Genomic DNA, 56258 nt, shown 5'->3' with positions numbered 1-56258 from the left:
CCGGACGGGGTCATCGAGTACGGGCCCGCCCTGCGCCGCGACATCGCCGCCGCGATCCGCCGGCACCGCCCCGAGCTGGTGATCACCCTGAACCCGGCCGACACGTGGGGCGGCTCCTACTGGAACACCCCCGACCACCGGGCCGTCGGCAGGGCCGTGCTGGACGCCGCCGGGGACGCCGGCAACCGGTGGATCTTCCCGGACACCGACGCCGAGCCGTGGAACGGCGTGCGCTGGGTCGCCGTCGCCGGCTCCGACGCGCCCACCCACGCGGTGGACGTCACCGACGGCCTGGAGCGCGGCGTGCGCTCGCTCATGGAGCACCGCGCCTACATCGAGGCCCTGACCGGCGAGGACCCGGAGGCGTACACCCGCGACCTCATCGAGGGCTACGCGCGAGAGGCCGCCAAGAGGTTCGGCGGCCGCCCCGCCGTGCCCTTCCGCCTGTACCCCCGCTGACCCACCCCCCGCCGAACGGCAAAGCCCCGGCGGGCCCGGAATCCAGCGAGGGCCGGGGACCCGATGAGGGATGGGAATCCGGTGAAAGCGGGACCCGACGAGGGACGGAAACCCAGCGAAGGCGAAGACCCCGCAAGGGACGGAAACCCAGCGGGGGCGGAGGGTTCGGCGGGAGCGTGGGCGGCGGAGCCGTCCACGCTCCCGCCGCCGCCGTCACACCCCGTCGTCACACCTGGACGCGCTGCTCCACCGCGTTGACGATCTCGGCGATCGCCTGCTCCACCGGCACGCCGTTGTTCTGCTCGCCGTTGCGGTAGCGGAAGGAGACCGCGCCGCCCGCGATGTCCTCGTCGCCGGCGAGCAGCATGAAGGGGACCTTCGCCTTCTGCGCGTTGCGGATCTTCTTCTGCATCCGGTCGTCGGCCGTGTCGACCTCCACCCGGATGCCGTGCTCGCGCAGCTTCTTGGCGACGTCCTGCAGGTAGGGGACGTGGGCCTCGGCGATCGGGATGCCCACCACCTGCACCGGCGCCAGCCAGGGCGGGAAGGCGCCCGCGTAGTGCTCGGTGAGCACGCCGAGGAAGCGCTCGACGGAGCCGAACAGGGCCCGGTGGATCATGACGGGGGTCTGCCGGGAGCCGTCGGCCGCCTGGTATTCCAGGCCGAAGCGCTTGGGCTGGTTGAGGTCGAGCTGGATGGTGGAAAGCTGCCAGGTGCGGCCGATGGCGTCCTTGGCCTGGACGGAGATCTTCGGCCCGTAGAAGGCCGCGCCGCCCGGGTCGTCCTTCAGCGTCAGCCCCGACTCGGTGGCGACCTGGCGCAGCGCCTCGGTGGCCTCCTCCCACTCGGTGGGGTCGCCGATGAACTTCTCCGAGTCGTCGCGGGTGGACAGCTCCAGGTAGAAGTCGTTGAGGCCGAAGTCGCGCAGCACGCTGAGCACGAACCGCAGCAGCGACTTGATCTCCTCGGCCGCCTGCTCGCGGGTGGTGTAGATGTGCGCGTCGTCCTGCGTCATGCCGCGCACCCGGGTCAGGCCGTGGACCACGCCGGACTTCTCGTAGCGGTAGACGGAGCCGAACTCGCACAACCGCAGCGGCAGCTCGCGGTAGGAGCGCCCGCGGGCCCGGAAGATGAGGTTGTGCATCGGGCAGTTCATCGGCTTGACGCGGTATTCGACGCCCTCCAGCTCGAAGGGCGGGAACATGTCGTCGCCGTACCACGGCAGGTGGCCGGAGGTCTCGAACAGCGACGACTTGGTGATGTGCGGCGTGTTGACGAACTCGTAGCCCGCCTCGGCCTGCCGCCGGCGCATGTAGTCTTCCATCTCCTTGCGGATGATGCCGCCCTTGGGGTGGAAGATCGGCAGGCCGCTGCCCAGCTCGGGCGGGAAGCTGAACAGGTCGAGCTCGGCGCCCAGCTTGCGGTGGTCGCGCTTCTCGGCCTCCTCCAGCAGCTTGAGGTATTCGTCCTGCTTGTCGCGGGACTCCCATGCGGTGCCGTAGATGCGCTGGAGCTGCGGGTTCTTCTCGCTGCCGCGCCAGTAGGCGCCGCCGGAGCGCATGAGCTTGAAGGCCGGGATGGACCGGGTGGAGGGCACGTGCGGGCCGCGGCACAGGTCTTTCCAGCGCAGCTCGCCGCTCTTGGCGTCGAGGTTGTCGTAGATGGTGAGCTGCCCGGCGCCGACCTCGACCGACTCCTCCTCGGCGGCGCCGCCCTTGAGGCCGATCAGCTCCAGTTTGTACGGCTCGCCCGCCAGCTCCGCGCGCGCCTCGTCGTCGCTGACCGGGCGGCGGGAGAAGAGCTGCCCCTCCTTGACGATCTCGCGCATGCGCTTCTCGATGCGCTTGAGGTCGTCGGGGTTGAACGCCTGGGCGACGTCGAAGTCGTAGTAGAACCCGTTGTCGACGGGCGGGCCGATGCCCAGCTTGGCCTCGGGGAACAGCTCCTGCACCGCCTGCGCCATGACGTGGGCGGTGGAGTGGCGGACGATGGCCCTGCCCTCGTCGCTGGAGATGTCGATCGGCTCGACCACGTCGCCGTCGGCCAGCTCGTGGGCGAGGTCGCGGGCCTCGCCGTTGACCCTGGCCGCGATGACCGTGCGCCCGTCGGCCTCGAGCGCGGCGCCGGCCGTCGTGCCGGCCGCCACCACACGCTCGGCTCCGGCGAGGGTGATGTGTAGCTCGGCTGACACGGGAACTCCTAGGGGTCGCGCGCCCGGCGCCCGGCACCGGGGCTGCTTCGGTGACGAACACCGATGCTATCGCGGGTGAAACCCCAGCTTTGTCAGGTCCTTGCGGGTGCCGTGGAAGACGTTGCGGTCGACGGGACTCTGGGCGTACTGGTGGATGGTCCAGTCGTTCCAGGGGCGGGGCACGGCGGGCCGGCCGCGGGGCCGCTCGGGGCTGGCGATCCACAGCGGGTACTCGCCGAGGCCGGCGCAGTGCCCGCTGTGCGCGAAGGAGTGGAAGGTGTAGACGAAGGGGCGCACGCCGGCGTGCCGCTGGACGTGGTGGCACCAGCGGCGCGCGTACCTGGCGACCTGCTCGGGGCGCAGCCCGTCGGCGGTCTCCAGGTCGAGCGCGACCAGGTCGCCGCGGCGCAGCCCGCCGGCCGACCTGATCGTGGCCAGGAAGTGGCGGGCCTGCTCGACGGGGTCGCCTTTGGGGCGGGCGAAGTGGTAGGCGCCGCAGACCAGCCAGCTCTCGCGCATGCCGTTCCAGTTGCGCGCGAACCACTTGTCCGTCCAGTCGCCGCCCTCGCTCGCCTTGGCGAAGGCGAAGGCCACGCCGGCCTCGGCGTGGCCGGCCCAGTCGACGGAACCCTGCCAGTTGGACACGTCTATGCCATGCAGCACGACCTTCACCTTGCCGGAGTTTATCGGGATGTCTCCTGGTCAGCCCTTCGCCGCGCCGACCAGCAGGCTCCTGGTGCGCTCCCGCTCGGCGAACACCGAGCCCACGAAGTCGGTGACCCCGGCCCGCTCCAGCTCCTCCAGCCGGGCCCGCACGAACTTCTCGTCGCCCACGATGCCCACCTCTCCGGGGCCGGCCACGCCCTCCCTGTCGAGCATGGCGCGGTAGGAGGGGAGCTGCCCGTAGACCTGGAAGATCTCGTTCGCCTTGGCGACCGCGCCCTCCCGGTCGTCGGTGACGCAGATCGGCAGCGCGCACACGATGCGCGGCGCCTCGCGCCCGGCCTCGGCGGCGGCGGCCCTGATGGTCGGCGCGACGTGCTCGGCGACGGTCTTCGGGCCGGTCATCCACAGGACGGTGCCGTCGGCGACGGTGCCGGCCAGCTTGAGCATGCGCGGGCCGAGCGCGGCCACCAGCACGGGGAAGCCGGCGCCCGGCGTGCTCAGCTTGAGGTCGGCCTTGAGCGTCTCCCCCTGGTACTGGACGTGCTCGCCGCGGCCGGCCGGGACCAGGACGTCCAGGTACTCCTTCATGTGCCGGCCGGGCCGCTCGAAGCTGTAGCCGAACATGTTCTCGATGACGACCTGGTGGGACAGCCCGACGCCGAGCGCGAAGCGGCCGCCGAGCGCGGCGTTGGCGGTCATGGCCTGCTGGGCGAGCGCGGCCGGGTGGCGGGGGTAGGTCGGCACGACGGCGGTGCCGAGCTCGATGGGCGGCGCCTGGACGCCGGCCGCGACGAGGGCGGTGATCGCGTCGAGGCCGAAGATGTGCGACAGCCAGGCCGAGCTGAAGCCGTCCTCGGCGGCCTGGGTGATCTGGTCGCGCAGGCCGGCGATGGGGTCGGGGCCCTTGGGCTCGTTGAGGAAATATCCGTAACGCATCGAAACAGAACTCCATTCTGGTGGCTGACGCGAATGTACTTCCCCGGCCCCGGTGCGGTCACCCGCCGCGCCGGGCCCCGTTTGTAAAGTGGCCTACATGAGCCACGAACGCGCAGGACAGCCCGCTCAGCCCGCCGACCTGGTCGACGTCCCCCGGCTGGTGACGTCCTACTACGCCCTGCATCCCGATCCCGGGGAGGTGGCGCAGCGGGTCGCGTTCGGCACCTCGGGGCACCGGGGGTCGGCGCTGCGGGCGGCCTTCAACGAGGACCACATCCTCGCCACCAGCCAGGCCATCTGCGAGTACCGGCGCGAGCAGGGCACCGACGGGCCGCTGTTCCTGGGCGTCGACACGCACGCGCTGTCGGAGCCGGCGCGGGTGTCGGCGCTGGAGGTGTTCGCGGCCAACGACGTCGAGGTGCTCATCGACACGCGCGACGGCTACACGCCGACGCCGGCCGTCTCGCACGCCATCCTGCGCCACAACCGGGAGCGCCGCACGGGGCCGGCCGACGGCGTCGTGGTGACCCCGTCGCACAACCCGCCGGCCGACGGCGGCTTCAAGTACAACCCGCCGCACGGCGGCCCCGCCGACACCGACGCGACGAAGTGGATCCAGGACCGCGCCAACCAGCTCCTGGCCGCCGGGCTCGACGGCGTCCGCCGCGTCCCCTACGCCAGGGCGGTGGGGCGGGCCGGGCGCTACGACTTCCTCGGCACGTACGTCGACGACCTGCCCTCCGTGGTGGACCTGGAGGCCGTCCGGGCGGCCGGGGTGCGCATCGGGGCCGACCCGCTGGGCGGGGCGAGCGTGGCCTACTGGGGCGAGATCGCCGAGCGGCACGGGCTCGACCTGACCGTGGTCAACCCGCTGGTGGACCCGACGTGGCGGTTCATGACCCTCGACTGGGACGGCAAGATCCGCATGGACTGCTCGTCGCCGTACGCGATGGCCTCGCTCATCGCCAACCGCGGCACGTACGACATCGCCACCGGCAACGACGCCGACGCCGACCGCCACGGCATCGTCACCCCCGACGGCGGCCTCATGAACCCCAACCACTACCTCGCCGTCGCCATCTCCTACCTCTACGCCCACCGCGACGGCTGGCCGGCCGACGCCGGGGTCGGCAAGACCATGGTCAGCAGCGGCGTCATCGACCGGGTCGCCGAGTCGCTGGGGCGGCACCTGTACGAGGTGCCGGTGGGCTTCAAGTGGTTCGTGCCAGGGCTGCTGGGCGGCTCGCTCGGGTTCGGCGGCGAGGAGAGCGCGGGGGCGTCGTTCCTGCGCAGGGACGGGTCGGTGTGGTCCACCGACAAGGACGGCATCATCCTGGCGCTGCTGGCCTCCGAGATCCTGGCGGTCACCGGCAGGTCGCCGAGCGAGCACTACCGGGGCCTGGTGGAGCGGTTCGGCGAGCCGGCGTACGCGCGGGTGGACGCCCCGGCCACCCGCGAGGAGAAGGCGGTGCTCGGCAGGCTCTCCGCCGAGCAGGTGACGGCCTCGTCGCTGGCCGGGGAGAAGATCACGGCGGTGCAGACCTCGGCGCCGGGCAACGGGGCGGCGCTGGGCGGGGTGAAGGTCTCCACCGAGCACGCCTGGTTCGCCGCCCGGCCCTCGGGCACCGAGGACGTCTACAAGATCTACGCCGAGTCCTTCCGCGGGCCCGACCACCTGGCCAAGGTCCAGGAGGAGGCCCGCTCGCTGGTCTCGGCGGCGCTGAGCTGACCGCCCCCGGGCGGGCCGGAGGCGTGAGCGTCACGGCCCGCCCGAGGACGGCCCGCCGGGGCGCCGGGTCCACGCGGGCCCGCCCGGGGCGGCTCGCCGGGGCGCCGGGTCCACGCGGGCCCGCCTGGGGACGGCTCGCCGGGGCGCCGGGTCCACGCGGGCCCGCCTGGGGACGGCTCGCCGGGGCGCCGGGTCCACGCGGGACGTCACGGCCCGCCCGGAGGCAGCTCGCCGGGGGCGGCCGGGGTCATGCCGGGGCGGCCGAGGTCGGCCCGGCGGGCGGCGGCCGCGCCGTCGCCGTAGCCGGTGCCGCTGGTGCGCGGGACGCTCATCCGGACGCGCGGGTAGCGGGCGGCCACGGCGCGCTCCACCTCGGCGCGCCGGTCGGCCAGGACGAGCGCCGTCCCCGTGCCCGCCGCCGCCGCGCCGTCCTCGGCCCGCGACTCGGCCGCGCACAGCAGCCGGTACACCTCGTCGGTGAAGCCGAGCAGCCAGGAGCGCCGGTAGGCGCGCGGGGAGACGGCGTCGGCGGGCGGCCGGACGCGGGCCAGCCCCGAGGCCATCTGCAGCAGCAGCGACGTGGCCAGCACGTCGGCCCGCTCCAGGTCGGCGGCGAAGCCGAACAGGTGCACGCGCTGACCGCCGTCCCCCCGCCCGATGAGCAGCGGCCGGCAGCGCACGGCCTGGGCGACCAGGCTGACGAGGCGGGCCTTCTCCCTGGCCCAGGGGCCGGGCAGGGTGACGACGCGGTCGCCGGGGACCTGGCGGGCGCCGGCCGGCGGCAGCGCCTCGATGCCGTGCCTGGCCATGAGCGCCGAGGCCGCCGCCATGAACGTGGCCCGCTCGTGCTCGTTGTCGGTGCGCTCGGCCTTGGCCAGGAGTTTCCTGACGCGATCGAGTGTGCGCTGCTCGCGCAAGTGCCGCCCCCCGGGGTGCCGCCGCTAGTGCTTGGCGAGCACCCGCCCGTCGGCCCCGAGGGCGGGGAAGGCGCCCGTGTCCACGATGCCGTGCTGCTGGTACAGCGCCTCGATGAGGGCGTGCGCCTGCGGCTCCAGCTTCCACAGGGCACGATACTCGCGGGCGGCGGCCAGCGAGACGCCGATCTCCTGGGCGATGTCCACGGTGCGCGGCACGATGCCCTTGGCGATCTGCCGGTCCCAGAACTCGCGGGCGGCCCGCATGCGCGCGGCGCGCTCGGCGGTGGACAGCACCTGCGGGGTGGTGTCGAGCACCTCGGCGTCCTCGTCCTCGTCGTCCACCAGCTCGGCCAGCGCGGGCGGCAGCGCCGGGCGGGCGGGCACCGGGTGCTGCTCGGCGTCGTGCTCCCAGGGGACGCGCGGATCGGCGTCGATGAGGGCGGTGGTGTTGTAGAGCGCGGCGATCTGGGCGAGCAGCGCCTCCTGGCGGGCCGGGTCGACGGCCAGGCCGGTGTGCTCGACGGCCTGGTCCATGGCCTTGTCGAGCCTGGCCAGCGCGGCGCGCATCTTGCGCTCGGGCGCGCCGGCCTCGCGCAGCGCCTTGGCCTTCTTGGCGGCCAGCGCGACGCGGGTGAGCCGGCGGTGGGCGTCGACCTCGCTGGCCGTGCGGTCGCTGACCTCGGCCAGGCCGAGCCGGACGAGCAGCCGCTCGGGGGTGAGCCGCCAGTTGATGCGGCCGGTGCCGCGGATGCGGTGGCGCTCGATGGCCATGCCGCGCTCCCACAGCCAGGCGGCCACCAGCGGGGCGGCGAGCCGGAAGACCGCCTCGGGCAGGCTGCGCGCGTCCATGGACGACAGCACGGCGGTCAGGCAGGTCAGCGCCCACACGGCGATGCCGTCGATGCCGGCGGAGAAGTTCTCGCGCATGTTGCGGCGGGCGCGGACGGCCGAGGTGATGATGGCGACCTCGATGAAGGCGAACAGCAGCAGCCGCAGCGGCCCGTCCAGCCCCAGCACGTCACCCGAGAAGCGCCACATGCCCTGCGCGGACACGCCCGTGGCGATCGACGCGGCCACGATGGTCAGGACGTCCTCGATGGGACGGGGGGCGACGTACCTGGCGAACAACCAGGAGACGGCCTTCCAGGCCACCCTGAGCACCAGGAACGCGAGCGCCAGCCCGGCGAGGCCGAGCAGCGCGATGACCGCGGCGACGACCGGCTTGTCGGTGACGAAAGCGGCTATTTCCTCGAATATCGGCATCTGTCACTACCCGTGATGGCGCTAACTCCGGCTCTATGCGACGAGATCATCGCAGAATGGCGCCAATCTGTACGCCGAACGCCACCTGCTGTCCCAGTTTGCCGTCCTTTACCACCTTCCCCAGGTCCCACCGAGCTGCCCTGGCGGTGACACCCGCGATCCCCTCCTGTCCCGCGTTCCGGGGGCGGACGCACAATGAGGGCGAGAGGAGGGAAACGTGAGCAAGCGATCGCGCAAGCGCCGCGTCTTCCCCGGAGGCGGCCTGGGCCGGCGGCTCGGGTTCGGCCCCGGCGAGCCCCACGGGCCCGCGGACGGCGACGTCCCGCCCGACGACTCCTCCGGGGGCGCCGGCGGCGTACGCGAGCCGCGCCGGCCCAAGCCCGCCCCGCCGTCGCCGGCCGCCGAGGCATCCCTGCCCGAGCCCGGCCTCGCCGTGCGGGAGAGCGCCCTCTGAAGGGACGCCGGCACCGGTCTACGGGCTGAGAGGTAAATTCCTCCTTTCGGAGGGGTCGATCAGTCGTTCCTGATGGGACCATCTATCGAGGGATTTGTCCCTCAATAGTGCGCTGTATCCCAGCAGGACGGACCTCGATGTCAGACAACCAGTTCCCGCTCGTCCAGTTCATGCGCGACGGCTTCGATCCCGTGGACGAGCTCGGACGCATCCGGGCCGAGCACCCGGTGTTCCCGATGGAGATCCCCGGCGACCAGACCGTGTACCTCGTCACCCGCTGGGAGGACGTCCGCTCGGTGCTCGGCGACCACGAGCGCTTCAGCAACGACTTCGCCGGCGTCATCGGCCTGGGCTCCAACCAGGAGGACCCGGGCGGCCTGGGCTTCCGCGACCCGCCCGAGCACACGCGGCTGCGCAGGTTCCTGACCCCCGAGTTCACGATGCGGCGGCTGCGCAGGCTGGAGCCGCGCATCGAGGCGATGGTCGAGGAGGCGCTCGACCGGATCGAGGCCAAGGGCGCCGAGAGCATGCCGGTGGACCTGTTCGAGGAGTTCGCGCTGCCGATCCCGTCGCTGGTGGTCTGCGAGCTGCTGGGCGTCCCGTACGACGAGCGGGCGGACTTCGTCAAGATCAGCAAGGACCGCTTCGACCTCACCGCGGGCCCCGAGGCGTCGCTGCAGGCGATCAACGACGCGATGGCGTACCTGACCGAGCTGGTGGCCAGGGAGCGGCGGGATCCGGGCGAGGGCCTGCTGGGCCAGCTGCTGCGCGACCACGGCGACGAGCTGGACGACCGCACGCTCGCCAGCATGGCCGACGGCCTGCTGACCGGCGGCCACGACACCAGCACCAGCATGCTCGCGCTGGGCACCCTGTGGCTGCTGCGCAACCCGGAGCAGGCCGTCAAGGTGCGCGAGGTGGACGGCTACGTCAACGACGTCGTCGAGGAGATGCTGCGCTACATGACCGTGGTGCAGGTGGCCTTCCCGCGCTTCGCCCGCGAGGACCTGGAGCTGCACGGCGTACCGATCAAGAAGGGCCAGATGGTCCTGTGCTCGCTCGTGGGCGCCAACCGCGACCCGGTGGCGCTCGGCGAGGACGTGAACGAGATCCGCCCCGGCCGCCAGGGCTCCCACATGGCCTTCGGCCACGGCATCCACCGCTGCATCGGCGCGCCGCTGGCCCAGATGGAGATGCGCATCGCCTTCCCCGCCCTGCTGCGCCGCTTCCCGACGCTGCGGGTCGCGGGCGAGGTGCCGTTCCGGGAGCTCGCTATCGTCTACGGCGTCAAAGAGCTACCCGTCGCCTGGTAGACGGGTTACGTTCACCATGTGAGCGAGCCTGTTCCCGCCGACGAGCCCGTCATCGACCTGGGCCGGATCGGCGCCGTCGTCCTCGGCGCCGACGGCGCGGTCACCGACACCGCGCGAGGGCACGCGGCCGCCTGGAAGCACGTCTTCGACGCCTTCCTGCGCGGCCGCTCGGAGCCGTTCGACATCCGCGAGGACTACCTGCGCCACGTGGACGGGCGGCCCCGGCTCGACGGCATCCGCACCTTCCTCGCCGCGCGCGGCATCACCCTGCCCGAGGGGCACCCCGACGACGAGCCGGGCGCGCCCACCGTGCACGGGCTCGGGTCGGCCAAGGACCGGACGTTCCTCGCCCAGGTGGACGAGTACGGCGTGGCGGCGTTCCCGTCCGCCGTGGCGCTGCTGCACGAGCTGCGGCGGCGCGGCGCGCGGACGGCGGCCGTGTCGGCCAGCCTGCACGGGCGCAGGCTGGTGCGCGCCGCGGGCGTGTCCCACCTGTTCGACGTGCTCGTGGACGGCGCGGACGCCGCCCGGCTCGGCCTGCCAGGGCACCCCGACCCCGCCCTGTTCCTGGAGGCCGCGCGCCGCCTGGAGCTGCCGCCCGGCCGTGTCGCCGTGGTGGACGCGGCCCTGCCGGGCGTGGAGGCGGCGGGGAAGGGGGCGTTCGGGCTGGTCCTCGGGGTCGTCCGGGAGGGCGGGCGGGCGGCGGAGCTGCGCGCGCACGGGGCCGGGGCGGTGGTGGCGGACCTGGGGGACGTCGAGGTGCGCGGGCGGGTCCTACCCTTGACCACGTGACCGTTCTCATCGATCCCCCCAACTGGCCGGGGCCGCGCGGGCTCATGTGGTCGCACCTGGTCAGCGACCACTCGCTGGAGGAGCTGCACGACTTCGCGGCGCGGCTGGGGGTGCCGGGGCGGGCGTTCGACCGCGATCACTACGACGTTCCCGAGACGGTGCACGCGCGGGCGGTGTCGCTGGGGGCCGAGGCGGTCAGCTCGCGGGAGCTGCTGCGCCGGCTGGTCGCGGCGGGGCTGCGCCGCCGCAGACGGCACGTCCCCCGCTGAGCGTCCGCGGCGGGCGGGGTCAGCCCGCGGTGAGGCCCGCGGTGAGGCCCGCGGTGAGGCCCGCGGTGAGGCCCGCGGTGAGGATGGCGAGCTCGGCGGTCAGGTGGGCGCGGGCACGGTCCTCCCACAGGGCGTGGGCGCGGGCGGTGCGGTAGAGGCGGGGCGTGGCGAGCAGGCGGCGCAGGACGCCGGCGCGGCCCCTCCTGAACAGCTCGTCCGGGACGTGGGCGTACTCATGGCGGATCGCGGCGGCGTAGGCGGCGTAGGCGCCGCGGCCGGGGCGGCCCAGGACGGCCAGGTCGGCGTCGCACAGGACGGCGCCGTTCGCGTCGCCGTCGGCGAGGATGTCGTGGGCGGCGGTCAGGCGGACGAGCCTGGCGGTCTCGGCGACGCGGGCCGGCGGCACGCCGCAGCGCGGCAGGCGGGACTGGGCGAGCTGGGCGCTGCGCTCCTCGTCCCAGCCGGGGCGGCCGTCGTAGACGGCGTCGTGGAACCAGGCGGCCAGCCGGACCGCGGCCGGGTCGGCGGCCTCGGTGGCGAGGTCGTCCACGGCGGCGAGGACGGCGGCCAGGTGGGCGCGGTCGTGGTAGCGGCGGTGCGGCTCGGACCAGCGGGCGACCAGCTCGGCGCCGGTGGCCAGAGCGGCCGGCGAGTCACCGGCGAGCACCGCCCACGCTCCGGCGAGCCGGGCGGGCGTTCCGGGGTCGTCGATCACCCTCCCACCGTAGAGGGCCGGGGTCCGTCGGGGGTGTGGAGGGGTGAGGCGGGCCAGGGTCCCTCGGGGGTTGGGTGGGTGGGAGGGGGAGGGTGGGTTTGGTAGCGTTTTGGGCATCGACGGGAACGCGGAGGAGCGGCGGCGCCTGCCGAGGTGGCGGGAGCTGCGGGAGGTGTTGCCCCGGCGGCCCCGGCTGGCGCGGGCCGGTCGGGTGGCGGCCGCGGCGGACGTCGGTGAGCTGCGGGAGCTGGCCAGGAGGCGGGCGCCGCGGATGGTGTTCGACTACGTGGACGGCGCCGCCGAGGGCGAGCGGTCGATGGCCAGGGCGGTGGAGGCGTTCCACCGGGTGGAGTTCCGGCCGCGGGTGTTGCGGGACGTGTCCGAGGCGCCGACGGCGGTGGAGGTCCTGGGCCGGCGGATCGCGATGCCGGTGGTGCTCGGGCCGACCGGTTTCACCCGGATGATGCACCGGGCGGGCGAGCGCGCCGTGGCCAGGGCGGCGGAGCGGGCGGGCGTCCCGTACACGTTGTCCACGATGGGCACCACCCCGGCGCCGGCGGTGACGGCGGCGGCGCCCGGCGGGTGGAACTGGTTCCAGCTCTACGTGGTCCGCGACCGGGCCCGCAGCCTGGAGATGTTGTCGCTGGCCCGCGAGGCCGGCATGGACGTGCTGGTGGTCACCGTGGACGTCCCGGTGGCCGGGGCGCGGCTGCGCGACGTGCGGCACGGCCTGACGGTCCCGCCGTCCCTGCGCTGGCGCAGCGCGCTGCAGGCGCTGGGCCGCCCCGCGTGGTGGTTCGACTTCCTGACCAGCGAGCCGCTGCGGTTCGCGACGGTGGACGGCGCGCCGGGCGACCTGGCGGGCATCACGAACCTGATGTTCGACCCGTCCGTGACGATCGGCGACCTGGAGTGGATCCGGTCGGCGTGGCAGGGCCCGCTGCTGGTCAAGGGCGTGCAGCGGGTGGACGACGCCAAGGACCTGGCGGCGGTGGGCGTGGACGGGCTGGTGGTGTCCAACCACGGCGGCCGGCAGCTCGACCGCTCCCCCACCCCGCTGGAGCTGCTGCCCGAGGTGGTGGACGCCGTCGGCGACCGCACGGAGGTGTTCCTGGACGGCGGCGTGCGCAGCGGCGCCGACGTGGCGGCGGCGGTGGCGCTGGGCGCGCGGGCGTGCTTCATCGGCCGGGCCTACCTGTACGGGCTGATGGCGGGCGGCGAGCAGGGCGTGACCCGGGTGCTCGACCTGCTGCGCGCCGAGCTGGTACGGACCCTGCAACTGCTCGGCGCGGGCGGGATCGGCGGCCTGGAGCGCGACCTGGTGCGCCTGCGCCCGCGGCCGTGAGCCACGGGCGCAGACGCCCCTCGGGACGCCCCTCCAGCAAGTGCCGGCGGGCGTCAGCCGGTCACGGATAGCTGACGATCTTCACGGGTACCGTCGCCGTGCCCTGCGCGGGCCCGCCGGTGGAGTTGATGACGTGCGCGATCGTCCCGTTCCCGCCGAGCGAGACGGTCAGCAGGTCGTGGAAGCGCACCCCCGCGCGGGTGGGCGCCTCGAAGCCGCGCTCGGCCACGATCGTCGGATCGACGTTGAAGTAGCAGTACGCGCCGAGCCCCCACGCCTCGTGCGCGGTGACCGCGTCGCCCACCTTGTACGCCGCGTACCCGCGCGTGGAGCCGTTCATCCAGGCCGCCTGGTTCGGCGGGTCGTAGGGCATCTCGTTCTGGAAGAAGACCGTCCGGCCGCGCTGCCCGTTCCACACGACCTGGTACTTCTGGTAGTGCTCGACGAACAGCCCGTACGCGGTGACGTCGTCGCCGTTGACGATCAGCCCGGTGTCGGCGGTGTTGACGGTCCAGCCGATGCCGCTGCCGTGGTCGCCGCGCCAGGCCCAGATGTGGTCGATGATCGTGTGGTCGCTGTTGACGACCAGGCTCGTGGTGGCCTTGCCGGCGTGCGCGCCGCCGACGCGGAAGAAGACGTCCTGGACGGAGATGGGGTCGGCGGCGTGCCCGGCCGCCGCGCCGGACGGCCCGACCTCCAGCAGGATCGGCGAGTTGACGGCGCCGGCGTCGAACAGCAGCCCGGCCACCCGCACGCCGTCCACGTCGGCGACCCGCATGGGCACGACGCCGTTGTCGGGGACGATCGTGGCGTAGCCGAGGCCGAGCACGACGGTGCCGGGCCGGTTGACGTTGATCGTCTGGCCGACGTGGTAGACGCCGGGCGTGAACAGCAGGTTCAGGCCGGAGGCGAGGGCGGCGTTGATGGTGGCGGCGCTGTCGGCGGGCCTGGCGACGTAGAAGCGGCTGAGCGGGACGGAGGTGCCGGTGCCCGGCCAGTTCACGCCGCGGGTGTTCTGCCGCAGCGCGGGCAGGAAGACCTGGTACGCGCCGGCGGAGTCCACGTACAGGAACGGCTTCTCCCTGGTCACGGGGCTGGTGTCGAGCGTCGTGTACGGCGGCTCGGGGAAGGACTGGGCGGGCGCGCCGGCGACGCCGGAGAAGACCATGTTCCACACGCCGTTGAGCCAGCCGCCGATCTGGCTGTCGCGGGTGAACCACTGCTGCTGCGAGTACGGCTGCACGGTCCCGTCGATGCGGCTGTCGGCGATGTAGCCGCCGCTGGCCCAGCCGTACCCGGTGGGCGCGAGGTTGAGGTTGCCCCGGACGTGGATGCGGCGGAAGGGCGCGGCCTGGGAGACGGCCCACTGGTTGGTGCCGCCGGACGGGGTGATGGACAGGTTCTCGGCCGAGCGCCAGAAGTTCTGGGTGGCGTTGCCGCCGAACCAGCCGGCGTCCACCCGGACGGAGCCGTTGATCGTGACGTCGTCGGGGTTGCGGCCGAGGCCGGCGATGGAGGTGTAGAAGCCGATGTTGGCGTTGACGTTGTAGCTGCCGGGCTTGAACAGCAGGGCGTGGCGCTGGTCGCCGAACTGGTTGGACTCCTGCTGGGCGAAGATCGAGTCCAGGGTGGACTGGATGCTCGCGGCCGGCATCGAGGGGTCGAAGACGTGCACGTTGGGGCCGAGGTCGCCGCCGCCGGGCGGGCCGGACGTGGTGCCGTAGACCTGGAACTCCCACAGGGAGTAGCCCCAGCCGGTGGCGCGGGCGGTGCCGTGGACGCGGACGTAGCGGCCGGTGCCGGAGACGGCCAGGGTCTGGGTGCCGCCGGTGCCGGTCGTGGTGGAGTAGAGGTCGGTCCAGGTGGCGGCGTCGGGCGAGACCTGGACGCGGAAGGCGGTGGCGTAGGCGGTCTCCCAGCGCAGGGTCACGCCGGTGATCGAGGCGGTGGTGCCCAGGTCCACCTGGAGCCACTGCGGGTCGCTGAACGCACTGGACCAGCGGGTGCCGGGGTCGCCGTCCACGGCGGCGGAGGCGGGCGTCCCGGCGTTCTCGGTGGAGGAGGCGGTGGCGGGCCTGCCCTGCGACAGGAGGGGGTCGGCGGCCCGGGCGGGGGCGGCGACGGCGAGGGAGGCGATCAGGGCCGCCAGGGCGGCGACGACGAGTCTTCGGCGAGGGTGCACGACTGCTCCTCACGGACGGGGGGTGTGAAGGGAGCGCTCTCGCCCGCCGAGCGTGCCCGCGCCCGGCACTTCTGTCAAGCCTTGATTTAACTTCTACGCAATAGCCGGAGCGGGAAGCGCGGCCCCGCGGAAGAACGGTTCGAGCACCAGCGTGGCCGCGCCCAGCGCCACCGCGTCGGGCCCCAGCCTGCCGAGCACCACGGACTCCGGCTGGAACGGCTGCGCCTGCGTATTGGCCGCGGTGGCGGCCCTGATGCCGTCGAGCAGCCGCCCGCCGAGCATGAGCCCCGCCCAGCCGCCGATGACGATGCGCTCGGGGTTGAACAGGTGGACCAGGCTCGACAGCCCCACGCCGAGCAGCTCGACGCTCTCGGCGATGACCGGCGAGTCCGCGTCCAGCAGCCGGGCGAGCGCGCTCTCCTCCTCGGCGGAGTCGGCGACCACCCCGGCGCGGTCGAGGATGGCCTCGGCCCCGAGGTACGCCTCCAGGCAGCCGCGCGCCCCGCACCGGCAGGCCCGGCCGCCCGCGACGATCTTCAGGTGGCCGACCTCCCCCGCGGCCTTGCCCGCCCCCCGGTAGATCGCGCCGTCGGTGACCACGGTGCCGCCGACGCCCGAGCCCATGAGCACGATGATCGCGTCGCGGGTGCCCCTGCCCGAGCCGAACCACAGCTCGGCCTGGCCCATCGTCTTGGCGCCGTTGTCGACGTACAGCGGCAGCGCCGGCCGGGAGGGCGCGGCGCCGGCCCGCAGCAGCGCGCCGAGCGGCACCTCCCGCCAGCCGAACGTCTTGGCCCGCACCAGCGCGTCGGGCCCCGGCTCGACGATGCCGGGCACGCCGACGCCGACGCCGAGCACCCGCTCCGGGGGCACCTCGCTCTCGGCGATGACGGCGTCCACGCCGGCCAGGATGTGCCGGGCGACCAGCTCGGGGTCGTGCTTGGCCGAGCGCACCGCGTAGTGGGCCCGTGCCCGCTCGCGCATCTCCAGGTCGAACAGCTCGACCTTGACCTGGGTCTCGCCCACGTCCACGCCGACGGCGTAGCCGTAGCCGGGGTTGACCTTGAGCAGCACGCGGGGGCGGCCGCCGTCGGAGTCGACCTGACCGGCCTCGGCGATGACGCCCTCGGCGAGCAGGTCGCCGGTCATCGTGCTGACCGTGGCCGGGCTCAGCCCGGTGGCCGCGGACAGCTCGTTGCGGCTGGCGGGGCCGCCGAAGTAGAGCGCGCGCAGGAGCATGGCCCGGTTGCCCCTGCGCAGGTCGCGTACGGTCCTGCGGCCTGACGTGCCCATCCTCGTCCCCGTCCTCTCCTGCTCGCCCGGCCATGTTAGTTCAGGGCGCGAAGACGCCCGCGCCCGGCCGGTGTTACCGACTCGTTCCCCTCGGACCCCTGACTTTCTTCGGACCTTAGATTATGGTCTGGCCAACCCCCAATGAGGAGAGGCACCATGAGCCGAGGACTTGTGCGCGGCGCCGTCGCCGCGATGCTGGTGGCCGGGCTGGCCGCGTGCGGCGGCGGCCAGGGATCGGGCGGCCCGGGATCGGGCGGCGGCAAGGAGCTCACGTTCTGGATGTACCAGGACCGCACCCCGCAGGCGGGCCAGGTCATGGAGAAGGTCCGCCAGGACTTCGAGAAGGCCAACCCCGGCGTCACGGTCAAGCTCGTCAAGATCCCCAAGGACGACTACAACACCAAGCTGGGCAGCGCGATCGCCAGCAAGAGCGCCCCGGACGCCGGCATCCTCGACCAGCCCCTGGTCTCCAAGTACGCCCTCGACGGCACGATCAAGGAGGTGCCCGCCGGGCTCATCGACGAGGCCGACTACTACAAGGGCGCCCTCGACACCAACCGCACCGGCGGCAAGCTCTACGGCCTGCCGCAGGACCAGACCACGGTCGCCCTCTTCTACAACAAGAAGCTGGTGCCCACCCCGCCCAGGACCTGGGACGAGCTGAAGGCCACCGCCGAGCGGGTGCACGCCGCCGACGCGAACGTGGCCGGCATGAACGTCCCCAAGGGCGACGGCTACGGCGCGTGGATGTTCCCCGCCGTCGTGCACGGCGCGGGCGGCCAGATGGTGGACGACGCCGGCAAGAAGGTGCTGTTCGACCAGCCGCCGGCGGTGGAGGCCCTGCAGCTCTGGGTGGACCTGCTCAAGTCCTCGCCACGCAAGATCACCGACTCGGACAAGCCGTTCGAGAACGGCCTGGCCGCGATGACCATCTCCGGCCCCTGGGACGTGCCGACCATCCGCGAGCAGTTCCCCGACCTCGACTTCGGCGTGGCGCCGCTGCCGTACAAGAGCGAGCCGGCCGGCAACATCGGCGGCGAGGACTCCGTCGTCTTCTCCACCGGCAAGAACCCGGACCTGGCGTGGAAGTGGCTGGCCTTCCTGGCCGGCGCCGCCAACAACGGCGCCGTCGCCGACGCCCTCGGCGGCTTCCCCGTGCACCTCAAGGCGCAGGTCGTCGCGGGCGGGCCGGAGCAGGCGGCGTTCCTGGAGCAGCTCAAGGTCGCCCACGCCCGCCCGGCGGTGCCGCAGTGGATCCAGGTCAACGACGAGATCATCGCCCCGGCCATCGAGTCGGCGCTGACCGGCAAGGCGACGGCCCAGCAGGCGCTGACCGACGCCGCCGCCAGGACCCGCACCCTGCTCGGCTGGAACGGCTGACGTGGGCGCTCCCGTCCTGTCGCGGCGGGCGCGGGTGGCGGCGGGCCCCGGGACGCGGGCCCACCGCCGCCCGTCCCGCCGCCGCCGGCGCGACCACCTCGTCGGCCTGCTGCTGGTGGCCCCGGCGCTGGTCTACTTCCTGGTCTTCCTGCTCTACCCGGCGCTGTCGGCGCTGTACTACAGCTTCACCGACTGGAACCTGCGTACCGACGCGAGCTGGGTGGGCCTGGCCAACTACGCCGACCTGCTCTTCGACGACGTCACGTACCCGCACTTCTGGAAGTCGGTGCGGGTCACCCTGCAGTACACGCTGCTGGCCGTGCCGCTGACGCTGGTGACGGCGCTGGCGCAGGCGCTGCTGCTCAACACGATCCGGCGCGGCGCGAACCTGTTCCGGCTGCTGCTGTTCCTGCCCGTGGTCACCGCCGAGGCGGCGGTCGGCGCGATCTGGCGCTGGCTCTACGACCCGCAGTACGGCCTGATCAACGCGCTGCTCGGCCTGGCCGGCATCCCCGGCCAGAACTGGCTCAACACCCCCGAGCTGGTCATCCCGGCGCTGGCGTTCATCGCGGCCTGGCAGTGCGGCATCTCGATGATCATCTATCTGGCGGGGCTCAAGGGCATCCCGGGCGCCATCCGGGAGGCGGCCGTCATCGACGGCGCCGGGCCGTGGCAGCGCTTCTGGCGGGTGACCTTCCCCATGCTCAGGCCGACCACGTTCTACCTGCTGGTGACCGGGGTCATCGCGGCGCTGCAGGTGTTCGGCCTGGTGTACGTGATCTTCTCCGGCAACGGGCGCAGCGTCACCGGCGGGCCCGAGCAGTCGGGGCTGACGTACGTGCTGCACCTGTACCTGTTCGCCTTCCGTTACGACGCGATGGGCGCGGCCTGCGCGATGTCGTTCATCCTGCTCGTCTTCATCGTCATCGTGACGGCGCTGCAGTTCCGCTTCGTCAAGCAGGAGGCGTCGTGAGGAAGTGGCCCGTCTACGTCGCGCTGGTGCTGCTGGCGGCCGTGTCGGTGGTGCCGTTCCTGTGGATGCTGGCCACCTCGGTCAAGCACGGGCCCGACATCTACACCAAGGTGCCCAGCCTGCTGCCGCTGGACAGGAAGACCGGCGCGTGGTCGGCCACGCTCGACAACTACCGCTACGTGCTGGACGTCGGCGGGCTCGGCCGCGCCTTCCTCAACAGCGTCTGGGTGTGCGCGGTGCTGGTGCCGGCCAAGCTGCTGGTGGACGCGCTGGCCGCCTACGCCTTCGCGCGCATCCCGTTCCCCGGCCGCGACAAGCTGTTCGTCGTCATGCTGAGCGGCATGATGGTGCCGGCGATCACGCTGCTGGTGCCGCGCATCCACGTCACGCAGGCGCTCGGCATGTTCGACTCCGGGTGGGGGCTCATCGTCCCGAACATCGCCTCGGTGCTCGACATCTTCCTGCTGCGGCAGTTCTTCCTGTCCATCCCCGGCGAGCTGGAGGAGGCCGCGCTCATCGACGGCGCGGGCCGTATGCAGATCTTCTGGCGGATCGTGCTGCCGCTGTCGAAGCCGGTGCTGGCCGTGGTCACGATCACCAGCTTCCTGTTCCACTGGAACGACCTGGTGTGGCCGCTGGTGGTCACCAACGACCCCGAGCTGTACACGCTGCCGCTGGCGTTGCAGCAGCTCGTGGCGAGCCCCGACGGCGGGCGCGCCTACTACATCATGGCGGGCGCCACGCTCGCCGTCCTGCCGGTGATCGCGGTGCTGCTGGTCTTCCAGCGCCGCATCCTGCAGGGCATCGCCTTCACCGGGCTCAAGGGCTAGAGGAGGAACCGGACGTGATCATCGAGGTCCGCGACGGGGTCGCCGTCGTCGACGGCGTGCCGCGGGTGCTCGTCACCGCCGACTACCCCTACTACCGCGACGATCCGGCCGTCTGGGCGGACCGGCTGCGGGCCGTGCGGGACGAGCTCGGCATCGAGGTGGTCACCTGCTACCTGCCCTGGCGGCACCACCAGCCCGATCCCGGCACGGCGCCCGACTTCACCGGCGCCACCCACCCGTCCAGGGACGTGCTCGGCTTCCTGGCGCTCTGCCGGGAGCTGGGCCTCGGGGTGCTGGCCAAGCCCGGCCCGTTCATCCACGCCGAGGTGGACTACGGCGGCCTGCCCGACTGGGTGTGCCCCGAGGACGACCCGGCGATCGAGCCGCTGCTGGACGCCCGCGGCGAGCCGTCCCGCTGGGCGGACGCCTCCGGCCGCCCGCCCAGGACGCTGCCGGCCCCGCTGGGCGCGGCGTTCCTGACCCGGGCCACCCAGTGGCTGTCGGCCGTGGGCAAGGAGGTGCTGGCCGGCGAGCATCCCGTGGTCGCGCTCCAGATCGCCAACGAGGGCGTCTACACCAGCGGCGCGCTGCCGCTGACGGCCTACGACTACAGCCCCTCCGGCCTGGCGTTCTTCCGCGACCGCCTGCGTTCCTGGTACGGCGACCTGGACGCCTGCAACCGCGCGTACGGCACCGCGTACCGCGGCTGGGCCGAGGTCGAGCCGCCCAGGGGCGGCCCCGGCGAGCCGTGCGCCCTGGCCGATTGGGGGCGCTGCCACGCCGAGTACCTGGCCGAGGTCTACCGGGTCTGGGCCCAGGCCGTCGGCTCGGACCTGCCGGTGATCGTCAACCTCAACCCGCCCACCGTCCCCGAGCTGGACGACTGGCTGGCCCGGGTCCGGCCCGAGCTGTGGGGCGGCATCTCCTACGGCTTCACCAACTGGATGGGCGTGGTCTCGGCCGACCCGCACGCCCACGCCCGCTACGTGATCGCGGCCAAGCGCGCGCCCGGCCCCAACCTGGAGGAGAACTGGGGCTTCTCCGAGCTGTACGACCCGGCCTACGCCGACGCCGCGACCAGCTTCCACCAGTCGCTGCTGGCGCTGGCGGCGGGCGCGACCGGCGTCAACGTCTACACCGGGGTCGCGACCTCGGGCTGGGACCCCGCTCTCGACGGGTCGGGGCCCGGCCCGTACCCGGACTGCCCGCCGATCGGCGCGGACGGCACGCCGAGCGCCAAGGCGCCGGTGGTGCGGGCGCTGGCGGACTTCTTCGCCCGGCACGGCGGCGAGTTCCTGGAGTGCGTGCCCGCGGCGGAGCACGCCTTCGGGTTGTACCTGCCCTACGCCGGCATCGGCGCGCTGGCCGGCCCCGGCGCCCCGGGCTGCGGGCGGGCGCTGCTGGCCTTCCACGAGCGGATGCGCGCGGCCGGCCACGACTACGCCCTGCTCGACCTGGAGCGGGCGAGCGCCGCGGAGCTGGCCGCCCACCGGTCGGTGACGGCGCCCGGCGGGCCGTTCATGCACGCGCGCGTGCAGCGGCTGCTGGCCGGCTACGCCGCCGCGGGCGGCCGGGTGGTGCTCGACGGGCCCGCCCCGCGGGCCGACGAGCACGGCGCCCCGTGCGCCCTGCTCGCCCCGTACGAGTCCGCGAGCGCCGGGCCCGCCGACCCCGGCCCCGGCCTGGTCCGCTACGGCGACGCCGACGCCTACCTGCGCAGCCATCCCGAGCGGGACGTCCACTACCTGACCGTGCTGGTACGGACCGGCAACCGGGGCCCGGTCGGCGTGCGGACGCCGTACGGGGACGCCGAGCTGGTGACCGCCGACGGCGGCGCGGCGGTGCTGCGGCTGACCGGCGGCGCGCTCGGCGACCTGGTGGTCAAGGGCGTCAACGGCCACCTGTCCTCGGCCGTGGCCGCCCGGGTCACGCTGAACGGCGAATCCGTCGTCACCGCGGGCCCCGGCGACCTCGTCATGATCGGCGGCGTCTGACCCGAGCCGCGGCACCCGGATCCGGCGCGGTCTTTGGAAAGGAGACGTATCTGGCCGCCGGTGGGGCCTCTCTGCTCCTTCACACGGGGACCAGTCACCGAAGCCCGGAGGAGAGCAGATGGCGACCGGAGAGTTCCAGGTGATGAAGGTGCCGGCCGAGCAGTTGGCCGGCGCCCTTCACGGCCAGGTTGTCGATCCGGGTGCGCAGCCCACGAACGTGGTGCGCCGCGGCGAGGGATGGACCGTGGACGTGAGCTGGGAGGTCACCGGCGAGCTCATCGACTGGTTGCAGGGCCGATGGCAACTGGAGATCATCGCCGACTTATTGGGCGGCGGCGAGACCCGGCATCCGTCGCCACCCGTGGAGATGACGTTCACCCCGGGTTCGGGCCGGTACACCGCCTCCATCCCGATGCGCGGCCGGCTCGACCCCGGCACCTATGACCTCGTGGTCAACCTCACCACCACGACAGCCGCCGGCTCCGCGGGGGCGCTCGGCGGCTTCGTGGTGCTCAGCAAGATCGTCGTGAAGGAGTGAGGGCGGGGTCAGCGCAGGCGGCGGTCCAGGAGCAGCGCGCCCCGGCCGGCCAGCAGCGTCGCGCACCAGCCGCGCAGGTCGGCCGGCTTGGGGCCGCTCACCTGACCGCCGTCGAGCAGGTCGGCCCAGTCCAGCAGCGACTCGGCGAGCATGAGCGGCACCTCGCGCCGCTCGTGCACCTCGGCGGCGGCCTCGAAGTGCTCGGCCGCGCGCCGCGGCTCGCCCACGGTCACGCTCAGGTGGGCCAGGTAGTGGTGGCCGCAGTGGTGGGCCACCGTGGCGTGCCCGAACGTCTCGCCCTCGCCGGCCAGCGCGTCGTACAGCCGCCCGGCCAGCTCGGGCCGGCCCAGCCGGCAGGCGGCCACGGCCAGGTTGTCCAGGGCGGTGCGGTGGGCCATGTTGCGCGGCGGGGCGGCGCCCCGGTCGGCGAGGATGCGCTCCAGCAGCGGCGCGGCCTCCTCGTCGGCCAGCTCGCACAGGTAGCGCAGCACCGCGTGCACCGGGTCGGCGCGGGGCGCCTGTCCGGCCCGGCGCAGCCGGTCGCGCAGCTCCCACAGCCGCCCCTGCAACCGCCGGATCTCGGCGATCTGCTCGGAGTAGATGGCCACGGCCTCCAGGCGGCGGCCGATCTGCATGCCGAGCCGCAGCGCCGCCTCGGCCTCGGCCTCGGCCTGCGCCAGGTCGCCCTGCATGAGGGTGAGCCCGGCCCTGGAGTAGCCGACCTGCCAGTGCAGGTGCGGCTGCGCCAGCCGGTGGGCCAGCTCGTCGGCCCGGTCGAGCAGGGTGGCGGCGCGGGCGGCGTCGCCGCTGTCGAGGATCGGCGGGGTGCGCTGCACGTAGGCGTGGAACAGCGCGAGGTCGTCGCCGGTGCGGCGGGCCGCCTCCAGCATCTCGTCGCCGTCGCGGTGGCGCTGGTGCAGCGGGTCGGCCGGGATGATGGTGAGGCTGCGCAGGCACAGCACCAGCGCGAGCGTGCGCGGGTCACCGGTCTTGCGGGCCAGCGCCACCGCCTCGTCGCTGAGCGCGAAGCGCCGCTCCCCGTCGGGCGCCCAGATCAGCTCGGCGGCCAGGTTGGCGGCCAGCAGCGCGCGGGTGCTGACGTCGGTGGAGTCGACCTGCCGGCGCGCCTCCTCCAGCAGCGCGATGCGCTGCGGGTCGAGGGCGGCGTTGATGCCGGAGAAGGCGACGCCGCCGAGCGCCGCGGTGACGACGAGGTCGCCGCGGCCGCACTCGCGGGCCAGGTCGGCGGCCTGGCCGAGGGTGGCCCTGGCCTCCGGGTGGCCGGCCAGCCACATCGCCCGGCCGCACTCCACCAGCAGCTCGGCGCGCCGCTCCGGGGACGCGCCGGGGAAGCCGTCGAGCAGGTCCAGCACCCGGCGGTACCAGGTGACCGCCTCGCGGTGGGCCAGCCCCTTCAGCGCGTGCTCGGCGGCCAGGACCGCGGCCTCGGCCGCCGCGCCGACCCGGGCCGGGTCGCGGCCGTGCTCGGCGGCGGCCAGCAGGTGCCGGGCCACGACGTACGGCCGCGACTGCATGGCGCGCGGGTCGGCCCCGCACAGCGCGTCGGCCACCCGCCCGTGCAGCAGCCCGGCGCGGAGCGGCGACAGCGTCGCGTACAGGGCGTTCCTGGTCAGCTCGTGCGAGAAGCTGCAGGTGCCGCGGTCGGACATGGTCACCAGGCCGGCGCCCACCGCCTCCTCCACGGCCGCGACGAAGCACGCCTCGTCCAGGCCGAGCGCCGCGCGCAGCTCGGCCGACTCCATGTGCTCGCCCACGGCCAGCATGCTGACCAGCTCGCGGGCGTCGGCGTGCAGCTGGGCCAGGCGGGCCCTGACCATGCGGGTGACGGAGTCGGGGACGCCCAGCTCGTCCAGCTCCTTGCCCGCCGCCAGCTCCCTGGCCAGCTCGCTGACGAGGAAGGCGTTGCCGCCGGTGACGCGGTGCAGCAGCTCGGCGTCGGCGTCCGGGCGCAGCTCGGCCAGCACGTCGGAGACCTCGTCCAGGCCGAACGGGGAGACCTGCACCACCCGGCCGTCGGCGGTCAGCTTGTGCAGCTCAGGCACGGCCGCCTCGACCGGCACCGGCCGGGACGTGGCCAGGATGAGCAGCGGCATCGCGTCGGCGTCGTACATGAGGGCGTTGAGCATCTGCAGCGACTCCAGCGTCGCCCACTGCAGGTCGTCGATGATCAGCAGCACCGGCCGCACGGTGGCCAGCCGCTCGATCAGCGTGCGGGCCGCGGCCATCAGGTGGTAGCGCTCCGACAGCGGCTCGGTGGCGGGCGGCACCTCCAGCGACAGCGGCGGCGCGGCCAGCGACGGCGCCAGCCGGACGAGCTGGCCGCACCGCTGGTCGACGCCGGCCCGCAGCAGCAGCGCGGGCGAGGTGCGGGCCAGCCGCTCGACCGCGTCGGCGACCGGCTCGTACGCCTGCCGCGCCGGGTCGGTGCACCGCCCCGCCAGCACGGTGAACTGCCGTTTGAGCGCCGCCCTGGCCACCATGGACGCCAGCCGGGTCTTGCCCACGCCCGGCCCGCCCTGCAGGATCACCAGCCCGTTGCCGAACTCGGCCGCCGCGAGGTCGGCCTCCAGCTCCCGCAGCTCCTGGCCGCGGCCCACGAACGGCAGCGCCTGCCCGCCGTCCAGCCAGGCCGGCAGCACGCCGCTGCGGTGGTGGTCGGCGCTCTGCCAGTGCAGCTCGTAGGTGTGCATCGGCTCGCGCAGGCCCTTGCCGGGCAGCCGGCCGAGGTCCTTGAACTCGTGGCGGCTGCGCCCCTGGGCCAGCCGGCGCACCAGGTCGGTGCAGAGCACCTGGCCGCCCTCGGCGATGGCGACCAGCCGGGCCGCCTCCACCGTGGGCAGCCCGGACACGTCGTCGTGGCCCCAGCAGACGTCGCCGGCGGCCAGCGCGGCCTTGATGGAGATCTTCTCCAGCGCGCGCTCGTTCTCGTCGGCCACCGCCTGCTCCACCGCGATGATCGCGTCCAGCCCGGCGGTGGCCGACCCGAAGACGGCCATGAGGCCGTCGCCGAGGCTCTTGGTGAACGTCGAGCCGTTGGCCTGCACCACCGAGCGGAGGAGCTGGTAGAGGCGGCGGAAGACGACGTTGGCGCGCTCCTCGCCGAGCCTGATCCGCAGCGCGGTGGAGCTCACCACGTCGGTGAACAGGATCGTCGCCGTGGTGAGCGTGCCCGGCTCGTGCGGGACAGTCACGCGCGCAGCCCCTCTCGCCCCTGCGCGGGCGCCCTGACGATGGTGCCGATGCTCCTGCTGACGCCCTTGCGAACATTGTCGCGGACGCCGCGCCGGATCTCACGCGATTTGACGGCCGTCTTGGACTGCCTGATCCGCCAGGCGTCGGCCAGCTCGGGCGGGATGCGGAAGGCGGCCTGCTTGTCGGAGTAGCGGTCGATCAGGGCCACCACGATGTGCCGGCCGGCCCTGCGCATCAGCCAGCGCACCGCGCCGTCGGCCCGGCGGCCCAGCCAGGGCCGCCGGTGCGCGTTCCTGGCCAGCGCGAACAGGCCGGTGAACCACCACGCGGGCGGCGGCACCTCCAGCAGCTCGGGCACCCGGTCGGCGCCGTAGCGGGCGTCGCGGAAGACCCAGTGCACCAGGCTGCGCGGCAGCTTGCGCCAGCCCAGGTGCATGAACTCCTCCATCTCCGCCAGCAGCCTGGCCATGAGCAGGCGGCCCTCGGGGCTGGCCTCGTACAGGCGGCCCATGCGCTCGCTGACCGGGACGACGTCGTCGAGCGTGAGCGGCCGGTCGCGGCACGCCTCCACGCCCATGAGGTGGCCGAACACGCTCCAGGTGTAGAGGTGGGCGGCGCGCTGCTCGTCGGTCAGCGTCACGCCCATCGTCTCCAGGGCCTCCCAGGTGACCACGGTGAAGTCGAACAGGGTGGCCAGCAGCAGCTCCTGGTTGACCGGCGGGCCGAAGCGGTCGGTGTCCCAGTGGTCGCCGTAGCGCTCCTCGACCAGGGCGCGCACGAACGAGTGCAGGATGCGCAGCCCGAGCGCGGTGGTGTTGCCGGGTCCGCCGGGCAGCAGGCTGTCGGCGGCCTTGAGCCCCATGACGTCCACCAGCATCTGCCCGGTCTCGGCGACGCGGCGGGTGAGGCTGTGCGTGGCGAGCTGCGAGACCCCGGCCAGCACCCGGGCGCTGGAGACCTCGACGTAGGCCATCGGCAGGCACTTGCAGAACAGCGCGGCCGACTGGTAGAGCCCGTAGTCGGCGAAGACCGCCTGGCCCTTGGCCAGCAGCTCGGCGTCGCAGCCCCACTCGGGCAGGTTGGCGGCGAAGTCGAGCGCGGCGAAGATCTCCGAGGCGGGCGGCTCCCCCGACGGCTGCCTGGCCTCCCTCTTGGCCTCCCCCAGCTCCTTGACCACGGCCTTGACCAGCTCCAGCGGGCCGAGCCCGTCGTCGCGCTCCTTCAGGTAGCGGGCGACGATCTCGTCCACCTCGGGGTCGGCCGCCTGCCTCAGGCGCCGGAACCTCTCCTCCGGCCAGTGCTCGTGGGCGTGCTCGCGTCGGTTCATTGTCCCCGTACTCCCGATTCGGTCAGAGGCCGCCCCTCTTGCGCAGGGCGGCGACGTCCAGCAGCGTGATCGTCCGGCCCTCGACGGCGATCAGCCCCCGCGCGACCAGCGACTGCAACGCCCGGTTGACGGCCGGCCGGGTCGCGCCGATCAGCGCGGCCAGGTCCGACTGCGTCAGGCCGGGCAGGTCCACCACCGCGTCGGCCTTGCCGTGCTTGCCGGCCAGCTCCAGCAGCAGCTTGGCCAGCCGCCCGCCCAGGTCGAGGAAGGCCAGGTCGGCCGCCTGCCCGGTGAGCCGGCGCACCAGGTGGCCGAGCATGTGCAGGAACTCGTCGGCCAGCGCCGGATGCTCGCGCATCAGCTCCAGCAGCCGCGCCCTGGGCAGCGCGAACACCCACGAGGGGCGCACGGTGACGATCGACGCCGAGCGCGGCGAGCCGTCCAGCAGCGCCATCTCGCCGAAGGTGTCGCCCCTGCTCAGCATGTTGAGCACGATCTCGTCGCCGTGCTCGGTGGTGAAGACGACCTTGACCAGGCCGTCCAGCATCGCGTAGAGGGACTCCCCCGGGTCCCCCTGGTGGAAGATGATCTGCCCGGACCGGTATCTGCGCGCCAGCCCCGCGCGGGCGGCGCTCCGGACCCCGCTCTGCCCGAGTGCGCGGAACAGCGGGATCTCCGCCAGCACGTCGGCGAGCTGCTGACCGTCCTGCGGGAGCCCGCTGAGCCCGTTCATGCCAGAACTCTAGGCCGCAATCGGCGGCACGGCAGTAACCGGTAAGCGATCTCTTCCAAAGTACGCATGTGACGAGGAACACACCTGGGCTGTCACTCCCGCGACAGCCTCGGCGGATCTTCCGGCGGACCGTGGAGTGGCCGGCCGGACGTGACCTTCCGAGCAGCCGGACCGGCGGGGAGTAGGAGATGCAGGTGGAGACGACCATCGACCGCCCCGACACGGGCACACTGGTGACGGCCGCCCAGGAGGGTGACGCCGCCGCCTGGGAGCAACTGGTCGCGGAGTTCACCCCGATGCTGAAGGCGCGCATCCGCCGCTTCCGGCTCGGCCACGAGGACGCCCAGGACGTGCTGCAGACCACCTGGCTGCTGGCCTGGCAGAACCTCAAGAGCGTCGCCGACGGCCGGCGCATGGCGGGCTGGCTGGCCACGATCGCCTTCCGCGAGTGCCTGAAGCTGACCAAGAGGACGCGGGAGATCTGCACCCCCGACCTCGACACGCTGGGCAGCACCGACGACGTCGACAGGGAGCTGGCCAGGATCTGGCTGGCCGGCACCCTCGACGAGCTGGTCGAGGGGCTGCCGGACGCGCAGAAGGTGCTGTTTCGGGCGCTCACCGAGACCTCCGAGCCGCACTACGTGGACGTGGCACGCCGCCTGGGCAGGCCGGTCGGCAGCATCGGGCCGACGCGGGCCCGCTGCTTCGCCAAACTGCGCGGCATGCTCCAGGCCCGCGAGATCACCAGGGACTTCCTCGACTGAGTCATCGGGCGGCTCACCCGGCGTCGCGCTCTAGCGGGACCGCCTTCAGGAACGGCTCGAAGTCGAACCGGGCCATCTCGTAGGCGTCGGGGTCGGTCTCGGCCGGGTAGCGGTAGAGCCTGCGCCTGATCGTGGGCAGGCCCGGGTCCCTGTCGAACATCTCGCCGACCGCCTCGGGCACCAGCCCGCGCGCCATCTCCTCGGCCAGGCCGGCGGCGATCTTCTCGTCGAAGGGCACCCGGTAGAGGGCGCTCACCGTCTGGTAGACGCGGAAGTAGCTGACGATGAAGCGCATGCGGTCGGGGTAGGACACCCAGTTGGCCACCCCCGCCGTGGACGCCTCGCGGTCCTCGGTGATGAACTCCTCGGCCAGCTTGCGCACACGCTCGTCCTGGATCGGCGTCCAGACCCGGTCGAGGTCCACGCCGTCGGGCGGGGTGAGCGGGCGGCCGACCCTGATGTCGCTGAGCGGGGTGCGGACGTAGAACAGGTGGCGGGTGTAGAGCGCCGCCCACAGCTCCTCCAGCCTGCGGGTCAGCCAGGGCTGGTCGTCGTGGCCGGCGGCGTACAGGCGGAAGCGGGGGAACGGGCGGTGGGTCACCAGCGAGCGCAGCGAGCGCCACGACACCCGGGTCAGCCACCGGACCGGCCGGTAGAGCACCAGCTCCAGGGCCTTCTGCGCGCGTTTCTGCTCGTAGGCCGACAGCGCGATGTTGGCGCCCAGCATCAGCTCGGCCCGCACCGCGGGGTCCGTCGCCTCCCTGGCCTCCAGCAGGAGCTGGGCGGCGTCCTTGAGGTAGCGGGGGTCGGCCTGCTCCAGCAGGCTCGTCAGGAACTCCGGCGGCGCCGGCGTCAGCTCGGACTCGGGGCTGACCTTGAGGAAGCCGTCGGGGGTGTCCTGCCAGAGGTTGACGGCCAGGCTGGCGGTCTCCAGGAAGATCGCCCGGTTGGCGAGCGCCAGGCCCAGCTCGTAGCTGGGGCCGAGCAGGGTGAGCAGCGCGGCCCGGAAGAGCCTGCGCAGGCGGCGCGGCACGCGGAAGCGGCGCTCGAAGTCCTCGATGAACGGCGAGGCGGGCGTGAGGTCGAGGCTCTCGCCCACGGCCTTGGAGGTCCAGGTGGCGTAGCAGTACCAGTTGTTGCGCTCGTGGCCGAGCTGACCGGCGAGGTCCCCCGCGACCCGGTGGTAGGCGTAGGCGATCACCATCGCCTCCAGTGCCGGGCTCCGGTCCTTGTAGGCGGCGATGCGCAGCACGTCGTCCGCGGTCATCCGGGTCTCGGGCATGGGGGTGTCTCCCGTTCGCTGGTCCCTCGCCTCACGAGTCCAGAGCGTCCCCGAGGGCGTCAGATACAGACCGGCGGCCTTTGCCTCCCCGCGACCGCCGGGGAACCGAGCGTAGGCGGGCCCGCTTGCGAGGGGCTTGCAGGACGGTCACCCGGGAGCCCGGGGGCCGGGCGGGGGCCTCAGACGGCGAGGGTCTGACCGGCCTCGATGGCCTCGCGGACGCTCCTGGCCAGGGTCTCCTCCAGCGCGTCGCCGTGGGCGGCCAGCGCGTCCATGCCCTCGGCGTCGTCGGTGCGGGCCAGCAGGGCGCGGTACTTGTGGTTGTTGTCCAGGGCCGCGCGGGCGCGCAGGGCGGCGTCGGTCTCCTGGACGCGGCGGGCGTAGCGCTCCAGGCCCTCGACCCGGGCCGTGACGGCGGCCGAGGAGCGGTCGAGCGCCTCCTGCTGCGGGTCGAGCACGGCCCGCAGCTCGTCGGTGACCAGGCCGCGGCGGGCGAGGTCCTGCTCGTGCTGGAGCTCGGCGTGGGCACGCAGCAGCCGGGCGATCTCCCAGATCTGGAGGGGCAGCAGCACCTCGTTGGCCACGACGTCCAGCAGGCGGCGGCGCATGGCCTCGGAGCCGTAGACGACGGCGACGGCGCGGCGGGCGCGCTCCAGCAGGGCCCGGCCCGGCGCGGGCAGCTCGGCGACGGCCACGAACCGCTCGCGCAGCGGCGAGGTGCGGGGGGCGCCGCCCAGCCGGGGGATGTGGCAGTCGAGCACGGCCAGGCGCTGCGCGGGGGTCAGCTCGGGATCCATGACGAGGTCGACCGTACGCCGGACGTGGTCGCGCTCGGCGTCCAGCCGGAGCGCCTCCTCCGACTGGGACCGGCGGTGGAGGGACACGTCGTGGGCGACGACGAAGCCGCACAGGATGATGGGGGCGAGCAGGACCACCACGACCGCGGCCACCGCGCCGAGCTGGACGTAGAGCGTGAAACCGGTCAGCAGGACCCCGACCGACGCGACCAGCGATGCCAGTGCCCAACCCCATCCTCTGGCCACGCCGTCCCCTCCGGAGCGAGTCGTCGCAGTAGCGAGTAGCCGCAGTGTCCTGGAGCCACAATAGCCGCCGCTTCCGACAAATCACGGGACAACGCACATCTCCCGCCCGCGGGCGGGCCGGATCAGCAGGCCGGGTCAGCGGGCCGGGTCAGCGGGCCGGGTCAGCGGAGGTAGGACGCCCCGTTGAGGTCCAGGACGGCGCCGCTCGCCCACTCCGCCTCCGGGGAGGCCAGGTACACCACGGCCGCGGCGATCTCCGCCGCCCGCGCCACCCGCCCGAACGGGCTCTGCGCCCGGATGGCGTCGCCGCCCGGCGCCTTGAGGTGCTCGCCGGTCATGTCGGTCTCGACGAACCCCGGCGCCACCGAGGCGACCGCGATGCCGTGCGGGGCGAGCGCGACGGCCAGCGACTGGGCGAACGCGTTGAGCCCCGCCTTGCTGGCGCCGTAGGCCGGGCCGTCGGGCTCGCCGCGGTAGGCGCCGCGCGAGGAGACGTTGACGATCCGGCCCCCGGCCGGCATGTGGCGGATCGCGCACCAGGTGACGTTGGCGGGGCCGATCAGGTTGACGTCGAGAGTGCGCCGCCAGTGGTCCTGCCACTCCTCGTAGCCCACCTCGGTCACCGGGTGGCTCAGGAAGATCCCGGCGTTGTTGACCAGCACGTCGATGCCGCCCAGCGCCTCGGCGGCCGCGTCGACCATGCGCCGCACCTCGCCGGGGTCGGCCAGGTCGGCCTGGACGACGGCGTGCCCCGTGCCGGGCAGCTCGCCGGCCAGCTCGCGCGCCTGCCCGGCGGAGTCGCGGTGGTGGACGGCCACCCGGTCGCCGCGCTCGGCGAAGGCGGCCGCGACGGCCCGCCCGATCCCGCGCGAGGCGCCGGTGACCAGCACGCCGCGCCCCTTCGCCCGCTGCCCGTTCTCGTCGTCGTGTGCGCTGCTCATCCGCCGCACCCTAGCAGCGCGCTAGAACCCGCCCGACCGGCGGAGGGCGGGTGGCCGTCCGTCGGGGTCCACGGCGAAGCGGTAGAGCGGCATCGCCATCACCTTCTGCAGGCGGGACAGGGTGGGCGGCGGGTGCGGCCGCAGCCGGCCCGGCGGGCGGGCCCCGGCCTGGCCGCCCCGGTGCCACTCCTCCAGCCGGGACGCCGCCCGCTCGAACGCCGCGAAGGCGGCGGCCGGGTCGCACAGCTCGTCCTGCTCGCCGGCGGGCAGGTCCAGGTGCTCGGCCATGAGGGTCAGCCGCAGGTCGCGGGCGAAGCGCCGGGCGCCGTGCGGCGGGCGCGGGTCCTCCCGCTCGTCCAGCACCGCGCAGCTCAGCTCCGAGTCGTACGTCCACGAGCGCAGGTTGACGTTGTCGGAGCCGATCGTGGCCCACACGTCGTCCACCACGCACACCTTGGCGTGCACGTAGATCGGGGTGCCCTGGTGGTTCTCCAGGTCGTAGATGGCGACCCGGTCGCCGCCGGCCGAGTGCAGCCGGGCCAGCGCGTCGGCGCGGCCGATGAGGCTGGCCGGGCCGGCCAGCCAGCCGTCCTGGTCCGGGTGGCGCGGCACGACCACGATCATGCGCAGGCCGGGCTCGCGCTCCAGCGCCTCGGCGAACGGCTCGATGACCTCGGTGGACCACAGGTACTGGTCCTCCAGGTAGACGATCGAGCGGGCGCGGGCCAGGACCTTGCGGTAGGCGCGGGCGATGCTGCGCTCGCCGTCCGGGGCGAACGGGTAGCCGGCGCGCCTGGACGGGTACGTCCGCAGGAGCTGCACGGCGTGCCGCCCGGCGGGCGGCGGGGGCGGCCCCGGCTCGGGCAGCGGCGGGGCGTCGTCGAGCCGGTTGAAGTGGTCGCGCAGCCGGCGCAGCGGGTCGCGGGTCTCGGGGGCGGGGTCCTGCCAGCGCTCGCAGAAGACCTTCCCGACCTCGGCGACGGCCGGCCCGTGGATGGCGGCCTGGACGTCGTGCCAGGGCGGGCGGGGGCCGTACACGTCCGGCATGGGGCAGCTCTGCGGGTCGCCCAGGTGGTCGGCGTCGTCGCGGCGGCTGTGGCACAGGTCGATGCCGCCGACGAAGGCGACGTCCCTGGACGGGTCGCGGTCGTGCCGCAGGATGACGAACTTCTGGTGGTGGGCGCCGCCCGGCCTGGTGCGCGTGTCCAGCAGGGCCTGGCCGCCGGCGGCCTCGATGCCCTCGCCCAGGTGGCGGTTCTCGGCCGAGCTGAAACGCAGCAGGTCCAGGTGGGAGCGCCAGATGAGGCCGCGGACGATGGCGCCGCGCTCGGCCGCCGCGGCCAGGGCGGCGCTCACCGTGGGGCCGTCGGGGGTCAGGCGCTCGTCGGGGTCGCCGCGCCAGTCGGCGAACAGCAGCAGGTCGTCCTTGCCGAGCTGCTCCAGGCAGGAGCGCAGCTCGGCGAAGTAGGTGGCCCCGTGGACCAGCGGGCGCACGTCGTTGCCGGTCGACCAGGGCGCGAGCGTGGTCTCCCGGTTGCCTCGTTCCTCCTCGGTCAGGAACCAGTCCTCGATCCGCATTCCGTCCCGCTTACCCCGTGCGGGCGCGAAGATGCGCCTCAGGCGGGCTCCTTCTCGGGGCGGGCCGGCTCCGGGGCCGCGTCCACGGCGGGCAGGACGGCGGGAAGGCGCAGGGTGAAGGCGGCGCCGCCGCCGGGGCGGCCGTCGGCGGTGACGGTGCCGCCGTGGCCGGCCACGACCTCGCGGACCAGCGCCAGCCCCAGCCCGAACCCGCCGCCCACGAACGGGGTGAACAGGCGCTCGGCGTCGGCGGGGTCGAGCCCGGCGCCGTCGTCCCTGACGGTCAGCTCGACGGCGCCGCCGCGCGCGGCGAGCGTCACCCAGATGTGCCCGCCGGGCGCGGTGTGGCCGAGGGCGTTGTCCAGCAGGGCCGCGATCACCCGGCGCAGCGCGGAGCGCACACCGCGCACGACGTGGTGCCGGTCGCCGTCGTCGCGGCGCAGCTCGATGACGACGCCGGCGGCCTGGGCGCGGGCGCCCTCGGCGACGACCTGCTCGGCGGCCAGCGCCGCCAGGTCCACGGGGGCGAAGGGCCGGTCGAGCTGCTGGAAGCGGGCCGAGCGCAGCAGGTCCTCGACGACCTCGCCGAGCTGCCCGCTGCCGGTGACGAGCTGGTCCACCTCGTCGAGCAGCAGGATGGGGTCGCCGCCGCCGCGGATCTTGCGGGCCAGGAGCTGGGCGCGGGTGTTGAGCCGGGTCAGCGGGGTGCGCAGCTCGTGGCTGAGGTCGGCGGCGAAGCGGCGCTGCCGGGCCAGCGCCTCGCCGAGCGGGGCGATCGCGCGGCGGGAGACGACCTGGCCGATCAGCAGGGCGGCCAGCAGCCCGGCGCCCTCGGCGAGGGCGAGCGTGCGCAGCAGGCGGGCGCGCTCGGCGGCCGGGTAGTACAGGTCCATGACGGCCTGGACGACCTGGCCGCCGCGGCGCTCGGTACGCACCAGGTACTCCCGGCCGGCCGCCTCGGCCCGCGTCACGCGCGGCTCGCCGCCGGCGGCGACCCGGTCCAGCTCGGCCCGTACCGGCAGGCCGGCGGGCGCGCCGGGCGAGGCCAGCTCCCACCCGGCGGCCCGCTCGAACAGCCACACGCAGGGCGGCGGGTACGCGACGGGCGAGTGCCGGGCGGCGGCGGCCAGGTCGCGGCGGGCGGCCTCGTCCTGGCCGTGCGTCATGAAGCAGAGCACCAGCACGCCGACGGCCGCGAGCACGGCCGAGACCGCCGCGGCGACCTGCACGGTGAGCCTGCGCCGGGCGCGTACGAGCAGCCGCCGCTCCGGCCCGTGACCGTCGCGGGGACGGCGGCCGACCCCGCCGTCCCAGGGACCGCCGGGCCGCCGGCGGGCGGTGAACGCGCGGCCCATCACAGCCCGCCCAGGCGGTAGCCCACGCCGCGCACGGTGCGCACGACGTCCGGCCCCAGCTTGTTGCGCAGGTAGTACACGTAGGTGTCCACGATCGACTCCGTGCGCGCGCCGTCGAAGACCCGCTGCCGCAGCGACGCGCGGGTGTGCACCTGGCGCGGCCGCACGGCCAGGGCGCTGAGCAGCCGGCACTCCCGTGCCGACAGCGTGACCTGCCCGCCGCCGGGCAGCCGGACGAGACGGGCCTCGGCGTCCAGCCAGCCCGCGCCGAGCGGCAGCAGCGCGGCCTGGTCGAGGTTCCTGCGGCGCAGGGCCCGCACCCGGGCCAGCAGCTCCTCGACGTCGAACGGCTTGACCAGGTAGTCCTCGGCGCCCGCGTCCAGCCCGGCGACCCGGTCGGCGACCGTGCCGAAGGCCGTCAGCACGAGCACGGGCGTGACGACCGCCTGCCTGCGCAGCCGCCGCAGCAGGTCGATCCCGTCGATGGCGGGCAGGCCGCGGTCCACGATGAGCACGTCGTAGGAGCGGCTGAGGCCGAGGTGCAGCCCCCGCTGGCCCTCCGTGGCCAGATCGACCGCGTACCCCTCCTCGGCGAACAGCTCCACCAGCAGGTGTGCCAGTTCGCGGTCGTCCTCGACCAGCAGCAGCCGACGGGAGGAGGGGTCGGCCGTGTCCGGTGTGCCAGCCACCAGACCACGTTGACATCGATGTCAGGTAAATGCCAGGTCCACTTCGCGGGTGATCCCGATACCCGCGCCCTGAGCTGGGCGTTCGTCAGGAATTGGTCCTGACGAACGGGGTTTGCGCGGGTCGCGGGGCGGCCGGTTCGAGGCGGTCGGGCAGCGCCAGCTTGTACAGCGGCAGCGCGCCGGCGGTGGTGAGCACGGCGACCAGCACGAGCATCGCGAACAGCTCCTGGGTGATCATGCCCTGCGCCAGGCCGATGTTGATGAAGATGAGGATCATCAGGCCGCGGGCGTTCATGAGCGCGCCCACCGCGTACGACTCCCGCCACCCGAACCCGAGCCCCCGCATGGCCAGCGAGCAGCCGAAGTACTTCCCGCTGAACCCGGCGGCCAGGATCAGCGCGAACGCCGCCAGCATCGTGCCGCCCACGATGCCGCCGAGGTGGGTGTTGAGCCCGGAGAAGGTGAAGAAGACCGGCAGCAGCAGGGTCGAGACGACCTCCATCATGCGGCCGTGCAGCGCCTGGCGGAAGACCGGGTCCCGGGGCATGGCCAGGCCGGCGAAGAAGCCGCCGAAGACCGAGTAGACGCCGATCCAGTCGGTGACCCAGCCCGCGGCGAGCGGGACCAGGACGACCGCGTACATGGCGTTCGGGCCGAACCGGCCGGTGCGGGCCACCGTCCGGCCCAGGGGCCGCAGCAGGGGCGCGACGACCTTGAGCATGACGACGGCGAACACGGCGGTCAGCACGATCGTGGGCAGCGCCCCCGACGGGCCGGTGCCGAGGTGCATGGCGGACAGGACGGCGAGCAGGCACCAGGCCAGGGCGTCGTCGATGGAGGCGGCCAGCAGCGCGAGCCGGCCGAGCGGGGAGTTCTCCAGGCCGCGCTCGTACAGGATCCTGGCCAGCATCGGGAAGGCGGTCAGCGACAGGGCGCCGCCGACGAACAGGGCGAACGGGAGGGGGCCGACGTCGGGGCGGGAGAGCGTGCCGTGCAGGAGCAGGCCGGCGCCGACGCCGAGCAGCATGGACGGCAGGATGCCGGAGGCGGCCAGCACCCCGGCCTTGCGCACCTCGCCGGGGGTGCGGGCGCCGTGGTCGAGGCCGGCGCCGACGAGGAACATGTAGAGGGTCAGGCCGATCGTGCTGAGCACGTACAGGACGGGCCGGACCGTGGGCGGGAACAGGGCCGCCTGGGCCTCCGGGAACAGCCGGCCGAGCAGGGTGGGGCCGAGCAGCACGCCGGCGACCATCTCGCCGAGCACGCGCGGCTGCATGACGAGCTGCGCCAGCCGGCCGCAGACGGCGGCCGCGACGAGGATGACGACGAGGGCGGGCAGGACCTGGAGCACGAGGGCCAGGTTCGGGTCAGGGGCGGTCATGAGCAGCGGCATCCGGTCTCTCCGTAGAACGGTCAGAACGGTCAGCGGTCCGTGGTACGGGCGAAGTGGCGCTCGCACAGGCGCAGGCGGCGCGCGTCCCACACCATGAAGGTGCCGAGGACGAGCTGGACGAGGCCGCGCCAGACGTCCTCCCAGCGGTCGCGCAGCCGCATGCGGGCCAGCGCGGCGCGGGAGGGTCCGGGGCCGCCGAGCGGGGTGAGCAGGCAGGGCCCCCGGTTCGGCAGCGAGCGGGTGTGGGCGGCGGAGGAGGCCAGGGCGTAGCGTCCGAGCACCTCCCGGGCGGCGGCGCGCATGGCGAGGGGGGCGAGCCGCCAGGCGGGGCAGGGGCGGTTGGCGGCCACGCCGAACGGGATGTGGTTGAGGTCCTTGGCGGGCCCGTCCAGGCGGGCGGGGTCGAAGCGGGAGGGGTCGAAGCGGCCGGGGTCGTCGTGCCCGGCGCGGTGGAAGGCGGGGTAGTCGAAGCAGAGCACCGACCCGGCCGGGATGACGTGCCCGCCGAGGTCGATGGGGCCGGTCGTGACCCGGTGGGCGATGCCGAACAGCGGGTGCAGCCGCAGGGACTCGGCGATGACGCGGTCGAGATGGCGGTCGTCGCCGCGGCGGGCCTCCTCCTGCGCCCCGGGGTGCTGGGCGAGCGTCATGAGCAGATGGGCCATGGCCTCCGAGAGCTGGACGACCGCCGTGTTGAAGAACGCGCCCTGCAGGTGGTACGCCTGCTCCAGCGGCGTCAGGCCGGCCGGCAGGGGCACCCGGACGTCGGGGAGCCGGCCGAGCAGATACCTGGTGAGGCGCTCGCGGCGGTCCATGTGGCGCAGGCCGCAGCACTTGAGCGCGGTGACCACGTCGTCGGCGTTGGCCACGACGAGGTCGCGGGCCTCGGGCGGGCAGGGCTCGGCGAAGACCAGCTCGTAGGAGAACTCGGCCCACAGCGGCATCATGAGGTCGCGCAGCCGGACCCGGCCGGCCACCCCGGCGAGGGCGCGGGCGGCGCACCGGCGGGCCAGCTCGGCGGCCTCGGGGCGGGGCACGGCGAGCAGGGCGCGGGTGACGCGGGCGACGGCGTCGTAGCGCTCCCCCGCCTCCAGGTGCTCCTGGTGCATCTCGGGGCCGGGAGCCAGCCAGTACCAGAACAGGTCCGACAGCGCCGCCCCCTCGCTGCGGCCGGTCGCGGCCGGGTGGGCGTACAGCTCCCTGAAGCGCTCGACGCCGGCCAGGGGGCCGGGCACGGGGATGCCCTCGTCGCCGTTGATCCGCTGGAAGACCCGCACCCGCAGCGCGACGATCCGGCCGGGCAGCCACCACGGCAGGCTCGCCAGGGCGGCGGCCAGCGCGAGCCCGATCACGATCGTCACCGGCATGGCCGCCGCACCAGGTCCGGGCCGAGGTCGGCGGGCGAGGCGCAGCCGCACAGCGCGAGCGCGTGCTCGAACTCGGCGCGCAGCAGGGCCAGCACCCGGCTCACGCCGCGCTCGCCCGCGGCGGCCAGCCCCCAGATCACCGGGCGGCCGACCGCGACCGCGGCGGCGCCCAGGGCGAGGGCCTTCAGCACGTCGGTGCCGCGCCGCACCCCGCCGTCCAGCAGCACGGGCACGGCGCCGCCGGTGGCCGCGACGACGTCCGGCAGCAGCTCGACGGCGGCGGGAACGGTGTCGAGCTGCCGCCCCCCGTGGTTGGACGCCATGATCGCGGCGACGCCGTGCTCCACGGCGAGGCGGGCGTCCCCGGGATGCGTGACGCCCTTGAGCACGACGGGCAGCCCGGTGGCCCTCCTGAGCCGGTCGAGGTCGGCCCACGACAGCTCGGGGCTCATGACGATGGGCCGCACCCGGCCGCCCTCCGCCGGGTCGCGCAGGTTCTCGCAGCACAGGTGCGCGGGCAGGTCGTGGAAGCCGTTGCGCAGGTCGCGCTCGCGCGTCCCGTGCGCGGGCGAGTCGGCGGTGACGACCAGGGCCTCGCAGCCGGCCGCCTCGGCGCGCCGCACGATCCGGTCGGTGAAGGCGGCGTCCGGCTGCAGGTAGAGCTGGAACCACAGCCGGGCGCCCGGAGCGGCGGCGGCCACCTCCTCGACGGCGACGGTCGAGGCCATGCTGACGATCATGACGGTGCCCGCGGCGGCCGCGGCGCGGGCCGTGGCGCGCTCGCCCTCGGGGTCGGCGAGCCGGTGGAAGGCGGTCGGCGCGACGAGCACGGGCAGGGCCGCGGGCCGGCCGAGCAGGGTGATCGCGGGATCGGGCGGGCCCGCGCCGCGCAGCACCCGGGGCAGCAGGCCGATCCGGGCGAAGGCGTCCTCGTTGGCGCGGGCCGTGATCTCGTCCCCGGCGCCGCCGGCGACGTAGTCGTAGTGGACGGGGTCGAGGCGGGCGCGGGCGGCCTCCTCGAACTCGCGCAGAGTTCGCGGCTGCGCGCTCATCGCGGCAGGAGGGCGGCGGTCCGGCGGGCGAAGAACTCCCGCAGCGGCGCGGCGTGGATCTCCTCGGAGTTCCACTCGTTCTCCAGGTTCTCGGTGATGTGGTGCACCGCCGGCGGCCGGCCGGGCAGGTGGTGGCGGACCACGGGATGCAGGTAGTGGCCCTCGTGGGCGCGGGCGGCGTCGCCCTGGCCGATGCGGGTCACGGTGACGTCGAAGGGGTCGTTCTTGTCGTGGTCCGGGCCGTACTCGAGGGTGATCGTGAAGTGGCCGTGCTCGCCGACGGGCGGGCCCTCCAGGTCGTACGGCACCTCCTCCAGGTAGCGGGCGGTGCCGTCGCCGCCGGGCACGATGACGTCGGCCAGCAGCCCGAACTGCTGCCACAGCGCGGAGGTGCGGTTGACCCTGTCCAGGACGGCCCCGGCCAGCGCGGCCGGCTCGGCCGGCAGGGTGACGCCCGGCCAGGGCACGCCGTGGTGGCGCTGTTCGAGCACGCGGTGCAGGGCGCGGGCGCCGTACCGGAAGCCGTGGATGAAGCCGCTGGTGCCCTGCTTGAAGTCGCGGGACTGGGTGATGGTGCCGGCGAAGTACAGGCCGGGGACGTTGACCGACTCGTAGGCCGGGGTGAGCGCCGGGAAGCGGCCGTCGATGACGAGGTCGGGACGGCAGCCGTCGGCGAAGATCGAGGCGTCGAAGCGGAAGCCGGTGCACAGGATGACGCGGTCGTAGGGGATGTCCTTGGTGACCTCGTCCGCCCGGATGAAGGCGACCGTGACCAGGTAGGTGCCGTCGGGGCGGCGGGCGATGCGCCGGACGTGGCCGTCCAGCAGCGCGTTCTGGGACTTGAGCTGGTAGGTGTCGAGCAGGCCGTTGTTGATCGCGCGCAGGTGGCCGACGTAGTGGGTGCGCCAGGCCATGCGGACGGAGTTGGGGCCGGCGACGTGGATGACCGCGGCGGTCTCGATGAGGTTGTCGGCGGTCTCGAAGGCCGAGTTGCCCTTGCCGATGATGAGCACCCGCTGGTTCAGGTAGGCGGCGGGATCGACGGTGGCCTCGCCGTAGAGCTCGGCGGTCTCGACGCCGGGGATGGGCGGGACGTTGGGGAGGCTGACGCCGGTGGCGACGATCACCCGCCGGGCCCGGTGGGTCCGGCCGTGCGCGTCGGTCGCCTCGAACGGCCCGTCCGGCGGCTCCGGGCGGGCGATGCGGGTCACCCGGGCGTCGCAGGTGACGGCCAGGCCGGCGCGGGCGGCGAAGTCGCCGAGGTAGCGGACCATGTCGTCGGCGTGCGGGAAGTAGCGGTCGCTGTAGCGGGTGAACAGCAGGTCCGGGTCGTCGGTGAGCAGGGAGTTCCAGTCCATGCGCAGGTTCAGCTCGGGGTCGTCCCAGCCGGTGTTCTTCTTGTTGATGGAGATCAGGGTGCGGTGGCGCGGGAAGCCGAGGAAGAAGGCGCCAGGGACGGGGCCGCCCTCCAGGATCCGGTAGTCCCGCCCCGCGCGTTGCAGGAGGTGGCCGAGCTGCAGACCCGCCGGGCCCGCGCCGATCACCAGGTAGTCCAGGACGTCGTGGGGCACTGCCGCCTCCCTCGCCGGGTGGTTGAAAGGACAACGGCAGTGTGCGCGGGCGATTCTCAGAGATTGCTCAGAACGCTCAGGCCCGAGCGGCCCCGGCGGTCACGGCCCGACGGTCAACCAGTCCGACGGTCAACCGGCCCGACGGTCAGCCAGTCCGGCGGTCAGCCGGCTCAGCGGTCAGCCAGTACGGCGGTCACCCCGCCTGGCGGCAGCGGTCGAGGAGGCGGTCGATCCTCGCCCTGGTCAGGGGGCGGGCGAGCATCGCGCACAGCCGGTCGCGCGCCCTGGCCCGGTTCTCCCCGGACTCCTCCCCCTCGCCGGCGAGGGCCCGCCCGGCATAGAACTCCAGCAGGTGCCCCTGCTCGGCGACGGCCATCGAGAAGTCGGCCGCCTCGCGCACCCGCGCCGGGCCGCCCGCCTCCAGGTACGCCCGGTACGCCACCCCGGCGTCCTCCTCGGGCAGGTCGGCGAGCACCTTGGCCAGCTCCCACCCCGGGATCGCCGGCCCGCTGTTCTCCCAGTCGAGCACCACCACCCCGCCGTCGCGGGCGCGGCGGACGTTCTCGGGGTTGACGTCGAGGTGGCAGGTGACGAGCGCCGCCGGGTCGGGCGGCACCACCAGCTCGTCCAGCGCGACCAGCTCCGGCAGCGCCTCGCGGAACGCCTCCCGCCAGTCGCCTGCGTCCACCCCGGGACGACCTTCCCGTCCCGTCCCCTTCCCGGAGCCGGAGGGCCGCCCCGCCCTCTGTCCCGAAGGGTCCGCCCGCTCGGCCGCCGCCGCCAGCGCCGCCCATCCCGCGTGCCCGACCGGCTCGGCGAACCACGCCGCCGCCGGCCCCTGAGCCGGATGCCCGACCAGGTGCAGCCGGGCGGTGACGGCTCCCAGCTCGACCGCGCCGACCCGCGCCGACGGCTCCAGCTCGGCCCACTCGTAGACCCGCCACCGCCCGCCGGCCACCACGTCCCCGGACACCGTGCGCACGGGCCGCGGCAGGCGCACGCCCGCCTCCGCCGCGGCGAGCTGGAACGCCACGTCCGCCCGCGCGTCGGCCTCCCGCAGGGGCACCAGCGCCTCCTTGACCGCCCAGGAGCCGCGCCGGGTGTCCAGGCGCCAGATCCGCCCCAGCTCGCCGCGTGCCGCGTACGTGGCCGGCCCGACCGGCTCCCCCAGCCCGTAGGCCGCCGCGACCTCCTCCACCGGTACCCCGCTCACGCCGCCCCCCGCCCGCTCCCCGGGCGGCGGCCCCGCCGCCCGAGAAGCCGCTCCGCCCCTTCTCTCGCCGGCACCACCAGCGGCGCGTCGTGGAAGCGCCGGGTCGCGCCCCGCCACGCCCAGTCGTACCCGGTGTCCTGCCCGGTCATGGAGGGGATCTTCAACGGTGTGCAAGCGCCACGCAAGCGTGTCCCCCTTTACTGATCACGGCAACGGATCACCCTACGCGGACGAGGAGCACGACGGTGGCGGGCAAGGACAGGTTGTTCCCGATCGGGGTGGCGATGGAGGTGGCCGGCACGCTGGCGCTGGCGACCGGCGCCGCCGGGATGCTGCTGGTGTGGCCGATCCCGGACTGGACGATGGTCGCCTTCCCGGCGGGCATGGTGCTGACGATCCCCGGCGCGTTCCTGATGATCATGGGCCGGGTGAACCGGGCGACGCACCAGGTCATGGCGGGCCTCGCCCACGATCCGGCCCCGGCGGGCCTCGCCCGCCCACCGGCCCCGGCCGGAGCGGGCGGGCACGTGTCGGCCGCCGACGTCATCGCGCGCGGCACGCCCGTCATGGCGACGGTGCTGGGCACGTTCTCGACGGACGGCATGACCGCCGGCAACGGCGACCCGATCCTGGGTCTGCACCTGCGCGTGCCGGGCCCGCACGGCCCGTACGAGGTGCGCCTGGCCCACCGCGTGCCACCGCAGTATCTGGCCCTGGTCTTCCCCGACACCCGGCTCCCGGCCGTGATCGCCCCCGAGGACCCGGGGAAGGTCGCCATCGACTGGGACAGGGTCCCCGCCACCCCCGAGGCGCTGAGCGGCCTCTGAGCCGGGTGCCGCCGGCACGAAAAAGCCCCCGCCCCACTGGCGTGGGACGAGGGCTTCTCACTGGCGGTGGGCGATACTGGGATCGAACCAGTGACCTCTTCGGTGTGAACGAAGCGCTCTCCCGCTGAGCTAATCGCCCGCCTGACGGCTCCTCGCGTTGCCGACGGGAAAACCATACCGCACTCTGGCACCTGCTGGCGAAGCGAAGCGATCGTGGAACGGGCGGGCCGCGACCGGGCTGCGGGCGGGCGGTGATCGCGAGAGGGCGTCGGGTGATGACCGGAGAGGGATTCAGGGTGAAAGGCGGCGGTTGCCCACCGGCGATGGGGGTCGGTGACATACCATCGTCGTGTTCCGGAAGGCACCGGTCGCGATCTTTCGAGAGAAACGTTCATGGTCGAGCGTTCCGGGACAGGCTCGACAGCACGCAAAACCCTTGCAAATGCCACCCGATTGATGCCGTTTAGCCTGGTAGAGGGTTAAATGTCCAGCTGTGATGTGCGTTACAGAAGGGCCCTGAGGCGGAATCTTTCCTACAGGTTTCTTCGTTCCGCGTCATAGCTCAGGACGAAGTCCGTCAGAGCAGTGAAAGCCCCGAAGAGGGGACCTACGACGAAAAGGTTTGGCTGACGATGAACAGCACCACCGTCTCCGCCGAGCTTGGCCTTCGGCTAGTGGTCCCCGACCGTACTACCGTCCCCCTGCTCGCCGGACTGAGCTACACGGCCGACGATCCGTACGCCATCCGCATGGCCTTCCACGTAGGGAACGACGAGCCGGTCGAGTGGATCTTCGCCCGCGAGTTGCTGACCGTGGGCATCGTACGGCGTGTCGGCGACGGCGACGTGCAGGTATGGCCCGCGCGCGCCGACGGCGAGCGCACGCTCCACATCAGCCTGACCTCACCGTTCGGCCAGGCGTTGTTCGAGGTGCCGCTGGCGCCGCTCACCGAGTTCCTGCACCGGACGTACGAGAAGGTGCCGGCGGGGCGTGAGACCGATTTCATGGACCTGGACGCCGAGCTGACCAACATGCTCTGGCCGTCCTGAGACCTGCCGTCCTGAGACCTGCCGTCCTGAGACACCCGGACACCGACGCGCCGAAGGGGCGGGCCGAGGAGCCCGCCCCTTCGGCGTTCCCGGGGGTCGTCACGCCGGCAGGGCCTCCAGGGCCGCGCGCATGCGGGCGATCTCGATGCTCTGCCCCGAGTACACGTCCTTGGCCAGCAGCCGCATGCGCAGGTCGCGGCCGCCGGCCAGTTCCTCCCCCGCCATCTTCACCGCCCCCTCGTGGTGCCGGGTCATGAGCCGCAGGAACAGGCGGTCGAAGGCGGTCCCGCGGGCGGCCCGCAGCGCGTTCAGCTCCTCCTCCGTGGCCATGCCGTAGCCGGGCGAGCCCGGCGAGGCGTGGGCGTGCGCGGCGGGGGCCGGGCGGCCCAGCTCGGCGAGCCAGCTCGTCATGGTCCTGATCTCGGGCGTCTGGGCGGCGGTGATCGCGCGGGCCACGGTGCGGATCGCGGGCGTCGTGGTGCGCTGCTCGACCAGGGACGTCATTTCCAGGGCCTGCCGGTGGTGCGGGATCATGGCTTCGGCGAAGCGCACGTCGGCGGCCACCGTCGGCCGTGGCGTCCGGCCCACCCGCTCGCCGGGCGTGGCCGTGCGCGCGGGCGCCCCGGGGTCGGCGGGCACGATCACGGGCGCGCCCGTCCCGACCGGGGACGGCTGCCGCGCGGGCTGGGCGGCACAGGCGGCGAGCCCGAATATCGCCATAACTGTGATAAACGCCGTACGCGACTGCGAACCTGCTGACATAGCTTCCATAGTGAGCTACGAGACAAAGGGGAATGCGCGTTGATCTCTGCCAAGTTGCGCGGAGCGGTGGCGGGCGCGGCGGTGCTGCTGCTGGCCTCCGCGTGCGCCGGCGGCGGGCCGGCCTCAGGGGCGCCGGACAGCTCAGCCACCACACAGCAGGAGACCAGCGCTCCGGCCGGCACGTCCGCCCCCTCGGCCGCGGACGGCGTCATGACCAGCGACAACGTCAAGCAGGTCGCGCACCTGCCGAGGACCGCCCCGTTCGACGGGCGCGACGACATCAACACGGACCTGGCCTTCCAGGGCGACTACGCCTTCCAGGGCAACTTCGGCGGTTTCGCCGTCTACGACATCAGCGACCCCACCAAGCCCCGCACGGTCGCCCAGGTGGCCTGCCCCGGCCAGCAGAACGACGTCTCGGTCCACGAGAACCTGCTGATCCTCTCCATCGACGAGCCGGTCTCCGGGCCGGAGTGCGACGCCGACGAGGACGAGCCGGCCTGGGAAGGGCTGCGCATCTTCGACATCAGCGACAAGAGCCACCCCCGCTACGTCGGCGCGGTCGCGACCGAGTGCGGCTCGCACACCCACACGATGGTCCCGGACGGCGACAGGCTGTACGTCTACGTCTCCTCGCCCGGCCCGGTGCCCGACTCCGAGACCTGCCCGGCGCCGCACGAGCTGATCCAGATCGTGGAGATCCCGACGGGCTCGCCGCAGTCGGCGCGGGTGGTGGCCAAGCCCGACATCTTCCCCGAACGCCAGCGCTCCGAGCTCGCCTCGGGCTGCCACGACATCACCGCCTACCCGGAGAAGAAGCTCGCCGCGGCCGCCTGCTTCGGCGACGGCGTGCTGCTCGACATCTCCGACCCGGTACGGCCGAAGGTGCTCCAGCAGCTCACCGACACCCAGAACTTCTCGATCTGGCACTCGGCGACGTTCAACAACGACGCGACCAAGGTCGTCTTCAGCGACGAGCTCGGCGGCGGCGGCCAGGCCACCTGCGACAGCGGCACGCCGCGCACCAAGGGCGCGAACGCCGTCTACGACCTGGTGAACGGCAAGCTGGAGCTGCGCGGCTACTTCAAGATCCCGCGTGACCAGCAGCAGGACGAGAACTGCGTGGCCCACAACGGCTCGCTGATCCCGGTGCCGGGCAAGGACGTCATGGTCCAGTCGTGGTACCAGGGCGGCGTGTCGATCTGGGACTTCACCGACTCGGCCGCCCCCAAGGAGATCGGCTACTTCGAGCGCGGCCCCCACCGGCCGGTCACCGTGGCGGGCTCCTGGTCGGCCTACTACTACAACGGCTACATCTACTCCAGCGACATCACCGAGGGCCTGGACGTCCTGGAGATCGACGACCCGCTCACCGACCCGGCCAGGAAGGTGAAGATGGACGACTTCAACGTCCAGACCCAGAAGAGCTACTAGACCGGCGGACGGGCCCCGGGCGCGCCGGGGCCCCGCCGGTCACGGGTCGAGGTCACGGGTCGAGATCTCCGGCCGAGCGCTCGGCGAAGACCCGCATGGCCTTGGTGGTGACGGGGCCGGGGGCGGCCGGCAGCTCGGTGTCGTCCACGAGCCCGATCGGCTGCACGTCGCGGGTGGTGGAGGTGAGGAAGGCCTCCTCGGCCTCGTACAGGGCCGACAGGGGCACGTCGGCCTCCTCGCCGCCGCACCATTCCAGCACCAGCGCCCGGGTCACGCCGGCCAGGCAGCCGGACTCCAGGGTGGGGGTGACCAGGCGGCCGTCGAGGACGACGAAGATGTTGGAGCCGGTGCCCTCGCACAACCGGCCCGCCAGGTTGCCGAAGATCGCCTCGCCGGCGCCGCGCTTCTTGGCGTGCAGCAGGGCCTTGGCGTTGTCGCCGTAGGAGGTGCTCTTGACGCCGGCCAGCGCGCCGCGCTCGTTGCGCGGCCAGGGGACGACGGCGACGCTCGCGGTGGCGGGGAACGGCTTCTGCTCGTCCACGATGACGATCGAGGTGGTGCCCTGGTCGCCGCGGTCGGAGCCGAGCGGGCCCGGGCCGCTGGTGTAGGTGATGCGGATGCGGCCCAGCTCCCACGCGGGGGCGGCCTCCAGGCAGCGGGCGACGCCGTCGGCGATGGCCTCGATGTCCGGCTCGGGCAGGTCCATCCGCCGGGCGGAGAGCCTGAGCCGGTCGAGGTGACGAGTGAGCGCGAACGACCTGCCGTTGACGATCTTGATGGTCTCGAACACGCCGTCGCCGACCATGAGCCCGTGGTCGAAGACCGAGACGGTGGCCTGGGCGGGGTCGATCAGCTCCCCGTTGACCCAGACAGGGATGTTCATTCAGTTTCCTCCTGTGGATGCCAGGGCGATGAGCCTGGCTGCTTTGAGCTCGGTCTCGAGCCATTCGCGCCCGGGGTCGCTGCCCCACGTGATGCCCGCTCCCGTGCCGAACCGGATCTCGCCTGCCGAGATCTGGAAAGTCCTGATGCCCACGGCCAGCGCCGCCGTGCCCCGGTCGGCGTCGACCCAGCCCACCGTGCCACAGTACGGCCCCCGGGGGGCTGCTTCGAGCTCATTGATGACGCGCAGCGCCGAGGACTTGGGCGCGCCGGTGACGGACCCGGGCGGGAACGTGGCCGCGAACAGCTCCGGCCAGCCGGTCCCCGGCGCGAGCCTGGCGCGCACGGTGGAGACGAGGTGGACCAGCCCGGGGTGCTCCTCGATCGCGCACAGCTCGGGCACCTCGACCGAGCCGACGGCCGCGACCCTGCCCAGGTCGTTGCGGACCAGATCGACGATCATGACGTTCTCGGCGTGGTCCTTGTCGAGCAGGTCGGCGGCGGTCGCGCCGGTGCCCTTGATCGGCCGGGACTCGACGACGTCGCCGTCGCGCGACAGGTAGAGCTCCGGCGAGGCGGTGACCACGCTCAGGCCGGGGACGCGGACCACGCCGCCGTAGGGGGCGGGGTTGCCCTCGGCGAGCCGGGCGGCCAGGGCGAGGGGGTCGGCGCCGGGCGGGAGCGGCGCGGTGAGCACGCGGCACAGGTTGGCCTGGTAGACCTCGCCCCGCTCGATGAGGGAGCGGATGGCGCGCACGCCGCGCTCGTAGGCGTCGCGGTCCAGGGAGCTGCGCCACTCGTCCGGGCGCGGGCCGTGCCAGGGGACGGGCGGGCGGGGCAGGGGCGCGCGGCGGGTCCGGTCGAAGCGGGCGCAGGTGACCTTGCCCTCGTAGTCGACGACGACGGCCCACCAGCCCTCGCCGTCGAGCGCGGCCAGGTCGGAGGTCACGTCACGCAGCCCGGTGGCCAGAGTGCCACCTAAGTGGGCAAAACCGTCGTACACGCTTGCCATTCTCCCAGCAGTTCGACGAGCTCCACCGCCGCGGGCAGGGGGTCGTCCGGCAGGGCCGCGTACACCCGGCGCACCGGGGCGGGGCCGAGCAGGGGGCGCAGCACCAGGCTGGGCGGCACGGCGCGGGCGGCCAGCTCCGGCACCAGCGTCACGCCGAGCCCGGCCGCGACGAAGCCGAACTTGCCCGTCCACTCGGCCACCCGCAGCCCGCCGCGCGGCGTGAACCCGGCGGCGGCGCACGCGGCGAGCAGCAACGTCGGCTGGCCGCTCGGGGCGGCCTCGATCCAGCGCTCCCCGGCCAGCTCGCGCAGCTCCACCTCGGCCGCGCCGGCCAGCCGGTGCCCGGCGGGCAGCGCGACCAGCAGCCGGTCCTCGCACAGCTCCACGAGCCGGCCGGCGCCGACCGCCGGCAGGCCGGCCGGGTAGTCGCTGATGACGGCGACGTCCAGCGCCCCGGCGCCCAGCCGCTCCAGCAGCCGGACGGTCAGGCCCTCGACCAGGCGCAGCTCGACGCCGGGCCGGCGGGCGGCGAAGCGCTTGAGCGTGCCCGGCACCAGGTCCACGTTGGCGGTGGCGAACGCGCCCAGCCGCAGCGTGCCGCCCATCCCCGCGTGGATGGCGGCCAGCTCCTCCCCCGCCCGGTCGAGCCGGTCGAGCACGGCGACGGCGTGCCGGTGCAGGGCGGCCCCGGCGGGCGTCAGCCGTACCCCGCGGGCCAGCCGCTCGAACAGCGGCCCGCCGGCGGCCCGCTCCAGCGCGGCGACGCGGCGGGAGACCGCCGACTGGGTGTAGCCGAGCAGCTCGGCGGCGGCCGTGAAGGAGCCGCCGCGGGCGACCTCATCAAAAAGGCGGAGCGCGGCGGCGTCGAAGGCATTCTGTTCATGCATGGCTGATATGCAATCTAGTCGGTGGTGGAATACCGGGCGTCCCGCTTCACTGAGGACGTGATTGCTTTTCTCGGACAGGGACGCATGGGCGTCCCCATGGCCCGGCGGCTGGCGGAGGCCGGGCCCGCACTCGGGCACGACGTGACGACGTGGCGGCGCGGGACCGGTGTCCCGGTGGCTGCGGCGGTGGAAGGCGCGGACCTGGTCATCACGATGCTGAGCGACCCGGCCGCGGTACGCGAGGTGCTGACGGCGGCGCTGCCGGGGCTGCGGCCCGGCGCGACGGTGATCGAGATGTCCACGATCGGCCCGGAGGCGGTGCGGGAGCTGCGGGCGCTGCTCCCCGCCGAGGTGGGCCTGGTGGACGCGCCGGTGCTGGGCAGCGTGGGCCCGGCCGCCGAGGGCACGCTGACCGTCCTGGCCGGCGGGGACGTGGCGGGCTGCCGCGAGGTGCTGTCGGTGTTCGGCACGGTGCGCGAGCTGGGCCCGCTGGGCGCGGGCGCGGCCATGAAGCTGGCCGTGATGAACGCCGTCGTGCCCGCCCAGGTGCTGCTGGCCGAGACGCTCGCGTACGGCCGGGCGCACGGCGTGGACCGCGAGGCGCTGCTCGACGTGCTGGCCGGCACCCCGCTGGGCGGGCTGGCCGAGCGGCTGCGCGTGCCCGCCCCCGAGACCCGCTACTCCCTCGCGCACGCCGCCAAGGACCTGGAGCTGGGCGCGTGGCAGGGCGCGACGGTGGCGGCGGCCGCCCGCGCCCGGCTGCAGGAGGCGCGGACGGCCGGGCTGGGCGAGCGCGACCTGACCGCCATCGCCGGGCACGTGGACGGCGGCCCGGCGGCCACCGCGCGGGCGGTGCCGCTCAACCTGGCGACGGTCCCGGCCACCAACGGCATGTACTCGCACGCGGTGCGGGCCGGCGACACCCTCTACGTCTCCGGGGTGGCGGCCTTCGACGAGGACGGGAAGGTCGTCGGCGAGGGCTCGATGACGGCCCAGGCCGAGCACGTCTTCCAGGTCATCGGGCGCATCCTCGCCGACCAGGGGGCCGGGTTCGGCGACATCGCGTTCGTCCGGACGTACCTGACGGACATGGACGCCCGCGCCGAGTACGGCGCGGTGCGCCGCAGGTACCTCACCGGCACTCCCCCGGCCAGCACCACCGTGGAGGTGTCGCGGCTGTTCATGCCGGGGCTGCTGCTGGAGGTGGACCTGATCGTCGCCCTGCCGGAGCGGGTCACTCCAGGGGGCCGGTGACCGTCTCCACCGCGCCGACGACCCCGCCCTCGGCGACCAGCCGGACGGCGGCCTCGATCTCCGGGGCCAGGAACCGGTCGGGCCCGGGGGCCGGGACGGTCTCGCGCAGCGCCCGCACCACGGCGGCCGTGGCGGGCGCGGGCCGCAGGGGGGCGCGCAGGTCGAGCGCGCGGGCGGCGGTCAGGACCTCGATCGCCAGCACGCGGGTGAGCCCGTCGATCGACCTGCGCAGCTTGCGCGCGGCCGACCAGCCCATGGACACGTGGTCCTCCTGCATGGCGGAGCTGGGGATGGAGTCGACGCTGGCGGGCACGGCCAGGCGCTTCAGCTCGGAGACGATCGCGGCCTGGGTGTACTGGGCGATCATGTGGCCGGAGTCCACGCCGGGGTCGTCGGCGAGGAAGGCCGGCAGCCCGTGGTTGCGGGCCACGTCCAGGAAGCGGTCGGTGCGGCGCTCGGACATCGAGGCCAGGTCGGCGGCGACGACGGCCAGGAAGTCCAGCACGTACGCCAGGGGCGCCCCGTGGAAGTTGCCGTTGGACTCCACCCGGCCGTCGGCCAGCACGGCCGGGTTGTCCACGGCGGCGGCCAGCTCCCGCTCGGCGACGGTGGCGGCGTGCGCGATCGTGTCGCGGGCGGCCCCGGCGACCTGCGGGGCGCAGCGCAGCGAGTAGGCGTCCTGGACGCGGGTGCAGGCGCCGGGGTCGCGGTGGCTGGCCATGATCGCCGACTCGCGCAGGACCTTCACCATGTTGGCGGCCGAGCGGGCCTGGCCGGGGTGCGGGCGCAGGGCCTGCAACTCGGGGGCGAACACGCGGTCGGTGCCGAGCAGCGCCTCGACGCTCATCGCGGCGCTCACGTCGGCGGTCCTGACCAGGCGGGTGAGGTCGTGGACGGCCAGGACGAGCATGCCCAGCATGCCGTCGGTGCCGTTGATCAGCGCCAGGCCCTCCTTGGCGGCCAGCTCGACCGGCTCGATCCCGGCCTGCTTGAGCGCCTCGGCGGCGGGCAGGACCCTGCCGTCGCGGTCGCGGACCACGCCCTCGCCCATGAGGGTGAGCGCGACGTGCGCGAGCGGCGCCAGGTCGCCGGAGCAGCCGAGGCTGCCGTACTCGTGCACGACCGGGGTGATGCCGGCGCTGAGCAGCGCGGCGAGGGTCTTGGCCGTGGCCGGGCGGATGCCGGTGTGGCCGGTGGCGAGGGTGCTCAGGCGCAGCAGCATGAGGGCGCGCACGACCTCGGTCTCGACCTCGGGGCCGCTGCCGGCGGCGTGCGAGCGCACGAGCGAGCGCTGGAGCTGGGCCCGCAGCGCCGGGTCGATGTGCCGGGTGGCCAGCGCGCCGAACCCGGTCGAGATGCCGTACGCGGGGACGGGGCTGTCGGCCAGCTCGTCCACCCGCTGGCGGGCGGCCGCCACGGCGGCCACGGCGTCGTCGGTGAGCCGGACGGCGGCCCCGTGGCGGGCCACGTCGATCACGTCCTGGAAGCTCAGCGGTCCGGGGCCGACGTCCACGACTCCGTTGTCGCGCATGATCGCTCTCCCTGGGTCAGGTAACTGGTGTATGCGATGTTAGCTCCTTACTCGGGAACAGCGCCGCGAGCCCTTCCCTGCCCGCGTCGGTGAGGATCACCGCACGTGGGACGGTGCCGCGCCGGTACCAGCCGCGCTCGAACAACGCGTGCGTGACGGCGGCGCCGAGCGCCCCGCCGAGGTGGGCCCGGCGCTCGGTCCAGTCCAGGCACTCGGGCGCGAACCTGCGCCGCGAGCCGCGCGCGCCGGCCACGTCCACGCCGAGCCCGGCCAGCAGCCGCTCGCCCTCCCCGGTCAGGTCGGCGCCGGCGTAGTAGCCGCCGGCGCGCAGGCCGTCGAGCAGCCCGACCCCGGCGCGGCCGGCCAGGTGGTCGTAGCAGGTGCGGGCCTCCTCCAGGAGCCTGGCCTGGCGCGACTGGCGCAGCGAGCGGACCGGCGGGCGGGTGCTGATCCTGGCCATGACCTCCAGGACCTCGGCCACCTCGTGGGAGGCCAGGCGGTAGTAGCGGTGGCGGCCCTGGCGGACGACGTCCACGAGCCGGCCCTCCAGCAGCCGGGCCAGGTGGGCGCTGGCGGTGGCGGCGCTCACGCCGGCGACCCTGGCCAGCTCGCCCGCCGCGAGCGCGCGGCCGTCCAGCAGGGCGGTGAGGATGGCCGCCCGGGTCGGGTCCGCGATGAGCGCGGCGACCGGGGCGATGTCGGCGTCTCGGGTGATGGGCTCCATGCTCACGACGGTAGTACGGCCACGTTTCGCCCCGCGTCGAAGCGTGTGTGCGTGGGGGCGCTCACGTCCTGCCGAGGGCCCTGCGGATCGCCTCGCGGGCCCGCTCCATCAGCGCCGCCGGGGTGCCCACCAGCAGGTTCGCCGTGGCCGACTCGACGCCGGGCAGCGGGTGGTGCGGCGCCAGCGCCTCGGCGGCCTGGACCGCCGCCGCCATCGCCCGGCGCTCCACGGGCGTGGTGCACGCGCGCAGCCTGGTGAACTCGTAGCGCTCCTCGCCGCGCGCGTGCGCGGTCACGGCGGCGCGCAGCTCGGCCAGGCGGTCCCAGAAGCGGGGGTCGTCCACGCCCGCGCGGTGCAGGGCGTGCAGGAGCCGCTTGGCGACGCTCTCCTCGCGCAGCCGGTCGGCGACCACGCCCTGGCCGTCGCCGAGCTTACGGCGGGCGTACGGGTGGACGATCTCCTCCTCGGCCGTCTCGTGCACCGACAGCAGGCGGGTCAGCCGGCCGAAGGCCGCCTCCAGCTTCTCCGGCGGCGCCTGCTCGACCTCGTCGAACAGGTCCCTGATGCGTCCGTGCTGGGCCATCAGCAGGTCGATGACGTCGTGTTCAGCCACGCCCGGCGGCCTACCCGCGCCGCCCGCCGGGCACGCGCCCCCTTACCGAACGCGGGCCGTTCGGGGACCCAACGCGGGGACCGGGACGGGCGGGCTCCCCGGACGGGGTTACAGTCGCACGCATGGACTCCGTCGCCCTCGTCACCGGGGCCTCGCGCGGCCTCGGAGCCGTGATCGCCCGCCGGCTCGCCGCCGACGGCTTCGCCGTGGCCGTCAACTTCCACCGGGACGCCGACGGCGCCGCCCGGGTGGTGGCGGCCATCCGCGCCGAGGGAGGCACGGCGCGGGCGTTCCCCGCCGACGTCACCGACGAGGGCGCGGTCGCCGAGCTGGCCGAGCGGGTCGCCGAGGGCCTCGGCCCGGCCGGCGTGCTCGTGGCCAACGCGACCGGCCCGCAGCCGTCCGTGCCCTTCGCCGAGCTGACCTGGGAGGACCACCTCGACCAGCTCCGCTTCTTCGTCAAGAGCCCGACGCTGCTGGTGCAGGCGCTGCTGCCGGGCATGAAGGAGCGGGGCGGCGGCCGGGTGATCCAGATCGGCTCCGACATCGTGGACCGCCGGCTGCCCGGCATGTCCGCCTACATCGGGGCCAAGGCCGCCCAGCACGCGCTGACCGAGGTGTGGGCGCGCGAGCTGGGGCCGTACGGGATCACGGTCAACGTCGTCGCGCCCGGCTGGATCCCGGTCGAGCGGCACGCCGGGCTCGACCCGGCCGGCTACCTGGCGGAGGTGCCGCTGGGGCGCATGGGGACGCCGGAGGACATCGCGGCGGCGGTGGCGTTCCTGGCCTCGCCGGGCGGCGCGTTCGTCACCGGGCAGCGCGTCACGGTCAACGGCGGCCACACCTGACCTGGGCGGGCGTTATCCAGTTTGGGTACTCGGCCGAGATTCGCTAGAGTTCTCTCGTCGCCCGGCGCGAGCGGGGCGCACGCGGAAGTGGCTCAGTGGTAGAGCATCACCTTGCCAAGGTGAGGGTCGCGGGTTCGAATCCCGTCTTCCGCTCGGAGCTTCCGGCTCGGTGGCGTGGCCGAGAGGCGAGGCAGCGGCCTGCAAAGCCGTCCACACGGGTTCAAATCCCGTCGCCACCTCACAAGGACGATTAGCTCAGCGGGAGAGCGCTTCCCTGACACGGAAGAGGTCACTGGTTCAATCCCAGTATCGTCCACCAGGCTCCATGACAGACCAGGTCCGACCTGGTCGTACAGGAGATGAAGCCCCAGCTCACGGCGTATGTCGCGAGTCTGGGGCTTCTTGTTGTTCCTGGCTGATTGCGACAGTTGCCAGCACCGGTGATGACTTGGTGATGACCTCACAGGGACATCTCGGTGGTTCCCTTACGGGGTTCGGCCGCAGTTCAGGCTCGTCGGTGTGCAAGTTCACGCACACCCCGAGCAGCGGAGGCCGTCATGGCGCTACGGTTCATCGGCATCGACGGCACCAGCGAGCACGGCGGCTGCCCGTCGGTCTGGGTCGATGACAATGATGGAAGCTTCGTGATTCAGGGGATCACGGTCACAGATCCGTCCGTCGTGGAGCAAGTTGTGGCCCGAAGCCCTCTCGCACCCGGCGAGATGATCGTCAAGCTCCCAGCGCATATGCGTGGCTACCTCGTGGAGGCGTGTGGTGAACGCAAGCCCGACCCTGAATGAGCTGCTGGACGGTTGCACGCGCTCAGCGATGCATCTGGAGATGCGCGATGGCTATGGCCGCTCAAGCCCCGGCTTTCGTGCATGGCTCGAGGAAAAGCCCTTTGATCGCACAGACTTCGACGCTCCCTGGGTCAGCCTGATCAGGAGAACCGTTGCCCGTGGCGTTGTGGTTCGCCGGGCTCGCATCATCTCAGAGCCCATCAGCGACTACATCCGTTACGAACACTCGGCTACGCCATACGCCAACCTTGCGGGGGGTGAGCAGGTCCGCTGGTTGCCCCGCCACCAGTCGTCCGATCTCACCCTGCCGGGGAATGACTTCTGGCTGTTCGACGATCGGCTGGTGCGCTTCGGCCTGCACTCAGGCGATGGCGAGGCCACGGGTTATGAGTTCTCCGAAGATCCGGCCGTGGTGAAGCTGTACGCGTCCGCGTTCGAGGCGGTATGGCAACGTGGAATCGACCACGCGGAGTACCATCCAGCCTGATCATCGCACGTGTCCACATCGCCGTCCTCCAGCGCGCAGGAAGCGCGCCTAGCCATTGGGAAGAGGCTGCGAGAGATCCTGCGCGAGTCCGGCCTGACCGCTCGGACGGTGGCGCAGGCCGCCGGATGGGATGAGTCCAAATGCTCCCGGCTCATCCACGGCCGCACCCTGCCGTCGGATGAAGACATCCGCGCTTGGTGCCGGATCTGCGCGGCCGAAGGCGAAATCCCTGATCTGATCGCTGCCACCCGAGATGCCGAAGGCATGTACGTGGAGTGGCGACGCTTGCAACGCAGCGGCATGAAGAGACTGCAACAGTCGCGAGTATCGCTCTATGAGCAGACTCGGCTGTTCCGCTTTTACTGCTCGCAGTTCATGCCCTGGCCTCTTCAGACACCTGGCTACATGCGAGCGGTGTTGACGGCCTTCGCCGAGTTCCACGATGCACCGCGCGACATTGACGAGGCGGTCACGGCGAGGACTGCTCGCAGCCGCCTGCTGTACGAGGGGGACCACCGCTTCGCGATGGTCATGGAAGAGTCGGTCCTGCATGACCGGATCGCGGACGATGATGTCATGGCCGGTCAGCTCGGCCAGCTCCTTGAGGGGATGTCCCTGCCGTCCGTGTCGCTGGGCATCATCCCGTCCGACGCGCGGCGGAAGCTGTGGACCATGGAGACCTTCTCGATCTATGACGACAAGCGCGTGTTCGTGGAGCTGTTGTCAGCAGGCGTGACGATCACCCAACCACGAGAAATCGCCCTGTACACCAAGGGGTTCACCGAACTGGCTGCGCACGCAGTGCATGGTACGCAAGCGCGGTCTTTGATCACGAAGGCAATCGGGTCTCTTGGCTGACCGCGCAAGTTCGTACAAGTTCGTTGAGTAGGCGTAGACGCAGGTCCTAGCGTCGAAGCACGGTACCCGGACAGACGCTCGTGGAGACCCGATGACAGCCAGGAAGACCAAGACAGAAGCCGCTCCGGACAACCGCCTCGCAGTGCGCCGGGTGGGAAGATCCACGATCGTCGAGATGTGTGACCTGGCGGACCCCGAGGACTCCGTCTTGATGAGCGCGAAGGTGTGGGTGGACTTCAAGTCCAAGGTCCGCTCTGGTCGGTCGCATCCGAAACGGGATGGCGACTACGTGATATTCGAGATCGAAGACGACTCGATGGCCCGGCGTCGCACTCAGATCCTTTCCCGGCCAGCGCCCCCACAGCAGCACGCGACTGGTGGCTGACGAACTTCGTCATCAGCCGCGCCACCGCCCTCGGGCCGCCTGGCCCGAGTGGAGGAGGGCAGACAGATGGATCTGTACGCGAAGGATCTCGGAGTCCTGGAGTTCCGCCGCCTGTGCGGCGGCAACCAGCAGGAGGAGGAGATGG

Annotated in this window: 52 protein-coding genes and 4 tRNA genes (1 of these 56 running past the window's edge); 25 read left to right on the top strand and 31 right to left on the bottom strand. The window is 73.5% G+C overall.

The features are described from left to right. Positions 1 to 459 carry the 3' portion of a PIG-L deacetylase family protein gene (locus AB0H75_RS38365; protein WP_367804617.1) on the top strand. It extends 270 nt beyond the left edge of the window, so 459 of the gene's 729 nt are visible here — the last part of the coding sequence; its start codon lies off the left edge, out of view; its stop codon occupies positions 457 to 459. A 226-nt stretch (positions 460 to 685) separates the two neighbouring features. Here the strand turns inward: AB0H75_RS38365 and thrS are convergent, their stop codons facing one another. The 3 genes from thrS to AB0H75_RS38350 all read right to left on the bottom strand — a co-directional run bounded on the left by thrS (position 686) and on the right by AB0H75_RS38350 (position 4252). Next, positions 686 to 2650, bottom strand: coding sequence for a threonine--tRNA ligase (thrS, locus tag AB0H75_RS38360; RefSeq protein WP_367804615.1), 1965 nt, complete (start codon positions 2648 to 2650; stop codon positions 686 to 688). 66 nt (positions 2651 to 2716) lie between these two features. Continuing rightward, a complete protein-coding gene (locus tag AB0H75_RS38355; RefSeq protein WP_367804613.1) occupies positions 2717 to 3313 on the bottom strand; it encodes a glycoside hydrolase family 25 protein in 597 nt (198 codons plus the stop codon). A 39-nt stretch (positions 3314 to 3352) separates the two neighbouring features. Next, the gene (locus AB0H75_RS38350; protein ID WP_367804611.1) at positions 3353 to 4252 is read right to left on the bottom strand and encodes a TIGR03564 family F420-dependent LLM class oxidoreductase; all 900 of its coding nucleotides are present in this window, start codon (positions 4250 to 4252) and stop codon (positions 3353 to 3355) included. Positions 4253 to 4349: 97 nt separating this feature from the next. Here AB0H75_RS38350 and pgm point away from each other — a divergent pair, with 97 nt between their 5' ends. Continuing rightward, positions 4350 to 5981 (top strand): phosphoglucomutase (alpha-D-glucose-1,6-bisphosphate-dependent), encoded by a 1632-nt coding sequence (gene pgm, locus AB0H75_RS38345; RefSeq protein ID WP_367804609.1) that lies wholly within the window; start codon positions 4350 to 4352, stop codon positions 5979 to 5981. Positions 5982 to 6187: 206 nt separating this feature from the next. Here pgm and AB0H75_RS38340 read toward each other — a convergent pair whose 3' ends face one another. Next, positions 6188 to 6898: a DUF2786 domain-containing protein gene (locus AB0H75_RS38340; RefSeq protein ID WP_367804607.1), complete on the bottom strand. Its 711-nt coding sequence runs from the start codon at positions 6896 to 6898 to the stop codon at positions 6188 to 6190. Positions 6899 to 6922: 24 nt separating this feature from the next. Continuing rightward, on the bottom strand, positions 6923 to 8161 hold the full coding sequence (locus tag AB0H75_RS38335; protein WP_367804605.1) for a hypothetical protein: 1239 nt from the start codon (positions 8159 to 8161) through the stop codon (positions 6923 to 6925). 217 nt (positions 8162 to 8378) lie between these two features. On the opposite strand from AB0H75_RS38335, the gene AB0H75_RS38330 reads away from it, so the two are divergent. From AB0H75_RS38330 to AB0H75_RS38315, 4 genes are all read left to right on the top strand, one after another. Beyond that, positions 8379 to 8615 (top strand): hypothetical protein, encoded by a 237-nt coding sequence (locus AB0H75_RS38330; protein ID WP_367804603.1) that lies wholly within the window; start codon positions 8379 to 8381, stop codon positions 8613 to 8615. A gap of 137 nt (positions 8616 to 8752) precedes the next feature. After that, positions 8753 to 9928 carry a cytochrome P450 gene (locus tag AB0H75_RS38325; RefSeq protein ID WP_367804601.1) on the top strand — a complete coding sequence of 392 codons (1176 nt, stop codon included), beginning with the start codon at positions 8753 to 8755 and terminating at the stop codon, positions 9926 to 9928. A gap of 18 nt (positions 9929 to 9946) precedes the next feature. Then, positions 9947 to 10720, top strand: coding sequence for an HAD family hydrolase (locus AB0H75_RS38320; RefSeq protein ID WP_367804599.1), 774 nt, complete (start codon positions 9947 to 9949; stop codon positions 10718 to 10720). Continuing rightward, positions 10717 to 10989, top strand: a complete 273-nt coding sequence (locus AB0H75_RS38315) for a DUF4031 domain-containing protein (RefSeq protein WP_367804597.1) — start codon at positions 10717 to 10719, stop codon at positions 10987 to 10989. Before AB0H75_RS38320 ends, AB0H75_RS38315 begins: the two co-directional genes overlap by 4 nt. A gap of 19 nt (positions 10990 to 11008) precedes the next feature. On the opposite strand, the gene AB0H75_RS38310 is transcribed toward AB0H75_RS38315, so the two are convergent. Beyond that, a complete protein-coding gene (locus AB0H75_RS38310; RefSeq protein ID WP_367804595.1) occupies positions 11009 to 11704 on the bottom strand; it encodes a metal-dependent phosphohydrolase in 696 nt (231 codons plus the stop codon). A gap of 109 nt (positions 11705 to 11813) precedes the next feature. Here AB0H75_RS38310 and AB0H75_RS38305 point away from each other — a divergent pair, with 109 nt between their 5' ends. Continuing rightward, positions 11814 to 13049, top strand: coding sequence for an alpha-hydroxy acid oxidase (locus tag AB0H75_RS38305; protein WP_367804593.1), 1236 nt, complete (start codon positions 11814 to 11816; stop codon positions 13047 to 13049). 61 nt (positions 13050 to 13110) lie between these two features. Here AB0H75_RS38305 and AB0H75_RS38300 read toward each other — a convergent pair whose 3' ends face one another. Together AB0H75_RS38300 and AB0H75_RS38295 are read right to left on the bottom strand one after the other, a co-directional pair. Next, complete coding sequence (locus tag AB0H75_RS38300; protein ID WP_367804591.1) at positions 13111 to 15231, bottom strand: discoidin domain-containing protein; 2121 nt, start codon at positions 15229 to 15231, stop codon at positions 13111 to 13113. A gap of 93 nt (positions 15232 to 15324) precedes the next feature. After that, complete coding sequence (locus AB0H75_RS38295) at positions 15325 to 16524, bottom strand: ROK family protein (RefSeq protein WP_367804589.1); 1200 nt, start codon at positions 16522 to 16524, stop codon at positions 15325 to 15327. 156 nt (positions 16525 to 16680) lie between these two features. On the opposite strand from AB0H75_RS38295, the gene AB0H75_RS38290 reads away from it, so the two are divergent. The 5 genes from AB0H75_RS38290 (at position 16681) to AB0H75_RS38270 (ending at position 22239) form a co-directional block, all read left to right on the top strand. After that, positions 16681 to 17904: an ABC transporter substrate-binding protein gene (locus tag AB0H75_RS38290; RefSeq protein WP_367804587.1), complete on the top strand. Its 1224-nt coding sequence runs from the start codon at positions 16681 to 16683 to the stop codon at positions 17902 to 17904. 1 nt (position 17905) lies between these two features. Continuing rightward, complete coding sequence (locus tag AB0H75_RS38285) at positions 17906 to 18877, top strand: carbohydrate ABC transporter permease (RefSeq protein ID WP_367804585.1); 972 nt, start codon at positions 17906 to 17908, stop codon at positions 18875 to 18877. Then, positions 18874 to 19707 carry a carbohydrate ABC transporter permease gene (locus tag AB0H75_RS38280; protein ID WP_367804583.1) on the top strand — a complete coding sequence of 278 codons (834 nt, stop codon included), beginning with the start codon at positions 18874 to 18876 and terminating at the stop codon, positions 19705 to 19707. Before AB0H75_RS38285 ends, AB0H75_RS38280 begins: the two co-directional genes overlap by 4 nt. A gap of 14 nt (positions 19708 to 19721) precedes the next feature. After that, positions 19722 to 21701 (top strand): beta-galactosidase, encoded by a 1980-nt coding sequence (locus AB0H75_RS38275; RefSeq protein WP_367804581.1) that lies wholly within the window; start codon positions 19722 to 19724, stop codon positions 21699 to 21701. A 118-nt stretch (positions 21702 to 21819) separates the two neighbouring features. Then, on the top strand, positions 21820 to 22239 hold the full coding sequence (locus AB0H75_RS38270) for a hypothetical protein (protein WP_367804579.1): 420 nt from the start codon (positions 21820 to 21822) through the stop codon (positions 22237 to 22239). A gap of 8 nt (positions 22240 to 22247) precedes the next feature. On the opposite strand, the gene AB0H75_RS38265 is transcribed toward AB0H75_RS38270, so the two are convergent. Genes AB0H75_RS38265 through AB0H75_RS38255 form a run of 3 tightly spaced genes read right to left on the bottom strand, consistent with a single transcriptional unit; the run spans position 22248 to position 27512 of the window. Continuing rightward, positions 22248 to 25451, bottom strand: a complete 3204-nt coding sequence (locus tag AB0H75_RS38265) for an AAA family ATPase (protein ID WP_367804577.1) — start codon at positions 25449 to 25451, stop codon at positions 22248 to 22250. Then, complete coding sequence (locus AB0H75_RS38260) at positions 25448 to 26779, bottom strand: oxygenase MpaB family protein (protein ID WP_367804575.1); 1332 nt, start codon at positions 26777 to 26779, stop codon at positions 25448 to 25450. The genes AB0H75_RS38265 and AB0H75_RS38260 overlap by 4 nt, the downstream gene beginning before the upstream one ends. A 22-nt stretch (positions 26780 to 26801) precedes the next feature. After that, the gene (locus tag AB0H75_RS38255; RefSeq protein WP_367804573.1) at positions 26802 to 27512 is read right to left on the bottom strand and encodes a Crp/Fnr family transcriptional regulator; all 711 of its coding nucleotides are present in this window, start codon (positions 27510 to 27512) and stop codon (positions 26802 to 26804) included. 194 nt (positions 27513 to 27706) lie between these two features. Here AB0H75_RS38255 and AB0H75_RS38250 point away from each other — a divergent pair, with 194 nt between their 5' ends. Next, the gene (locus AB0H75_RS38250; protein WP_367804571.1) at positions 27707 to 28276 is read left to right on the top strand and encodes an RNA polymerase sigma factor; all 570 of its coding nucleotides are present in this window, start codon (positions 27707 to 27709) and stop codon (positions 28274 to 28276) included. Between the two features lie 13 nt (positions 28277 to 28289). Here the strand turns inward: AB0H75_RS38250 and AB0H75_RS38245 are convergent, their stop codons facing one another. From AB0H75_RS38245 to AB0H75_RS38190, 12 genes are all read right to left on the bottom strand, one after another. Further along, positions 28290 to 29558, bottom strand: coding sequence for a hypothetical protein (locus AB0H75_RS38245; protein ID WP_367804569.1), 1269 nt, complete (start codon positions 29556 to 29558; stop codon positions 28290 to 28292). A gap of 179 nt (positions 29559 to 29737) precedes the next feature. Then, positions 29738 to 30601, bottom strand: a complete 864-nt coding sequence (locus tag AB0H75_RS38240; protein ID WP_367804567.1) for a hypothetical protein — start codon at positions 30599 to 30601, stop codon at positions 29738 to 29740. A 161-nt stretch (positions 30602 to 30762) separates the two neighbouring features. Beyond that, complete coding sequence (locus AB0H75_RS38235) at positions 30763 to 31542, bottom strand: SDR family NAD(P)-dependent oxidoreductase (protein ID WP_367804565.1); 780 nt, start codon at positions 31540 to 31542, stop codon at positions 30763 to 30765. A 21-nt stretch (positions 31543 to 31563) separates the two neighbouring features. Further along, the gene (locus tag AB0H75_RS38230) at positions 31564 to 33120 is read right to left on the bottom strand and encodes a phospholipase D family protein (RefSeq protein ID WP_367804563.1); all 1557 of its coding nucleotides are present in this window, start codon (positions 33118 to 33120) and stop codon (positions 31564 to 31566) included. A gap of 38 nt (positions 33121 to 33158) precedes the next feature. Then, positions 33159 to 34475, bottom strand: coding sequence for a sensor histidine kinase (locus AB0H75_RS38225; RefSeq protein ID WP_367804561.1), 1317 nt, complete (start codon positions 34473 to 34475; stop codon positions 33159 to 33161). Beyond that, a complete protein-coding gene (locus tag AB0H75_RS38220) occupies positions 34475 to 35164 on the bottom strand; it encodes a response regulator transcription factor (protein WP_367804559.1) in 690 nt (229 codons plus the stop codon). Before AB0H75_RS38220 ends, AB0H75_RS38225 begins: the two co-directional genes overlap by 1 nt. An 85-nt stretch (positions 35165 to 35249) precedes the next feature. Next, a complete protein-coding gene (locus AB0H75_RS38215; protein WP_367804557.1) occupies positions 35250 to 36557 on the bottom strand; it encodes a cation:proton antiporter in 1308 nt (435 codons plus the stop codon). Positions 36558 to 36586: 29 nt separating this feature from the next. Continuing rightward, a complete protein-coding gene (locus AB0H75_RS38210; RefSeq protein ID WP_367804555.1) occupies positions 36587 to 37924 on the bottom strand; it encodes a cytochrome P450 in 1338 nt (445 codons plus the stop codon). Beyond that, entirely contained in the window at positions 37915 to 38976 is a 1062-nt protein-coding gene (locus AB0H75_RS38205) for an alpha-hydroxy acid oxidase (protein WP_367804553.1), read from the bottom strand. The genes AB0H75_RS38210 and AB0H75_RS38205 overlap by 10 nt, the downstream gene beginning before the upstream one ends. Beyond that, positions 38973 to 40547, bottom strand: coding sequence for an NAD(P)-binding domain-containing protein (locus AB0H75_RS38200; protein WP_367804551.1), 1575 nt, complete (start codon positions 40545 to 40547; stop codon positions 38973 to 38975). The genes AB0H75_RS38205 and AB0H75_RS38200 overlap by 4 nt, the downstream gene beginning before the upstream one ends. A gap of 193 nt (positions 40548 to 40740) precedes the next feature. Further along, entirely contained in the window at positions 40741 to 41760 is a 1020-nt protein-coding gene (locus tag AB0H75_RS38195; protein WP_367804549.1) for a phosphotransferase, read from the bottom strand. Continuing rightward, a complete protein-coding gene (locus tag AB0H75_RS38190; RefSeq protein ID WP_367804547.1) occupies positions 41757 to 41909 on the bottom strand; it encodes a hypothetical protein in 153 nt (50 codons plus the stop codon). Before AB0H75_RS38190 ends, AB0H75_RS38195 begins: the two co-directional genes overlap by 4 nt. Positions 41910 to 42005: 96 nt before the next feature. Between AB0H75_RS38190 and AB0H75_RS38185 the strand changes: the two genes are divergently transcribed. Then, the gene (locus AB0H75_RS38185) at positions 42006 to 42587 is read left to right on the top strand and encodes a hypothetical protein (protein ID WP_367804545.1); all 582 of its coding nucleotides are present in this window, start codon (positions 42006 to 42008) and stop codon (positions 42585 to 42587) included. Positions 42588 to 42654: 67 nt separating this feature from the next. Here the strand turns inward: AB0H75_RS38185 and AB0H75_RS38180 are convergent. Then, positions 42655 to 42726 (bottom strand) — tRNA-Val (locus tag AB0H75_RS38180). 493 nt (positions 42727 to 43219) lie between these two features. Here AB0H75_RS38180 and AB0H75_RS38175 point away from each other — a divergent pair. Further along, positions 43220 to 43636: an SsgA family sporulation/cell division regulator gene (locus AB0H75_RS38175; RefSeq protein WP_020547189.1), complete on the top strand. Its 417-nt coding sequence runs from the start codon at positions 43220 to 43222 to the stop codon at positions 43634 to 43636. 99 nt (positions 43637 to 43735) lie between these two features. On the opposite strand, the gene AB0H75_RS38170 is transcribed toward AB0H75_RS38175, so the two are convergent. Beyond that, on the bottom strand, positions 43736 to 44356 hold the full coding sequence (locus tag AB0H75_RS38170; protein ID WP_367804542.1) for a DUF305 domain-containing protein: 621 nt from the start codon (positions 44354 to 44356) through the stop codon (positions 43736 to 43738). A gap of 81 nt (positions 44357 to 44437) precedes the next feature. On the opposite strand from AB0H75_RS38170, the gene AB0H75_RS38165 reads away from it, so the two are divergent. Further along, on the top strand, positions 44438 to 45832 hold the full coding sequence (locus AB0H75_RS38165; protein WP_367804540.1) for a hypothetical protein: 1395 nt from the start codon (positions 44438 to 44440) through the stop codon (positions 45830 to 45832). A 52-nt stretch (positions 45833 to 45884) separates the two neighbouring features. On the opposite strand, the gene AB0H75_RS38160 is transcribed toward AB0H75_RS38165, so the two are convergent. Genes AB0H75_RS38160 through AB0H75_RS38150 form a run of 3 tightly spaced genes read right to left on the bottom strand, consistent with a single transcriptional unit; the run spans position 45885 to position 48613 of the window. After that, a complete protein-coding gene (locus tag AB0H75_RS38160) occupies positions 45885 to 46715 on the bottom strand; it encodes an aminotransferase class IV (protein WP_367804538.1) in 831 nt (276 codons plus the stop codon). Then, positions 46716 to 47717 (bottom strand): chorismate-binding protein, encoded by a 1002-nt coding sequence (locus AB0H75_RS38155; protein ID WP_367804536.1) that lies wholly within the window; start codon positions 47715 to 47717, stop codon positions 46716 to 46718. Next, entirely contained in the window at positions 47693 to 48613 is a 921-nt protein-coding gene (locus AB0H75_RS38150) for a LysR family transcriptional regulator (protein ID WP_367804534.1), read from the bottom strand. Before AB0H75_RS38150 ends, AB0H75_RS38155 begins: the two co-directional genes overlap by 25 nt. Before the next feature lie 21 nt (positions 48614 to 48634). Here AB0H75_RS38150 and AB0H75_RS38145 point away from each other — a divergent pair, with 21 nt between their 5' ends. Continuing rightward, on the top strand, positions 48635 to 49867 hold the full coding sequence (locus AB0H75_RS38145) for a Rid family hydrolase (RefSeq protein WP_367804533.1): 1233 nt from the start codon (positions 48635 to 48637) through the stop codon (positions 49865 to 49867). On the opposite strand, the gene hutH is transcribed toward AB0H75_RS38145, so the two are convergent. The 3 genes from hutH to AB0H75_RS38130 all read right to left on the bottom strand — a co-directional run bounded on the left by hutH (position 49848) and on the right by AB0H75_RS38130 (position 52735). Next, the gene (hutH, locus tag AB0H75_RS38140) at positions 49848 to 51398 is read right to left on the bottom strand and encodes a histidine ammonia-lyase (RefSeq protein WP_367804532.1); all 1551 of its coding nucleotides are present in this window, start codon (positions 51396 to 51398) and stop codon (positions 49848 to 49850) included. The two genes, AB0H75_RS38145 and hutH, sit on opposite strands and share 20 nt — an antisense overlap. A gap of 16 nt (positions 51399 to 51414) precedes the next feature. Continuing rightward, on the bottom strand, positions 51415 to 52122 hold the full coding sequence (locus tag AB0H75_RS38135; protein WP_367804531.1) for an ArsR/SmtB family transcription factor: 708 nt from the start codon (positions 52120 to 52122) through the stop codon (positions 51415 to 51417). A 61-nt stretch (positions 52123 to 52183) separates the two neighbouring features. Beyond that, on the bottom strand, positions 52184 to 52735 hold the full coding sequence (locus AB0H75_RS38130; RefSeq protein ID WP_367804530.1) for a hemerythrin domain-containing protein: 552 nt from the start codon (positions 52733 to 52735) through the stop codon (positions 52184 to 52186). Positions 52736 to 52857: 122 nt separating this feature from the next. Between AB0H75_RS38130 and AB0H75_RS38125 the strand changes: the two genes are divergently transcribed. The 8 genes from AB0H75_RS38125 to AB0H75_RS38090 all read left to right on the top strand — a co-directional run bounded on the left by AB0H75_RS38125 (position 52858) and on the right by AB0H75_RS38090 (position 56113). Beyond that, the gene (locus tag AB0H75_RS38125) at positions 52858 to 53583 is read left to right on the top strand and encodes an SDR family NAD(P)-dependent oxidoreductase (protein WP_367804529.1); all 726 of its coding nucleotides are present in this window, start codon (positions 52858 to 52860) and stop codon (positions 53581 to 53583) included. An 81-nt stretch (positions 53584 to 53664) separates the two neighbouring features. Then, positions 53665 to 53736 (top strand) — tRNA-Gly (locus tag AB0H75_RS38120). A gap of 15 nt (positions 53737 to 53751) precedes the next feature. Beyond that, positions 53752 to 53822: transfer RNA gene (locus AB0H75_RS38115), tRNA-Cys, on the top strand. 5 nt (positions 53823 to 53827) lie between these two features. Then, positions 53828 to 53902: transfer RNA gene (locus tag AB0H75_RS38110), tRNA-Val, on the top strand. 238 nt (positions 53903 to 54140) lie between these two features. After that, entirely contained in the window at positions 54141 to 54383 is a 243-nt protein-coding gene (locus AB0H75_RS38105; RefSeq protein WP_367804528.1) for a hypothetical protein, read from the top strand. Next, on the top strand, positions 54358 to 54870 hold the full coding sequence (locus AB0H75_RS38100) for a DUF6879 family protein (protein WP_367804527.1): 513 nt from the start codon (positions 54358 to 54360) through the stop codon (positions 54868 to 54870). Before AB0H75_RS38105 ends, AB0H75_RS38100 begins: the two co-directional genes overlap by 26 nt. 9 nt (positions 54871 to 54879) lie before the next feature. After that, positions 54880 to 55728, top strand: a complete 849-nt coding sequence (locus AB0H75_RS38095; RefSeq protein ID WP_367804526.1) for a helix-turn-helix domain-containing protein — start codon at positions 54880 to 54882, stop codon at positions 55726 to 55728. Between the two features lie 91 nt (positions 55729 to 55819). Continuing rightward, entirely contained in the window at positions 55820 to 56113 is a 294-nt protein-coding gene (locus tag AB0H75_RS38090; RefSeq protein WP_367804525.1) for a hypothetical protein, read from the top strand. The last annotated feature ends 145 nt before the right edge of the window (positions 56114 to 56258 follow it).

The organism is Nonomuraea sp. NPDC050783, from assembly GCF_040802095.1.
In the GTDB taxonomy this organism is placed as follows: Bacteria; Actinomycetota; Actinomycetes; order Streptosporangiales; family Streptosporangiaceae; genus Nonomuraea.
This window is presented reverse-complemented; position numbering and strand designations above follow the sequence as displayed.

Coding starts and splice junctions, on each gene's coding strand:
- AB0H75_RS38350 (WP_367804611.1), bottom strand. CDS start 4,252: ATGCGTTACGGATATTTCCTCAACGAGCCCAAGGGCCCCGACCCCATC.
- pgm (WP_367804609.1), top strand. CDS start 4,350: ATGAGCCACGAACGCGCAGGACAGCCCGCTCAGCCCGCCGACCTGGTC.
- AB0H75_RS38335 (WP_367804605.1), bottom strand. CDS start 8,161: ATGCCGATATTCGAGGAAATAGCCGCTTTCGTCACCGACAAGCCGGTC.
- AB0H75_RS38325 (WP_367804601.1), top strand. CDS start 8,753: ATGTCAGACAACCAGTTCCCGCTCGTCCAGTTCATGCGCGACGGCTTC.
- AB0H75_RS38295 (WP_367804589.1), bottom strand. CDS start 16,524: ATGGGCACGTCAGGCCGCAGGACCGTACGCGACCTGCGCAGGGGCAAC.
- AB0H75_RS38290 (WP_367804587.1), top strand. CDS start 16,681: ATGAGCCGAGGACTTGTGCGCGGCGCCGTCGCCGCGATGCTGGTGGCC.
- AB0H75_RS38270 (WP_367804579.1), top strand. CDS start 21,820: ATGGCGACCGGAGAGTTCCAGGTGATGAAGGTGCCGGCCGAGCAGTTG.
- AB0H75_RS38260 (WP_367804575.1), bottom strand. CDS start 26,779: ATGAACCGACGCGAGCACGCCCACGAGCACTGGCCGGAGGAGAGGTTC.
- AB0H75_RS38255 (WP_367804573.1), bottom strand. CDS start 27,512: ATGAACGGGCTCAGCGGGCTCCCGCAGGACGGTCAGCAGCTCGCCGAC.
- AB0H75_RS38245 (WP_367804569.1), bottom strand. CDS start 29,558: ATGCCCGAGACCCGGATGACCGCGGACGACGTGCTGCGCATCGCCGCC.
- AB0H75_RS38235 (WP_367804565.1), bottom strand. CDS start 31,542: ATGAGCAGCGCACACGACGACGAGAACGGGCAGCGGGCGAAGGGGCGC.
- AB0H75_RS38230 (WP_367804563.1), bottom strand. CDS start 33,120: ATGCGGATCGAGGACTGGTTCCTGACCGAGGAGGAACGAGGCAACCGG.
- AB0H75_RS38225 (WP_367804561.1), bottom strand. CDS start 34,475: ATGGGCCGCGCGTTCACCGCCCGCCGGCGGCCCGGCGGTCCCTGGGAC.
- AB0H75_RS38215 (WP_367804557.1), bottom strand. CDS start 36,557: ATGCCGCTGCTCATGACCGCCCCTGACCCGAACCTGGCCCTCGTGCTC.
- AB0H75_RS38210 (WP_367804555.1), bottom strand. CDS start 37,924: ATGCCGGTGACGATCGTGATCGGGCTCGCGCTGGCCGCCGCCCTGGCG.
- AB0H75_RS38205 (WP_367804553.1), bottom strand. CDS start 38,976: ATGAGCGCGCAGCCGCGAACTCTGCGCGAGTTCGAGGAGGCCGCCCGC.
- AB0H75_RS38190 (WP_367804547.1), bottom strand. CDS start 41,909: ATGACCGGGCAGGACACCGGGTACGACTGGGCGTGGCGGGGCGCGACC.
- AB0H75_RS38175 (WP_020547189.1), top strand. CDS start 43,220: ATGAACAGCACCACCGTCTCCGCCGAGCTTGGCCTTCGGCTAGTGGTC.
- AB0H75_RS38170 (WP_367804542.1), bottom strand. CDS start 44,356: ATGGCGATATTCGGGCTCGCCGCCTGTGCCGCCCAGCCCGCGCGGCAG.
- AB0H75_RS38160 (WP_367804538.1), bottom strand. CDS start 46,715: ATGAACATCCCTGTCTGGGTCAACGGGGAGCTGATCGACCCCGCCCAG.
- AB0H75_RS38150 (WP_367804534.1), bottom strand. CDS start 48,613: ATGCATGAACAGAATGCCTTCGACGCCGCCGCGCTCCGCCTTTTTGAT.
- hutH (WP_367804532.1), bottom strand. CDS start 51,398: ATGCGCGACAACGGAGTCGTGGACGTCGGCCCCGGACCGCTGAGCTTC.
- AB0H75_RS38135 (WP_367804531.1), bottom strand. CDS start 52,122: ATGGAGCCCATCACCCGAGACGCCGACATCGCCCCGGTCGCCGCGCTC.
- AB0H75_RS38125 (WP_367804529.1), top strand. CDS start 52,858: ATGGACTCCGTCGCCCTCGTCACCGGGGCCTCGCGCGGCCTCGGAGCC.
- AB0H75_RS38105 (WP_367804528.1), top strand. CDS start 54,141: ATGGCGCTACGGTTCATCGGCATCGACGGCACCAGCGAGCACGGCGGC.
- AB0H75_RS38090 (WP_367804525.1), top strand. CDS start 55,820: ATGACAGCCAGGAAGACCAAGACAGAAGCCGCTCCGGACAACCGCCTC.